The 57,671-nt window shown below is 44.4% G+C and carries 48 protein-coding genes and 11 pseudogenes (1 of these 59 only partly in view); 39 read left to right on the forward strand and 20 right to left on the reverse strand.

Annotation, left to right across the window (positions count from 1 at the left end):
* The 18 genes and pseudogenes from JCM19039_RS08170 to JCM19039_RS08245 all read left to right on the forward strand — a co-directional run.
* On the forward strand, window positions 1-21 hold the 3' portion of the coding sequence (locus tag JCM19039_RS08170; protein ID WP_052398615.1) for a Gfo/Idh/MocA family protein. It extends 828 nt beyond the left edge of the window; only the last 21 of its 849 coding nucleotides appear in the window; the start codon falls outside the window, past its left edge; it ends in the stop codon at window positions 19-21.
* A 20-nt stretch (window positions 22-41) separates the two neighbouring features.
* Window positions 42-200, forward strand: a complete 159-nt coding sequence (locus JCM19039_RS26435) for a Gfo/Idh/MocA family oxidoreductase (protein WP_193744179.1) — start codon at window positions 42-44, stop codon at window positions 198-200.
* Window positions 201-375: 175 nt separating this feature from the next.
* Window positions 376-1,250: pseudogene (locus JCM19039_RS23105) on the forward strand (DctP family TRAP transporter solute-binding subunit).
* Window position 1,251: 1 nt separating this feature from the next.
* Window positions 1,252-1,806 carry a TRAP transporter small permease gene (locus JCM19039_RS08180; RefSeq protein WP_081834403.1) on the forward strand — a complete coding sequence of 185 codons (555 nt, stop codon included), beginning with the start codon at window positions 1,252-1,254 and terminating at the stop codon, window positions 1,804-1,806.
* Window positions 1,803-2,348: pseudogene (locus tag JCM19039_RS27230) on the forward strand (TRAP transporter large permease subunit); the annotation flags it as partial. The gene JCM19039_RS08180 and the pseudogene JCM19039_RS27230, both read left to right, overlap by 4 nt.
* A 113-nt stretch (window positions 2,349-2,461) precedes the next feature.
* A pseudogene (locus tag JCM19039_RS27240) lies at window positions 2,462-3,078 on the forward strand (TRAP transporter large permease).
* A 14-nt stretch (window positions 3,079-3,092) separates the two neighbouring features.
* Window positions 3,093-3,347, forward strand: a complete 255-nt coding sequence (locus JCM19039_RS08190; protein ID WP_042425843.1) for an HPr family phosphocarrier protein — start codon at window positions 3,093-3,095, stop codon at window positions 3,345-3,347.
* 16 nt (window positions 3,348-3,363) lie between these two features.
* Window positions 3,364-4,197 carry a sugar phosphate isomerase/epimerase gene (locus tag JCM19039_RS08195; RefSeq protein WP_042425846.1) on the forward strand — a complete coding sequence of 278 codons (834 nt, stop codon included), beginning with the start codon at window positions 3,364-3,366 and terminating at the stop codon, window positions 4,195-4,197.
* A gap of 105 nt (window positions 4,198-4,302) precedes the next feature.
* Entirely contained in the window at window positions 4,303-5,031 is a 729-nt protein-coding gene (locus JCM19039_RS08200; RefSeq protein ID WP_042399645.1) for an IclR family transcriptional regulator, read from the forward strand.
* Between the two features lie 16 nt (window positions 5,032-5,047).
* Window positions 5,048-5,874: pseudogene (locus JCM19039_RS08205) on the forward strand (citryl-CoA lyase).
* Complete coding sequence (locus JCM19039_RS08210) at window positions 5,871-7,298, forward strand: aldehyde dehydrogenase family protein (protein ID WP_042425849.1); 1,428 nt, start codon at window positions 5,871-5,873, stop codon at window positions 7,296-7,298. The pseudogene JCM19039_RS08205 and the gene JCM19039_RS08210 overlap by 4 nt, the downstream one beginning before the upstream one ends.
* A gap of 18 nt (window positions 7,299-7,316) precedes the next feature.
* A complete protein-coding gene (aroD, locus tag JCM19039_RS08215; RefSeq protein ID WP_042425851.1) occupies window positions 7,317-8,090 on the forward strand; it encodes a type I 3-dehydroquinate dehydratase in 774 nt (257 codons plus the stop codon).
* 4 nt (window positions 8,091-8,094) lie between these two features.
* Window positions 8,095-9,096: a zinc-binding dehydrogenase gene (locus JCM19039_RS08220; protein WP_042425854.1), complete on the forward strand. Its 1,002-nt coding sequence runs from the start codon at window positions 8,095-8,097 to the stop codon at window positions 9,094-9,096.
* Window positions 9,093-10,856 (forward strand): thiamine pyrophosphate-binding protein, encoded by a 1,764-nt coding sequence (locus JCM19039_RS08225; RefSeq protein ID WP_042425856.1) that lies wholly within the window; start codon window positions 9,093-9,095, stop codon window positions 10,854-10,856. Before JCM19039_RS08220 ends, JCM19039_RS08225 begins: the two co-directional genes overlap by 4 nt.
* A 35-nt stretch (window positions 10,857-10,891) precedes the next feature.
* Window positions 10,892-12,091 (forward strand): CaiB/BaiF CoA-transferase family protein, encoded by a 1,200-nt coding sequence (locus JCM19039_RS08230; RefSeq protein ID WP_042425858.1) that lies wholly within the window; start codon window positions 10,892-10,894, stop codon window positions 12,089-12,091.
* 95 nt (window positions 12,092-12,186) lie between these two features.
* On the forward strand, window positions 12,187-13,509 hold the full coding sequence (locus JCM19039_RS08235; protein WP_042425859.1) for a hypothetical protein: 1,323 nt from the start codon (window positions 12,187-12,189) through the stop codon (window positions 13,507-13,509).
* Between the two features lie 92 nt (window positions 13,510-13,601).
* On the forward strand, window positions 13,602-14,147 hold the full coding sequence (locus tag JCM19039_RS08240) for a histidine phosphatase family protein (protein WP_238544975.1): 546 nt from the start codon (window positions 13,602-13,604) through the stop codon (window positions 14,145-14,147).
* A 58-nt stretch (window positions 14,148-14,205) separates the two neighbouring features.
* Window positions 14,206-14,658 carry a pyridoxamine 5'-phosphate oxidase family protein gene (locus JCM19039_RS08245; RefSeq protein WP_042425862.1) on the forward strand — a complete coding sequence of 151 codons (453 nt, stop codon included), beginning with the start codon at window positions 14,206-14,208 and terminating at the stop codon, window positions 14,656-14,658.
* Window positions 14,659-14,931: 273 nt separating this feature from the next.
* Here the strand turns inward: JCM19039_RS08245 and JCM19039_RS08250 are convergent, their stop codons facing one another.
* The 7 genes and pseudogenes from JCM19039_RS08250 to JCM19039_RS08290 all read right to left on the reverse strand — a co-directional run bounded on the left by JCM19039_RS08250 (window position 14,932) and on the right by JCM19039_RS08290 (window position 24,410).
* Window positions 14,932-16,410 carry a tripartite tricarboxylate transporter permease gene (locus tag JCM19039_RS08250; protein WP_238544971.1) on the reverse strand — a complete coding sequence of 493 codons (1,479 nt, stop codon included), beginning with the start codon at window positions 16,408-16,410 and terminating at the stop codon, window positions 14,932-14,934.
* Between the two features lie 12 nt (window positions 16,411-16,422).
* Window positions 16,423-16,881, reverse strand: coding sequence for a tripartite tricarboxylate transporter TctB family protein (locus tag JCM19039_RS21825; protein ID WP_052398619.1), 459 nt, complete (start codon window positions 16,879-16,881; stop codon window positions 16,423-16,425).
* Between the two features lie 83 nt (window positions 16,882-16,964).
* Complete coding sequence (locus JCM19039_RS08260; RefSeq protein WP_052398620.1) at window positions 16,965-17,990, reverse strand: tripartite tricarboxylate transporter substrate binding protein; 1,026 nt, start codon at window positions 17,988-17,990, stop codon at window positions 16,965-16,967.
* A gap of 1,647 nt (window positions 17,991-19,637) precedes the next feature.
* A pseudogene (locus JCM19039_RS08265) lies at window positions 19,638-20,668 on the reverse strand (ribonucleotide-diphosphate reductase subunit beta).
* Window position 20,669: 1 nt separating this feature from the next.
* Entirely contained in the window at window positions 20,670-21,116 is a 447-nt protein-coding gene (locus JCM19039_RS08270; RefSeq protein WP_193744180.1) for a flavodoxin domain-containing protein, read from the reverse strand.
* A pseudogene (locus JCM19039_RS21830) lies at window positions 21,106-23,371 on the reverse strand (ribonucleoside-diphosphate reductase subunit alpha). Before JCM19039_RS21830 ends, JCM19039_RS08270 begins: the two are co-directional and overlap by 11 nt.
* 544 nt (window positions 23,372-23,915) lie before the next feature.
* Entirely contained in the window at window positions 23,916-24,410 is a 495-nt protein-coding gene (locus JCM19039_RS08290) for a hypothetical protein (RefSeq protein WP_042425866.1), read from the reverse strand.
* A 169-nt stretch (window positions 24,411-24,579) separates the two neighbouring features.
* On the opposite strand from JCM19039_RS08290, the gene JCM19039_RS08295 reads away from it, so the two are divergent.
* The 8 genes and pseudogenes from JCM19039_RS08295 to JCM19039_RS08330 all read left to right on the forward strand — a co-directional run bounded on the left by JCM19039_RS08295 (window position 24,580) and on the right by JCM19039_RS08330 (window position 33,330).
* Window positions 24,580-25,653, forward strand: a complete 1,074-nt coding sequence (locus tag JCM19039_RS08295; RefSeq protein WP_042425868.1) for an ABC transporter ATP-binding protein — start codon at window positions 24,580-24,582, stop codon at window positions 25,651-25,653.
* Window positions 25,654-25,672: 19 nt separating this feature from the next.
* A complete protein-coding gene (locus JCM19039_RS08300) occupies window positions 25,673-26,752 on the forward strand; it encodes an extracellular solute-binding protein (protein ID WP_042425870.1) in 1,080 nt (359 codons plus the stop codon).
* 69 nt (window positions 26,753-26,821) lie between these two features.
* Entirely contained in the window at window positions 26,822-28,414 is a 1,593-nt protein-coding gene (locus tag JCM19039_RS08305; protein ID WP_238544972.1) for an iron ABC transporter permease, read from the forward strand.
* A gap of 33 nt (window positions 28,415-28,447) precedes the next feature.
* Window positions 28,448-28,911, forward strand: a pseudogene (locus JCM19039_RS08310) (nucleoside deaminase).
* 144 nt (window positions 28,912-29,055) lie between these two features.
* Window positions 29,056-29,496, forward strand: coding sequence for a DUF1934 domain-containing protein (locus tag JCM19039_RS08315; protein WP_042425875.1), 441 nt, complete (start codon window positions 29,056-29,058; stop codon window positions 29,494-29,496).
* 3 nt (window positions 29,497-29,499) lie between these two features.
* Window positions 29,500-31,175 (forward strand): annotated as a pseudogene (argS, locus tag JCM19039_RS08320) (arginine--tRNA ligase).
* Window positions 31,176-31,269: 94 nt separating this feature from the next.
* The gene (locus JCM19039_RS08325) at window positions 31,270-32,517 is read left to right on the forward strand and encodes an Nramp family divalent metal transporter (RefSeq protein ID WP_238544973.1); all 1,248 of its coding nucleotides are present in this window, start codon (window positions 31,270-31,272) and stop codon (window positions 32,515-32,517) included.
* Between the two features lie 36 nt (window positions 32,518-32,553).
* The gene (locus JCM19039_RS08330) at window positions 32,554-33,330 is read left to right on the forward strand and encodes an alpha/beta fold hydrolase (protein WP_042425878.1); all 777 of its coding nucleotides are present in this window, start codon (window positions 32,554-32,556) and stop codon (window positions 33,328-33,330) included.
* Here JCM19039_RS08330 and JCM19039_RS08335 read toward each other — a convergent pair.
* The gene (locus JCM19039_RS08335) at window positions 33,307-33,753 is read right to left on the reverse strand and encodes an Lrp/AsnC family transcriptional regulator (RefSeq protein WP_042425880.1); all 447 of its coding nucleotides are present in this window, start codon (window positions 33,751-33,753) and stop codon (window positions 33,307-33,309) included. The genes JCM19039_RS08330 and JCM19039_RS08335 overlap by 24 nt on opposite strands.
* A 116-nt stretch (window positions 33,754-33,869) precedes the next feature.
* On the opposite strand from JCM19039_RS08335, the gene JCM19039_RS08340 reads away from it, so the two are divergent.
* Window positions 33,870-34,283, forward strand: coding sequence for a carboxymuconolactone decarboxylase family protein (locus tag JCM19039_RS08340; protein ID WP_042425883.1), 414 nt, complete (start codon window positions 33,870-33,872; stop codon window positions 34,281-34,283).
* A 1-nt stretch (window position 34,284) separates the two neighbouring features.
* Here the strand turns inward: JCM19039_RS08340 and JCM19039_RS08345 are convergent, their stop codons facing one another.
* From JCM19039_RS08345 to JCM19039_RS08355, 4 genes are all read right to left on the reverse strand, one after another.
* Window positions 34,285-36,006 carry a Rieske (2Fe-2S) protein gene (locus JCM19039_RS08345; protein ID WP_042425886.1) on the reverse strand — a complete coding sequence of 574 codons (1,722 nt, stop codon included), beginning with the start codon at window positions 36,004-36,006 and terminating at the stop codon, window positions 34,285-34,287.
* Between the two features lie 138 nt (window positions 36,007-36,144).
* On the reverse strand, window positions 36,145-36,312 hold the full coding sequence (locus JCM19039_RS27245) for a response regulator transcription factor (protein WP_307190204.1): 168 nt from the start codon (window positions 36,310-36,312) through the stop codon (window positions 36,145-36,147).
* Window positions 36,309-36,797, reverse strand: a complete 489-nt coding sequence (locus tag JCM19039_RS08350) for a response regulator transcription factor (protein WP_307190205.1) — start codon at window positions 36,795-36,797, stop codon at window positions 36,309-36,311. Before JCM19039_RS08350 ends, JCM19039_RS27245 begins: the two co-directional genes overlap by 4 nt.
* Window positions 36,798-36,815: 18 nt before the next feature.
* On the reverse strand, window positions 36,816-37,940 hold the full coding sequence (locus JCM19039_RS08355; protein WP_042425888.1) for a GAF domain-containing sensor histidine kinase: 1,125 nt from the start codon (window positions 37,938-37,940) through the stop codon (window positions 36,816-36,818).
* Window positions 37,941-38,050: 110 nt separating this feature from the next.
* Here JCM19039_RS08355 and JCM19039_RS08360 point away from each other — a divergent pair, with 110 nt between their 5' ends.
* The gene (locus tag JCM19039_RS08360; protein WP_042425891.1) at window positions 38,051-38,836 is read left to right on the forward strand and encodes an ABC transporter ATP-binding protein; all 786 of its coding nucleotides are present in this window, start codon (window positions 38,051-38,053) and stop codon (window positions 38,834-38,836) included.
* Between the two features lie 91 nt (window positions 38,837-38,927).
* A pseudogene (locus JCM19039_RS08365) lies at window positions 38,928-39,838 on the forward strand (oxidoreductase).
* Here the strand turns inward: JCM19039_RS08365 and JCM19039_RS08370 are convergent.
* From JCM19039_RS08370 to JCM19039_RS08385, 4 genes are all read right to left on the reverse strand, one after another.
* Window positions 39,822-40,622: a MerR family transcriptional regulator gene (locus tag JCM19039_RS08370; protein ID WP_042425893.1), complete on the reverse strand. Its 801-nt coding sequence runs from the start codon at window positions 40,620-40,622 to the stop codon at window positions 39,822-39,824. The pseudogene JCM19039_RS08365 and the gene JCM19039_RS08370 overlap by 17 nt on opposite strands.
* A 4-nt stretch (window positions 40,623-40,626) precedes the next feature.
* Complete coding sequence (locus tag JCM19039_RS08375; protein WP_042425895.1) at window positions 40,627-41,340, reverse strand: ABC transporter permease; 714 nt, start codon at window positions 41,338-41,340, stop codon at window positions 40,627-40,629.
* Window positions 41,337-42,056 (reverse strand): ABC transporter ATP-binding protein, encoded by a 720-nt coding sequence (locus JCM19039_RS08380; RefSeq protein ID WP_042425897.1) that lies wholly within the window; start codon window positions 42,054-42,056, stop codon window positions 41,337-41,339. The genes JCM19039_RS08375 and JCM19039_RS08380 overlap by 4 nt, the downstream gene beginning before the upstream one ends.
* Window positions 42,057-42,286: 230 nt before the next feature.
* On the reverse strand, window positions 42,287-43,084 hold the full coding sequence (locus JCM19039_RS08385; RefSeq protein ID WP_042425900.1) for a DeoR/GlpR family DNA-binding transcription regulator: 798 nt from the start codon (window positions 43,082-43,084) through the stop codon (window positions 42,287-42,289).
* Window positions 43,085-43,268: 184 nt separating this feature from the next.
* On the opposite strand from JCM19039_RS08385, the gene JCM19039_RS08390 reads away from it, so the two are divergent.
* The 9 genes and pseudogenes from JCM19039_RS08390 to JCM19039_RS21840 all read left to right on the forward strand — a co-directional run bounded on the left by JCM19039_RS08390 (window position 43,269) and on the right by JCM19039_RS21840 (window position 51,865).
* A complete protein-coding gene (locus tag JCM19039_RS08390) occupies window positions 43,269-43,562 on the forward strand; it encodes an L-rhamnose mutarotase (protein ID WP_052398622.1) in 294 nt (97 codons plus the stop codon).
* Window positions 43,563-43,607: 45 nt separating this feature from the next.
* Window positions 43,608-44,135, forward strand: a complete 528-nt coding sequence (locus tag JCM19039_RS26440; protein WP_042425904.1) for a sugar ABC transporter substrate-binding protein — start codon at window positions 43,608-43,610, stop codon at window positions 44,133-44,135.
* Between the two features lie 5 nt (window positions 44,136-44,140).
* Window positions 44,141-44,596 (forward strand): substrate-binding domain-containing protein, encoded by a 456-nt coding sequence (locus tag JCM19039_RS26445; protein ID WP_255343646.1) that lies wholly within the window; start codon window positions 44,141-44,143, stop codon window positions 44,594-44,596.
* Between the two features lie 14 nt (window positions 44,597-44,610).
* Complete coding sequence (locus JCM19039_RS08405; protein ID WP_042425907.1) at window positions 44,611-46,119, forward strand: sugar ABC transporter ATP-binding protein; 1,509 nt, start codon at window positions 44,611-44,613, stop codon at window positions 46,117-46,119.
* A complete protein-coding gene (locus JCM19039_RS08410) occupies window positions 46,116-47,081 on the forward strand; it encodes an ABC transporter permease (RefSeq protein ID WP_042425910.1) in 966 nt (321 codons plus the stop codon). The genes JCM19039_RS08405 and JCM19039_RS08410 overlap by 4 nt, the downstream gene beginning before the upstream one ends.
* A gap of 15 nt (window positions 47,082-47,096) precedes the next feature.
* Window positions 47,097-49,158 (forward strand): annotated as a pseudogene (locus JCM19039_RS08415) (bifunctional aldolase/short-chain dehydrogenase).
* Window positions 49,127-50,397: pseudogene (rhaI, locus tag JCM19039_RS08420) on the forward strand (L-rhamnose isomerase). Before JCM19039_RS08415 ends, rhaI begins: the two co-directional pseudogenes overlap by 32 nt.
* Window positions 50,394-51,026 (forward strand): FGGY family carbohydrate kinase, encoded by a 633-nt coding sequence (locus tag JCM19039_RS21835; RefSeq protein WP_052363687.1) that lies wholly within the window; start codon window positions 50,394-50,396, stop codon window positions 51,024-51,026. The pseudogene rhaI and the gene JCM19039_RS21835 overlap by 4 nt, the downstream one beginning before the upstream one ends.
* Window positions 50,948-51,865 carry a rhamnulokinase family protein gene (locus JCM19039_RS21840; protein WP_081834412.1) on the forward strand — a complete coding sequence of 306 codons (918 nt, stop codon included), beginning with the start codon at window positions 50,948-50,950 and terminating at the stop codon, window positions 51,863-51,865. The genes JCM19039_RS21835 and JCM19039_RS21840 overlap by 79 nt, the downstream gene beginning before the upstream one ends.
* Window positions 51,866-51,917: 52 nt before the next feature.
* Here the strand turns inward: JCM19039_RS21840 and JCM19039_RS08430 are convergent, their stop codons facing one another.
* From JCM19039_RS08430 to JCM19039_RS08445, 4 genes are all read right to left on the reverse strand, one after another.
* Window positions 51,918-53,549, reverse strand: a complete 1,632-nt coding sequence (locus JCM19039_RS08430) for an OmpA family protein (RefSeq protein WP_042425913.1) — start codon at window positions 53,547-53,549, stop codon at window positions 51,918-51,920.
* On the reverse strand, window positions 53,546-53,737 hold the full coding sequence (locus JCM19039_RS08435; protein WP_042425916.1) for a hypothetical protein: 192 nt from the start codon (window positions 53,735-53,737) through the stop codon (window positions 53,546-53,548). The genes JCM19039_RS08430 and JCM19039_RS08435 overlap by 4 nt, the downstream gene beginning before the upstream one ends.
* A gap of 131 nt (window positions 53,738-53,868) precedes the next feature.
* Window positions 53,869-55,299, reverse strand: a complete 1,431-nt coding sequence (locus JCM19039_RS08440; RefSeq protein ID WP_042425920.1) for a sodium:alanine symporter family protein — start codon at window positions 55,297-55,299, stop codon at window positions 53,869-53,871.
* 56 nt (window positions 55,300-55,355) lie between these two features.
* Window positions 55,356-56,291: an LD-carboxypeptidase gene (locus JCM19039_RS08445; protein WP_042425922.1), complete on the reverse strand. Its 936-nt coding sequence runs from the start codon at window positions 56,289-56,291 to the stop codon at window positions 55,356-55,358.
* A 103-nt stretch (window positions 56,292-56,394) separates the two neighbouring features.
* Here JCM19039_RS08445 and JCM19039_RS08450 point away from each other — a divergent pair, with 103 nt between their 5' ends.
* On the forward strand, window positions 56,395-56,823 hold the full coding sequence (locus tag JCM19039_RS08450; protein ID WP_042425926.1) for a pyridoxamine 5'-phosphate oxidase family protein: 429 nt from the start codon (window positions 56,395-56,397) through the stop codon (window positions 56,821-56,823).
* Window positions 56,824-57,671 lie beyond the last annotated feature (848 nt).

Genomic DNA, 57,671 nt, shown 5'->3' on the forward strand with positions numbered 1-57,671 from the left:
ATGGTTGGGAATACCCTTTAAGCGAAGCGAGTGAACAGCCGATGGATAATGATCCAATGCAAGCAGAATTAGCACACTTTATTCGTGTCATTGAAGGTGAAGAACAACCACTCGTTACCGGTGAAGAAGGCATGCAAACGTTGAAGGTGCTCGAGGCCATTCAAACGAGTGTAAAGGAAAAACGCAGAGTGGTCATCTAATCATCTATGGAATCGGCATGAGGGAGTGACTGATATGAAGGTTGCAACAAAGATTATGAGCATGATGCTCTTGTTTCTTGTTTCTGGCTGTGCGTCTGTTGCCGAGTGGGACGATGAACCAAAATTAATGAGAATTGGTAATGCAACACCTGATGATCGTTCCTTAAGTCAAGCGATGTTTGCTTTTGCAGATCAAGTAGAAGAAGAAACGAACGGATCGATAAAGGTGGATGTGTTCACGAACAGTCAGCTTGGTGGAGACCGGGAGTTGCTTGAAGGTATGCAATTAAATACAGTCCAAGGGGCGACCATATCCACAGGTCCAATTGCACAATTCTCAGATTCATTTCATGTGTTTGATTTGCCATTTTTGTTTGCAGAGGAAGAAAGCGCTTACCGAGTGTTGGATAGTGAAATTGGTGAAAATGTACTTGCTGAGTTAGAACAAGAGAACATTATTGGCCTCAATTTTTGGGAGAACGGGTTTCGAATGCTTAGTAACAACGTTCGAGAAGTTGAGACGCTTGAAGACATTCGCGGGTTAGATATTCGGACGTTAGAAAACCGCATCCATATGCAAATATGGACGGAGCTCGGGGCAAACCCGGTACCGATTAATTATGGTGAACTGTATATTGCTATGGAACAAGGACGGTAAACGGACAGGAAAATCCGGTTGGAAACGTCGTAAATAGCCACTTCTATGAAGTGCAGAATTTTTTAACGGAAACGAATCACATTTATAACGCAAGCCCGTTTATGGTGAGTAAGCCGTTTTGGGATTCGCTAACAGATGAGGAACGAGACATCATCGCCAATGCTTCTGAAGAAATCATGCACGAGCAACGAGAGGCGAATCAGCAAGAGGCAGCGGACGGTATAGCGTTTGTTAAAGATCAAGGAATGACGGTTACGGAATTAAGTGATGACGAATTTGAACGATTAAGAGATGCCGTCGATCCAGTGTATGAACGTTTTCGTGAAACTTATGGCGGCGAAGTACTAGACGCCATAATGGACGCAGCTGAGCAACTAGAGGAGGGCGCATAAAGTGAATGTGATTCGTTGGCTCGACCGCTATTTTGAAGAAAGCCTAATGGTCATCATATTTACAGTGATGGTCGCTTCTATATCTGCACAAGTGTTCATGCGTTTCGTGTTTGAGTCCTCGTTTGGTTGGTCAGAAGAATTGGCTCGTTATTGTTTTATTTGGATGATCTTTCTCGGAGTAAGTTATGCCGTGAAAAAGCAACGGCACATTCGGGTAGACGCCCTTCTCCTCGTCTTAAAAGAACGAGCGGGTGTGTATTTGAACATTTTCACAAATGTCATCTTTCTAGGATTTGCCCTCTTCCTTTTCGTATATGGAGGCAGAATTGTTTCAATAATTTTTGATTTTGGACAGTTGTCCCCGGCTTTAGAGGTAGAAATGGGTTGGGTGTATTTAGCTGTTCCTGTTGGAATGGCCTTGACTGCAATTCGAATCGTGCAACAGCTCATCGCGCAAATTAAGTACCTCCTTGGTAAAGGTGAGCAAGATGCCGATTCCAACGGCTCATTTTCAGCGAATGAAGAGGATGCGATGAAAGGAGGCAGCCATTCATGACCGCTGTTGTCTTATTTGTTAGTTTTTTCGTGCTTATTTTACTTAGTGTACCGATTGGGGTAGCACTCGGTGTGTCCTCGCTCTTTGCTCTACTGTTCGCAGGCACGATGCCGCTCGACTTTTTAGCTCAGAATATGGTCACATCGGTAGACTCCTTTCCCATTATGGCCGTACCCTTCTTTATTCTTGCTGGAGAAATTATGGGCAAGGGCGGTCTATCAAAACGATTATTTGCAGTTGCAGAATCGGTTGTAGGAAATCGTACCGGTGGGTTTGCAATGGCAACGATTATTACATGTTTGCTCTTTTCTGCGATTTCTGGTTCTGGACCGGCGACAGTCGCCGCTATCGGGGGCATGATGATCCCCGCTATGGTTCAGATGGGGTATGACAAACGCTTTACGACCGCACTCGTTGCAGCGGCAGGTGCACTTGGTGTCATCTTGCCTCCGAGCATTCCCATGATTGTTTATGGGGTCACTGCAGGTGCTTCGGTTGGTGACTTGTTTATTGCCGGTATTATTCCTGGAATTCTCGTCACCATCTCTCTCATGCTGTATGCCTACATTTATGCCAAGCGTAAAGGATACAAAGGAAATGGCGAGCATTCTCATTCAAAAAATTTGGAGCTGCTTTATGGGATGCGAAGTGGGCATTGCTCGTCCCGATTATTATACTCGGCGGGATTTATAGCGGTTATTTCACACCGACGGAAGCGGCTGCTGTTGCGGTCATTTACGGCTGATTGCAGGGGTCGTTCTCTATAGGGAACTAAAAATAAGAGATTTGTATGCTATTTTACGAAACTCAGCGCTTACAACGGCTTCAATCTTATTCATTATCGGTGCAGCTACAGTATTTGGAACGATTATGACAATTGAACACATCCCAAGTCAGATCGCAAATGCAATGTTATCTGTTACAGAGAATCCGATCCTACTGATTCTAATTATTACGGTAATGCTGTTAATTGTTGGCTGTTTTATGGACACGACAGCTGCGATTATCATTTTTACACCATTGTTGTTACCGGTTGGAATGGAACTTGGTTATGACCCAATTCACTTCGGTATGATCATCATTTTAAACTTAGCTATCGGATTTATTACACCTCCGATTGGCGTGAATCTCTTTGTAGCTTCAGGTATTTCGGGTGTGTCGATCTTGTCACTGTCAAAAGCAGTTCTGCCTTTTATCGGTGTAATTTTAATTACGTTGTTTATTGTCATTTTCGTTCCAGAAATATCACTCTTCTTACTTGGAAGTGACTAAAGGAGGTCGATCCAATGAGAGAAGCACAAATCATCACGATCCAACTTGATGAAAACCAGACAATCTTTGAATTGAGTCATTGTTTGTCACGGTACAAATCCGAAGTGTTTGTCAAGAAACGCGTCGGTGGCGCCCTTTACGATGTAAACCTGAAAAGTGTGCTTGGGCTAATTAACTTGCAGTTGAAAAACGATGACGTTGTCACTGTATACGCCATAGGTCATGACAGTCGAGAGGCGGTCGAGGCGGCCGTAGACTTTCTATCATAAGAGGGGAGTGGCTCAAATGAGCTATCAATATTCACTTGCACATCTCACCGCATTGGATTTAGCACCACCTGAGTTGACGTATACAGCTGCACGGGCAGGTTACGACTTCGTTAGTATTCGTCCGATTTATATGGGGCTGCCAAATGAACCGAATTACGATCTAGCAAATAAAAAGGAAATGTTTAGAGATACGAGAAAAGCTTTGCAGGAGACAGGTCTTGGGCTTCTTGATATTGAACTTGCCAAAATTAGCGACGGTACAGATCCAAAAGATTATGAACCCGCTTTTCATGTGGCGGCTGAACTTGGAGCAAAGCATGTTTTGAGTAGCATTTGGACGGATGATTCGGCTTTTGCGAAGGAGAGTTTTGCACAGCTCTGTGATTTAGCAAAACCGTACGGGTTGACAGTGGAGCTTGAGTTCGTACCGATTGCTTCTGTATCAACGTTACAAGGGGCTGTCGATGTACTCGAAGCCACAGAGCGAGAGAATGCAGGACTTATGATTGATGCCCATCACTTCCACCGATCCAAAGACCGAGTTGAAGATTTAGACCGGGTGCCAAAAGAATGGTTCAGATATTTTCACCTATGCGATGCGATTGGTGACATCCCAACAGATCGGGATGAGATGACGAGAATTGTACGGGAAGAGCGATTGTATATTGGTGAGGGCGGCACAAACGTCGGGCAAGTTCTTGAACGAATTCCAAAGATTCCAATGTCGTTAGAAATGCCCCACCGTAAACGCACCGAAGAGCTCGGACATGAGGCGTTCGTTCGAAGATGTTTGCAGTCAGCAAAAACATTCATGGCTTCAATTGAAGCGGCAACCGCTCATCATAAATAAAGCGTTTTCAAATTGACATGCCGACCGTCCCGTTTTACAATAAAAGTACCATTAAATGAAATTGTGTTCTATTAAACGGAACTATTGTAAAGGGGCGGTTCTCAATTGGAAAAGAAAGATTCGTTACGTACAGTGCAACGTGCACTGGATATACTTGATTGTTTTTCAATGCAAAAACAAGAACTTACGCTCACTGAAATTTCTAAAATGATTGATTTGGCTAAATCAACGACGACTCGGATGTTATCGACGCTTGAAGCGAACGGTCTCATCGTTAAAAACGAAAGCACGATGAAATACAAGTTGGGTCATAAATTGTATTACATGGGCTCGGTTGCCGCGAAATCGTTTGATATTAAAGAAGTTGCTAAACCGGTCATGTCGAAACTGCGTGAAGAAACGTCAGAAACAGTAAACCTCTATACGATTGTGAACGATAAGCGAATTTGTATTGAGCAGTTCGAAGGACTTCGTCCGCTGCGCCATCTCGTATCATTAGGCCAGCCACTGCCTCTATTTGCAGGTGCTGGAGGAAAGGTACTGCTTGCGCACCAAAGTGAGTCGTTCCAAGCACGCATTTTTAAGCAAATGAACGATCCAGACCGAATTCCAGGGTTGCGTGCGGACCTGGCTCAGATTAAAGAACAAGGATACGCCGTGACGCATGAAGAACGGGAGCAAGGGCTATCGGCAATATCCGCTCCGATCTTTAACCAGGCAGGTGAAGTGCATTATTGCATCTCCATTAGTGGGCTATCGCAACGCTTCACCGATGAAAATGTAACGAAATACTTATCAAGCCTTAAAGAACTAGTAGATCAGTTGCTAAGCTAAGAAAGTGGGGATTTGGATGAGTCGTAGCGCATTAGAAGCCTATCGAAACGGTGGCGCATGGTGGGAAACAGAGATTAGTGATATAAAAAAAAATGAAATTATCATTCGTGGCGAACGAGTGGAAGACTCATCGGAAATGTATCGTATACGCAGATGCTGTACTTCTTACTTTGCGGTCGTCACTTAAGTGATGCACAAGCCAAATTGTTTGAAAGTGTTCTCGTTGCAGGTTCGGATCATGGACCTCGTGCCCCATCGATCGCAGCGGCCCGAATGGCAGCGACGTGTGGCGTTTCGTTTAATTCTGCGGTTGCAACCGGAATGAATATGCTTGGAGATGTTCACGGGGGTGCGGTGGAAGAGGCGATGGCCATTCTTTATAAGACCGAAGACAACCTCAAACACAATGAAACAGCCGTGGATGATAAATTGACGGAAATCTTTTCGCGCAAAGGAAAGTTACCTGGGTTTGGTCATCAGTTGCACGACGATGATCCACGTGTGAGTCGTCTTTATGAGCTAGCCGGAGAGCTCATTGAGACAGGTGAGATTACAGGAACGTATCTGGATATTCTTGCAAACTATCGGGACCGTCTTTCTGAACGTAAAAATCGAAAGATGACAATCAATGTGGATGGCATTTCAGCCGCTATTCAATGTGAGCTCGGTGTTCCAGCGGAAGCCGCAAAAGGGATCTTTGCGCTCTCTCGTGGCATGGGCATTGTGGCGCATGCGTACGAAGAGATGATGAGCGGAGTACGCATTAAAGGGCCTTGCCCGAATGAAGAGCACCTTGTTCGTTATACAGGAATTCAAAAGCAGGATGGGGGAGAACGCGCATGAGAAAGTCAAGACCATTCATTGCCGGACAATGGATTGATAAAGAACAAGACGGAATAAACGTCGTAAGCCCATACAGTGGAGAAGTGATTGGACAACAGTGGGAAGCAGATACAAAAGACGTTGAGAGAGCGCTCTCTCAAGCGTTTGCAGGCAAAAAGGTCGTTGCCGGTTTATCTGCTGCAGAACGTGCCCGCATTCTAAAGCAATCAGCAGAGCTTCTAACCGAGCGAAAAGAAGAATATGCAAAGCTTATTTCCTTAGAAGTAGGGAAAGCATTAAAAAATACGCGTGATGAAGTGTCCCGCTCAATTGAAACGCTAGAACAATCAGCTGAAGAAGCGAAGCGTTTAATCGGGGAAACCATTCCTGGAAGCGCCTCAGAGCGTGGGAAACATTCCATGGCGCTTACGTTTCGGGTACCAGCAGGCGTTATTGCTGCAATTACACCGTTTAATGCACCGCTCAACCTCGTTTGTCACAAAGTCGGTCCTGCATTTGCAGCTGGGAACGTCACACTATTAAAACCAGCTCCGCAAACACCGTTGATTGCAGCGGCTTTTGTTGAACTGATGATGGATGCAGGGATGCCGAAAGAAGCGCTTCATATGGTGCTTGGTGGTCGTGAAGTGGGTGAGCAGATCGTTGAGGATGAACGAACGAACATTATTTCTTTTACAGGAGGCGTACCCGCAGGACGTCAAATATCAAAAATTTCAGGGATGAAGAAAGTATTGCTTGAACTCGGCGGAAACTCAGCAACGATCGTTCATCACGATGCAGATATAAATCGTGCTGCATCCCTTGCTGTAAAAACAGGATTTAGCAACTCCGGTCAAAGTTGTATTTCCGTTCAGCGCGTTTATGTACATGAAGATGTGATCGAACGCTTTGTTGAACAGGTGAAGGAAAACGTAAGCGAGTTAAAACAAGGAGACCCCCTTGATGAATCAACAGACGTTGGTTGTGTTGTGGATGCGAAAACAGGAGAGAGAATTGCTTCATGGATCGAAGAAGCGGTTTCTGAAGGTGCGGAGTTAATTGCAGGAGGTGGCGTCGAAGGCGCAGCTGTCCAGCCGTCTGTGTTATATCGCCCGAAATCGACCAGTCGTGTCGTTTGTCATGAAGTGTTTGGTCCACTCATTAGCATTTTGCCTTATACAGACATGGATGACGCCATTGATGAAGTGAACGATTCGGAGTTTGGTCTACAAGCAGGGATCTTTTCAAATTCAATGGATGTCATCCGAAAAGCTGCAATTGAGTTAGAGATGGGCGGCGTTGTTGTGAACGGAACATCAAACTACCGTCTAGACCATTGGCCATACGGTGGAATCAAAAACAGTGGATTAGGTCGTGAAGGTGCACGTTTCGCCGTTGAAGAAATGTCTGAAATGAAAATGATCGTTTTACAAGACTTCATGTAAAAAGGAGATGAATGTGTAATGAAAAAGCAAGTACTGCTCCAAGACTTTCGCAATAGTGATCAGCAACGACCGCTCATTTGCACACCGCTTACGGGAGTGGATCGCAATGCGCTTATGACGCAGCTTGAAGTGATTGTGAAAAAGAACCCTGACATTATCGAATGGCGCGTTGACTTCTTTGCAAAGCTTGATGACGTTGAGGCGCTTCGATCAACAGCTGAAGAAATTCGCAATCGATCAGCCCATATTCCGATCCTATTTACCCGCCGATCAATGAGAGAAGGCGGCGAATCCATCACGATGACAGAAGATGAGGTCTTTGATATGTACGAAGCGATAATTAAGAGCGGAACCATTGACCTCATTGATGTTGAATTAAGTTCAGAACAACAACATATTGACCGAGTAAAGGCACTCGCACAAGAACAGGGCGTGCAACTGCTCATGTCGTACCACAATTTTGCAGAAACGCCGAGCGAGCATCTCATCTATGAGAAATTGCAACAAGCTGACGAGCAAGGGGCAGATGTTGGAAAAGTCGCGGTCATGCCGCAATCGGTTGCCGATGTGCTCACGTTACTACAAGCAACAAACAAAGCGTCAGAACACTTATCCATTCCAGTTGTGACGATGTCGATGGGTCGCCTTGGTGCTTTGTCACGTATGATGGGCGGTGCGTGTGGATCGGCGATGACGTTTGCCGTCGGAAGTGAAAGCTCTGCGCCGGGTCAAATGCCAATCGAACAGTTGGAAACCGTGCTTGAAGTGATTGATGATGTAATGGGGGAGTGACGACGTGAGTGAATTGTATATAGCTGAACCGAATTCTTTAGTGCTTAGGGAATCGGCGCCTCTGCACGCGGTAGAGGCGAATGAAGTTAAAATTCGAGTCATCTATGGAGGGATTTGTGGGTCTGATCTCTCTGTGTATCGTGGTAAGATTCAGCACGCCACGTATCCAGTTCGACCGGGTCATGAGCTTGTCGGTATTGTTGAGCAAGCAGGCAGTCATGTGTCGATATCCGAAGGAACACGTGTCGTCGTTACGCCTAATACGTTTTGTGGACAATGTGAGTATTGCTTAAACGAACAAGAAAACATTTGCCCGCACAAAAAATCAATTGGCATTAACGCAAGCGGCGGTTTTGCTCATGAATTTATTATAGATTCGAAGTATGTGATTCCGATTCCAGATGACGTTTCTAATGAGCGAGCCGTCCTCATTGAACCGTTAGCGGTGATCGTTCACGGATTAAAGAAGCTGAACATAAAGAAGGGCGACCGTGTGCTTGTCGTAGGTTGTGGAACGGAAGGCTTGTTAACGGTTGCTCTCGCTGATTACTTAGGAGCCGACGTAACAGCGGTTGACATTAATCATGAAAAATTAGACATGCTAAAGCCTTTTCCACACATTCGAGCGACACACCCAGATGCGATTGATGAAGACGCCTTTGATTATGTAGTAGAAGCTGCAGGTACACCACAGTCGGTACAATCTTGTTTTCGTTGGTTAAAACCAGGGGGTTCTGTACTTTTAATCGGCATTACGAACGAATCAGAGTTGCCGATTGGACAGATCGTTCGAAAAGAACAGACCATTTATGGAAGCATTATTTACCGTTTTCCAAAAGACTTTGCCGAGAGCATTGAATACTTGTCGGATGAGCGGTTTGATCCGACAGTCTTTATCTCTAAGATTCTACCGTTAGCAGATTTTGAAAAAGCCTATGAACTTGCCCTTTCAGGGAGTTTTGCGAAGATCCTTATTGATTTTCAATACAAGGAGGAACAATCATGAAGAAACTCATTTCAACCCAGTTGGTCAACTATTTAGAAGACCGGAATGTTGATCATATCTTTGGTTTATGTGGCCATACGAATATTGCCGTTTTATCCGAGCTTGATAAGAGTTCGATTAAATTTATCAATGTTCGTCATGAACAAATTGCGTCTCATGCAGCAGACGGGTATGCCCGTGCGAAGAAAGAAACCGCCGTTGTCCTTAGTCACCTTGGACCTGGTTTAACGAATGCAGCAACAGGTGTAGCAAATGCTGCACTCGACTCAATTCCAATGGTTGTCATTGCTGGAGACGTTCCGAGTCATTATTACGGCAAGCACCCTCACCAAGAAGTGAACCTTCACGCAGATGGCGCTCAATTTGAAATCTATCGTCCATTCGTGAAACGTGCATGGCGCGTAGATCGCCCGGACTTGTTCCCAGAGATTCTGCAAAAAGCGTTTCAACTTGCAGAAAGTGGTCGTCCAGGACCTGTACTCGTCTCTGTTCCAATGGACATTTTCTCTAAAGAAGTAGACACGAGTCTATTTGAAAAGTTAAAGCACCATACACGTGTGATTGATAAACCATCATTAGATGAGGAGACTGCCGAGCGTATCGTTCATGCTCTTGCAGACGCAAAACGTCCGGTCATTTATGCAGGTGGAGGCGTCGTACTTTCGGATGCTACCGAAGAACTGCAAGCGTTTGTTGATCATATGAACATTCCAGTTGCACATTCGTTAATGGGCAAAGGTGTACTGCCTGATGATCATCCGCTAACGCTTGGGATGACTGGATTTTGGGGAACGAAATTCATTAATGATCAGACGAAGAATGCCGACTATCTCTTCGGATTAGGAACGAGCTTCAAAGAAGCAGATAGCAGTTCTTGGTATCCAGGCGTCACGTTTGATATCCCAGCAACAAAACTCATTCAAATTGACATTGATCCAAATGAAATTGGACGAAACTACCCAGTGGAAATCGGTGCAACCGCAGACTTAAAACGCGCACTCGTCGCCTTGATTCGCGTGGCTAAACGTCTCTATCCGAACGGCATCGACCGAAATGAAAAACTCAAAGAAGACATTCAAACGTACCGTAAAGAACTCAGAAGTAGCATTAGTGAAAATGTGAACAGCGATGCGTTCCCGATGAAGCCGGAGCGAATTCTAGCCGATGTTCGTGAAGTTCTCCCGCGGGATGCGTACATTACGACAGATGTTGGTTGGAATAAAAATGGTGTTGGCCAGCAGTTCCCAATCTACACACCAGGATCAATCTTAACTCCTGGAGGGTATGCGACGATGGGATTTGGGTCTAGCGCGGCTCTTGGTGCGAAGCTTGCACAACCAGAGAAGACCGTCGTATCTCTTATTGGTGATGGTGGCTTTGGTCAAAATCCAGCAGTGTTAGCCACAGCGGTTGAAGAGAATATCCCTGTCGTTTGGATCGTGATGAACAACAGTGCATACGGAACGATTGCAGGCCTTGAGATGGCTCATTACGATACGACGTACGGAACACTTTTCAAAAAGGGTGGAGAAACGTATACGCCGAACTTCGCAGCCATCGCTGAAGGGTTTGGTGTAAAAGGGATTAAAGTACAAAGTGCAGAGGAATTTAAAGGGGCTGTGAAAGAAGCGATCGACGCGAATGAGCCGGTTGTCATTGATGTAGCGATGCGTAATGAGCCGGTACCGACAGACGGTCAGTGGAACATTAACGACATCTATTCACCAAACAGCACGAAATCTCACGTTAGCATACCGTAACGTTCGTGAGTCCAAACGAAAGGGGCAGTTTAGACATGGCAAAAACACCTTTAGAAGGCGTTACCATCTTAGATGTTTCGACAATGATCGCAGCACCTTACGGAACAGCACTTCTTGGCGATTTTGGTGCAGATGTAATTAAAGTAGAGATTCCCGGACGTGGGGATACGTCACGAAGCGTCGGTCCGTTCTCCGAAGACGGAGAGCCGCTTCGGTGGCCAGGTCTTTCTAGAAATAAACGCTCGCTTACGTTAGACCTCCATCAAGAAGAGGGCGTGGAAATTCTAAAGAAACTCGCTCGAAAATCGGATATTCTTGTTGAGAATTTTCGTCCAGGAACCCTTGAGAAATGGGGCGTCGGATATGATGTTCTAAAGGAAGAAAACCCGAACCTCATTATGATCCGTGTATCTGGTTATGGACAGACCGGTCCGTATAAAGAGAAAGCAGGATTTGGTACTCCTGCAACCGCGTTTAGTGGCTATACGTATTTGCAAGGGTTTACGGACCGTCATCCGGTCAGTCCGCCGTTCTCGTTAACCGATTATATTTGCGGCATCTATGTGGCATTTGCAGCTGTAACGGCGCTTTACAACCGGGATACATCGGAAGAAGGCAGTGGGCAAATGGTTGACATTGCCCTGTATGAAACGGTCTTCCGTATGATGGAGTTTCTCGTGGCAGAGTATGATCAGTTGCAAAAAGTACGTGAGCGTGCGCCAGGACTTCATGGACATTCATCACCATCTGGAACGTTTAAGACGAAGGACGGTCATTGGGTCGTACTTGTAACGAGTACAGACACGACGTTCAATAGATTGGCGAATGCGATGGGGCGAGAAGATATGCTTGAAGATCCACGTTACTATACAAACGCCAAACGACTGGAAAACAACGACGACACGAACCAGATTGTTGAAGACTGGATCGGAACGAAAGACCGTAAGGAGCTGCTCAACCACCTCGATGAATACGGTGTACCGGTAAGCCCGGTGATGAGTATCGAAGACATCTTCAATGATGAACAATATCGAGCCCGTGAAAACATTGTGGAAGTGAAACATCCACGCCTTGGGCAAATCAAAGTGCCAGGTATTGTACCGAAGTTTGAAAAAACACCGGGCAGTATTCGAACTGTCGCCCCAGATTTAGGCGAAAACAATAGTGAAATTCTTTCAGGTATCGGTTTTTCAGAAGATGAGATTGTGCAGTTGAAATCAAAACACGTGATATAATGAATAAAAGAGGGTCTATAAGGGCTCTCTTTTGTCGGTTAATTTGAATCAAAGTAGGTGGGAGCATCTTTTACTTATACGGAATCATCGTCATCTTGTATCTGATTCAAGAAATGTACACCGTGCCCGGCATTCAGACGGTGATTGGCATACTCGCCTTACTTATTATTGTTCTTAATATTCAAAAAGCCAGCCGACTGTACAAATGGGCTGGTCTTTCTTTCTTTTTGTTAGGCATTATTTTCTATTGGGTGTATGTTCCTACCGATGTCCGGTTTTTTGATCTGTTCGGATCCATGGTTAGTTTATTGGCGCTCCTGTTCATTTTGCCGTTTATGAGTACGATCATTTCTGTAGGGAAATACGACCGAGCACTCAGTCAAATGATCTCCATGCCTCCAAAACCAGATACCGTTCGCCTCTACCGCCGTACATCGTTAATGTCGTATCTACTCACGCTGTTTCTTAACGTAGCGACCGTTCCTGTCGTCGTTGCGACGGTGAAAAGTAAGCTGGAACAATTGAGCAATGTCGTCGTCGAACGGTTTTTTGCTCATAGTATATTGCGGGCATATGCGATGCTTCTCTTGTGGAGCCCGACCGAAATACTCGTTGCCTCAACCGTAGATATGACAGGGCAAAGTTATTTAACACTGTTGCCGACGCTGTTTACGATTAGCCTTATTTTTGTCGCGATTGATTGGTGGATTCATAATCGAAAGCTTAGAGGCGTTGAATTACAAACAACCATCGAAAGTCCAGAAGATATTCATTCTTTATATAAGAAGCTGCTTCATCTCGGAGTTGCGATTACGTTCTTTATAATCACACTGCTCACATTGAATAGCCTCATACCGCAAACATTTTTGTTCACCGTTACGATACTTATTATCCCGTTTACGTTCATCTGGTCTGCCTTCATAAAAAAACCGAAGCGATTTCGCGTGATGAGTTGGCGATATTTACGCGGAAACACAACGCAGCTTCACGGTCTGTTTTTCTTGTTTTTATCAGCAGGGTTTTTCGTCGAAGTGTTTCCGTATACCGTCCTATTTGATTACATGAATGTAGGGTTTGATTATGTGTATTCGCAAGGTTCGTTACTGTTCTTTTATTTACTGACGGCATTATGTATATTTGGCCTGGCGCTCGTCGGCTTCCATCCCCTCATCTCCATCGCCATTATTTCGCCGTTTTTAACCGAAGCGATCGCAGCGCATCCTTACGGTGTGAGCGTGTTGCTCATCGGGGTTGGTTTAAGTACCGTCATGATTGGACCGTTTAATGTGACGCCAACCGTCCTTGCCATGCAATTGCAAGCGAATCCGTACAACATTATCCGAAAGAACTTAGCATTTGCATTCGGTTACTTGTTGTTTATCGTTTTGATCGCATTCGTATTTAGTCTAATTTTGTAGTCCGTCGACCTACTTTTGTATCCTGCTTATTCTTAACGATTGAAACAAGTAGTACTCCAGGAGATGAACGAACGAAGACAACCATTTATTTCATTCGCCACGCCCACTCGCCGTTCGTTTTTGGCGAGGAGCGTGAGCGGGCTCTATCCGATCAAGGCATTGCAGAAGCAAAACGGTTAAGACCAGTGCTTAGCCAGATTTGTTTTGAACACGTTTTTTCAAGTCCATACAAACGGGCGATACAAACGATCGAATACGCCCTTCCTCATGCGAATATTTCAATACACGAATCGTTAAAAGAAAGGCCGATTAAAGGGAATTACAAGTTGGCAAACGAAGAACGAATGATCGCTCTAGAACGATCATTCATAGATATAGATTTTTGTTTAGAGGGCGGAGAAACGGTGAGAGAGGCACAGGTTCGAGCTTTGCCCGTCATTTTCAACATCATAGAAGAGAAAGACTGGTCAAACGTGGCCGTAGGGACACACGGAAACATCATGACTTCGATGATGAACTACTTCGATCCAGTTGCTTTTGGTTATCGCTATTGGGTTCACACGTCTAAGCCTGACATCATCAAATTAGCATTTCGAGGGTATCATCTTGATTCAGTAGATAGACTGCATCATCCGTAATTTTTGAACAGCAGCAGGATGAATAGTAGAATGTTATGAAAATGATGGAGGTGATGTTTTGAAAGTCATTCGAGATCGGAAAAAATCATTTGATTTGGATGCATTTCTACAAAAGCCACAGTTTGCCCATTTAGCAACGGTCACACAAAATGGCGCCCCGAGAGAATCACCGGTTTGGTTTTATTGGGACGGAAAAGCTATTTGGGTGATTGGAAATCCAGCTTCGGACAGTTTTTTGGCTCGTGTTACAGATGAACCGCGATGTGCAATTGGATTTGTGGAAATGGAAAAAAGAACAGGAAAAGTATGGCATGCGGGTTTTCGCGGACATGCGATGGTAGAGCCGTTTGACCGAGCGGTTGCAAGACAAATTCTTAAACGCTACCTTGGGGACAACGAAGAAGAGTGGGACCCGAGGTTTCAGAACTTAGACAGTGCAAATCGTCTCCTTCGTTTTGTCCCCGAAACGGTTGTCGTTCGTGACCAATCTTTTGAATCGAGCTTTTCGTGAGAGGGGATTATAGTGAAAATCGCAAGCATATCATTGATGAGTGTTGCTTTACTGACGCTCGGACTTATTCAGATGTGGGCAGGAAATGGCGAGTTCTCAGGGTGGAGTTTATTGCGGACTTCATCATAAGTTTTGTAAGCATAAGTGCTTTAAAGAAGTGGGCAGAAAAGAATTAGAAAGCGTATCCACCGACCGTTGTGTGGATACGCTTTTGTTCTTCTTTGAGTGCGTGTTTTTGTTAAGCTGTTTCGTTTTTTCTAAAAATCTTTCGTTTCAGTGATTTGTAGTAAGGCGTTTGCGCGAATAACGTAAACAAAATGAACAAGGTGAGTACAAGGCTGATTGGGTTTGTGAAAAACCCGCTAATAAAATCAGACATCGTACCGTTCGCGGACATATACGCCCGGCGGAATGAAGTATCGAGTAGCGGTCCGAGTATGATGCCAAGCACAAGTGTGCTACGGAGAAGTTGTTTACTTTCATAAAGAAGCCGACCAAACCAAACCCGAGCATCCAATACACGTCGGTTAAGCTGTAGTTCATTGCATACGATCCGATGACCGTAATGACGGCAATAATGGGCAGTAATATTTGCCGTGGAACTGTCACGATGCGTATGAAAATTGAAACGACCATGAGGCCAAATACGAGCAAGAATACGTTTGCTAGAACAGATGACCCGACCATTACCCAGAATAGGTCACCACTTTGTGTCATGAGCATCGGGCCAGGCTGCAGTCCATGAATAAACAATGCACCAATGAAGATTGCCGTCACCGCGTCCCCGGGGATACCGAGGGTAAGCATAGGGATCATCGCGCCCCCAATCGCGGAGCTATTGCCCGCTTCAGGTGCAATGACACCAGCGTGAGCCCCTTCACCAAACGGTCGATTCGGGTTCTTTGTCGAGCGTTTCGCGTGGTCATAAGATAATAAAGCTGCAATCTCACCGCCAGCACCTGGAAGGGCGCCGGTGAGAACACCGAGAATCGAGACACGCATAGATAAAGGGAGAAACTTAAAGATAAACCGTAAAGGTGGAATAACCATTTTCTTAATTTCAAGTGGTTTTCCTTGGCGCTTCAACTCTCTCATCTGGTAGAGGATCTCTGACATCCCGAATAGTCCTAGGAGCGCGATAATAAAATCGACTCCGTTCATGAGCTGTAATGAACCGAACGTAAACCGGGAGCCGCCACCGATCGGATCCATACCAATCAGGCCGATGACAATACCAGCACCTGCAGAGAACAACCCTTTTGCTAAAGTGCCGTTACTCAAATTACCAACGAGCAAAAGACCGAGTAATGCGAGTAAGAAATAATCGCGATTCGCAAATTGAACCGCAAATGATGCGACAACTGGTGCTGCAGTTGCGAGCACGATGACACCGACAAGCCCTCCTATGAAAGAGAAAATGGTCGTTAGGAAAAGGGCAAGGCCCGCTTCCCCTTTCTGAGACATCGGATAACCGTCTAATGATGTTGCAACCGAAGCAGGAGATCCTGGTATATTGACGAGAATCGCTGCTCTTGAACCTCCATATACACCCCCGTAATATACCCCAAGCATAAGCGCGAGTGCGGGAAGTAAGTCCCAAGAATAAGTAAGAGACAGAAGTAAAGCAACCGCCATCGTCACCGAAAGCCCAGGAATTGCACCGATAAAAATCCCTGCTAGCGTACCAGCGGCAACGAGGAGGAGAAGTTCCCAATCAAGAAAAGGAATGAGAAATTGTTGGATAATTTCCATAATGCTAGCTCCTTAAGGGAAGACAATGTTAAATAGTTGCGAAAACAAGAAATAGATAATCGTCACTGTGACTACAGAAACAATGATGTTCGTATACCATTTAATCCCTTTTAATAGATAAATGCTTATGATTAAAAACAAAGTTGTACTAATGAAGAACGGTAAAAACGATAAAGAAAGTACGTAAAGAACGATAAAGATAAAATAAGAGAAGATTAGGAGATAATCTCCTTTTGAAAAGTCATTATCAGTCGCCTCAGCAGTTGCTTGTTCTTGTTTGTTTTTGCGTAAATCACTGATTATTGTCGAGGCTCCACAGAGCGCTAGAATGATTGCGATAACCCCTGGCAGAAAACCTCCTCCGGCGGGGTTTAGCATTTCTTCTCCTTGAACTAGAAGCGATTGATATAAGATAACAAAACTTACCATCAGCATGATCGCGCCGGGAAGGGTTCGTTTTAATGTAAGCATGTGTACTCGCGTCCTCACTTTGAAATAGGTGTAGATTGAATCGAAAGTGAGGGTGCACATCTTTGCACCCTCACCGTTTTTACTTAATCAATGTCTTCTACCCTTGGTATATCAAATTCCTCTGGTGAATTCTCGGTGGCGCCTGCGTCATACAATAACCAAGCGGAGACCGCCTGAGTTTGGCGCATCCAATCAACCGCTTCATCACCACTAATGTTAATCGGCTCCGCTCCGAGTGAAGCGAGCAGCTCTTGGAAAGACTCTTCTTCAACCGCTTCATCAAAGGCGGAAACAAGCGTTTCCTTTACATCATCCGGTGTCTCTGGGTGAACAAACGCCCCGTAAAATGGACCCCACGGTAAATACTTATCGAATTCCGGATAAATATCACTCAGAGCAGGGGCATCCCAAGCCTCAACTTCTTCGTTATGAACAATCGATAACATCCGGATATCACCGGCTTCAACATACTCCTGTGCCCCTGCAACACCAACAACAGTTGCATCAATTTGATCGCCTAGCATTGCTGTAAACAGTGGACCATCCCCGTCGTAAGGAACTTGGTTAAATTCAGTACCAAGCTCTGCAGAAAGCATCGAAGCAACGACATGTGGCAACCCACCTTCACCGCTTGTCCCTAGGGTGAGATCGCCAGGGTTGTCTTGGGCGTGTTCTACAAGGTCTTCCAACGTTTCAAATGGAGAGTCATCCTTCACGACAACTCCCGCAAGCCCTTGCCCAATGATATTCACTGGATAGAAGTCATCAATGTAATCCCTCTCAGAAATACCGAGCACATTGTAAATTAACGGATTTTCTGCACCAAACAAAACGTTATAGCCGTCTGCGGGTTGATCATACACATACTGTGTCGCAATAGCCCCCGTTGCACCCTCACGGTTTTGCATTACAAATGAAGCATCTAGTGCATCTTCTGCTTGAATGGCCAAGCTACGAGCGACATTATCTGTTGCGCCACCTTCACCCCATTGAATGATCCCATTAATATCTCGCGTAGGATAATTGCTTTCCCCTGATGTTTCCGATGATTCACATGCACCGAGAACGACAATTGTCATCATTCCCGCCAGTAGTCCAAATTTCTTCATGAATAAGTCCCCCTTTATGTGTAAAAGCGCTTACAAAATGTGGATAGTTCCACTTAATGGAATTTGATAGTGTAGAATGGAACTAATGATTAAAAGAATTGTAGCACTGTTTCGACAACCTGTCACGTACTTTTTTATAAACATACGCAAAAGCGGAGGACAGGGCGTAGGTAAGCGTCGTTACAGACTTCAATGGTTCTGGATAGAATAGAAGAGTACTGGAGGTGAGATGAATGGTTAAAAATTATTGTGGGTGCTCGAGACGCCGCTGTCCAAAACCTCAACGTCCACAGCAAAACCCAAGTTGTGGAAGAATCGTGATTAACAACAACTTGATTAACGGACCTGGAGTTGTAAACCGAGGTCAAGGTCTATAATCGTTTACAAAAGATATTTCTGCTGGTGCAGCCGCATGATCATCATCACAACAATTCCTTCATAAAATAGATACGAAAAAAGAACCGGTCATTGACCGGTTTTTATGCGTGCCGATAGATGGATTCTATCTATGTTGAGTTCTAAATAGAAAGAACTTAACATTTTCCTAGTTGCGCAGTTTGTTGTTGCTTTCCACTGTAGGCGGATGCTTGTACTCCAGAGCATAAGTGCGGCATCACCTCTCACTGCGCTCCGCTTGTGTTCGCTGTGTCTACTTGACAGTCCAGACTATAAGGGCAACATCGGTGGTCAAAAGACGTCCACCGTGTTTTCTTGACACTCCAGAGCAAAAGGGCGACATCGGTGGCGAACCCTGCCACCGTGTCTACTATGCAGTCCAGACTATAAGGGCAACATCGGTGGCGAAAAGACGCCTACCGTGTTTACTTGACCACTGAGGACCGGTTGGGCGGGCCTCCTCGGTCTAACGACGAGAGCGAAGAGAATTTGGAAATGGTCGGGCTGGCTAGTCTGAACGAGTGGTGCAGAACGTGCCACACTTTTTTCGTGACTTGGCGCCTCTACGTAGGAAACCTCGGAGTGGCTCCTGCTTATGGGAGGATTTTTTCCATTTATGAAGTCGATTTAACTAAAATCTTACCAATGTTTGTTCTATGGTGAGATTTTCAGTTTCTATGGTAGGATTTGCAACACCCGGATGCCGAAAAGAAGAGAAATTTTACCATAGGAGCTTTTATGGTAAGATTTTAGCCCTACACCTTGCTTGGTGCCCAGCATGGAGAAATTGGAAGGCGTATATTCGTACTTTTGCTTGTTGAAAAGTTAAAATCTCCTATCAACGGTTTTATGATGCGATTTTGTACATCCAAAACGCCCAAGTTGCCCTCGAACTCCTGCGTAGAATGGGAGAACTAGTTCCAAAGTTCACTGATTGGAATCAGATTCACTCATATGTGATCGTGTTGCGTCGTTCTGATTCCAATCGATGGGAATCTGATTCCAAACATCCGTTAATGGAATCAGATTCAGCACTTTAAAGAGAATGAACGGCGATCTAGTTCCAAAACCATGTTCACATTCGTCCTCACAACGCCATGAAGATGGAGATGCCTGAACTGCCCGCCAAAACACTATACAGAAATAACATACATACAAAAAAGGGAGTACAGATCAAAACCGATCTGTACTCCCTTTTTACTTTAGAGGCTTTTGAGACAGCCCCATGTCAAGCGTTAGGTGGCCCTGTATTTAGAGTTCATCAAAGCCGTTATCGGCGTCGACTTTCTCGTAGCTACGGTTTCTCGCTTCAAAGAAATCGGTTTTCGTTTCATCGAAGTTGTCGACAAATGCTTTAATCCACGGCATGCGTTTTCTAATGCATCTTCATAAATCGGATCAATACCAAGTGTTTTTAGCATTTTGTTTGCACGATATTTGATGTACGTGTGCATTTCATCGATATCGATGCCAACAAGCCCTTCTAACACTTCATTCGACCATTCAATTTCGGATTCAACCGCATATTTGAACTCTTGCTCAATGAATGAAGTCAATTCTTCGGTGTTTAAGCGTGGGTTCTCCCCAAGCACTGCACGAAGAAGTTCAGACATAAACTTGCCGTGAACAAGCTCATCACGGTTAATAAAACTGATGATTTGTGCGGTTGCGTTCATCTTCTGTTGGCGGGCTAAGTTGTAGAAATAAGCAAAACCCGTATAGAAGAAGATGCCTTCCAGAATGATGGAATAGATAATGACACGAACGAGCTTTTCCTCTGTAGGCTCTTGCAAGAAATCATCGTAAGCGGCCATTACCCGTTCGTTGCGTGCAATGATCGTCGGGTTCACGCGCGCATCATCAAAGATCTGCTTTTGCTCTTCGTAGCTAAAAAGGGAAGAAAGTGCATACGAATAACTTTCGTTATGTACGACTTCTTGTTGAGCAATGACGGCAGCAATCGCATGAACGCTATCATCACTTACATACTCACTTACGCTGTGAATAAGTCGTGCTTGTGGTGTATCTAATGTTGCCAATAGCCCGATCGTCAGCTTATATGCCCGAAGCTCCTCATCAGACAGTTCAACAATTGATTTACTGTCTGGGCTCATGTTCACTTCTTGAGGAATCCAGAAGTTTGACATGAGCTCACGGTACGTTCGATAAAAAGATGGATACGCAATGTCATTCCAATTTAAGATTCCGCTAGAGAGACCATTGATAATCCCTGTTGATTTCACCGGGTTTGCCGGTTCCATTATTGCTACTTTCTGCATCATATTATTCACTACCCATCGCCTCCAGCCATTTCTCAATAGTCACAAGATCATTTTTTGCCGGCATCTGTTCAATTTTAAGGACAGGGTAAGCACTCTCGTATACACGAGCGATCTCACGTGCAGCGAAACAATACCTGTCTCCCCATTGTGTGTCTCCGGTACCGAACGCAGCAACGTCAGCATGAGCCAGATCATATTCCTCGAGCAATTCCTCGACCAGTTCAGGAGGCTCATGTGTGTCGTCTGTGTACGTGCCAATCAAGATCTTTTGTTTGTCTTGAATGAGTGCGAGACCTTCCTCTTTTTTGAGGTTTAAGAAGTTTCGGAGCGGCTGAATTGTAACAGCCGCTCCTTTGTCTTCTAACATTTCCGCGATGATGGCCGCTAATCGGCTCGTGTTGCCACTCAGTGATTCATACAGCACGAGTGTGCGCATGCTAGCTTGCACACCATTCGCATTCTTGAATATCAATTTTACTGCTTCGCACATAATACGTCGTTTTAAGTCCTGCATTCCACGCCGCTAAGTGAAGCTCAAGCAGTGTTTTTGCCTTAATGGAAGCCGGTACGTAAAGGTTAAATGATTGCGATTGATCGACGTGTTTTTGTCGTGCTGCATTGTGTTTGATGCTGGCGAATTGATCTTGTTGGAAGGCTGTTTTCTCATAGTATTTATAATTCTCGCCAGTAATATCAGGAGCAGTGACGGTAATTCTATAGTTTTTCTTCTCTTCCACATAACTTGGACCAAACGTAGGGTCAATGCCTGCGGTACTTCCGGCAATGGTTGCGGTACTACTGTTTGGCGCAACCGCCATTAGATAACCATTACGGATTCCTGTTTGTTGCACTTGATTGGCGAGCTTTTGCCAGCGCTCGATGCTTGAATACGCTTGGTCGTCATTTTGTTCAAGGTAGCCGTGGCGCTCGAAGTAACGACCGGTTGACCATTCCGATCCAGAATAAGCAGGATAACTGCCTTTTTCTTCAGCGAGGTCTGCACTTGCTTGAATCGTTCTAAATGCGATCTCTTCGTATAGTTCATCGGCAAACTTAGCGGCTTCTGGGCTTTCCCAATCCATTTCATTTTGTACGAGCAGGTGGTGCCACCCGAAAGTACCAAGTCCAATCGCGCGATACTTCTTGTTCGTAATTTGAGCTTGAAGGACCGGCAGATTGTTAATGTCAATCACGTTATCAAGCATTCGAACTTGGATTGGAATTAAACGTGGCAACACTTCTGAGCGAACCGCACGTCCAAGGTTGATTGAAGATAGGTTGCAGACGACAAAATCGCCTGGTTTCTTTCTGATGACGATCTCGCCGTTGTCTTCAATTTGTTCAACAACAACGGTCTCAGACATGTTCTGCATAATTTCTGTACATAGATTTGAACTGTATACAATGCCTTCGTGCTTGTTTGCGTTCATACGGTTTACTTCGTCTCGGTAAAACATGTACGGAGTACCTGTTTCAAGCTGGGATTGCATAATTCGTTTCATCACGTCGATCGCTTTTACTTTTCGACGGCTCGTTAACTCTGTCGATTGGACACACATTTCATAACGCTCGCGGAATGTACCGCGGCCTTTTTCCTCATCGTAGCTGTCTTCTAACGACCAGCCAAACACTTTGCGTACTTCATGAGGATCGAACAAGTACCAGTCACCACGTGCTTCTACCGTCTCCATGAAAATATCTGGCAAGTTCACGCCTGTAAAAATATCATGGGCACGTTTGCGCTCATCTCCGTTGTTCAAACGCAGATCAAGAAATTCAAAAATATCGGCATGCCACACATCTAGATAGACTGCAACAGCCCCTGCGCGTGTCCCGAGCTGGTCGACACTCACAGCAGTATTGTTGATTTGACGAATCCAAGCACAACGCCAGAGGATGTATTTTTATAGCCACGGATATCGGAGTTTGCAGCACGCACTTTGCCGATGTAGACGCCCACTCCGCCTCCGTATTTGCTCACGTTTGCAATATCAGTGTTGCTGTCGTAGATGCCTTGTAAGCTGTCGTCGATCGTATCAATAAAGCAACTCGATAGTTGTCCTGCTTTTTTGCCCGCGTTTGCAAGTGTTGGTGTAGCTACGGTCATGTAAAGGTTAGAAAGTGCCCAGTACGCTTCTTTGACAAGTGAAAGACGATTCGCACGGTCTTCTTGAGACATGAGCGTCATGGCAATCGTAAGCCAGCGTTCTTGAGGAAGCTCGTATACTTCTTTGCCGTCGTAACCTTTCGCCAAATAGCGATCACTCAACGTTCGTAACCCAGCATAAGTGAAGAAGTGGTCACGATCAGGCTCGATAAACTTAGCTGCTTCTTCAATCTCTTCTTGCGTGTAATCACGCAAAATCGTTACGTCATAAATGCCGAGCTGGCCGAGACGTTTTTGTAGGCCGTAAAACTTCCGTATCGTTGTTTAGCGTCATAGCTACGGTTGTATGCCGCTTTCTTGTATAAATCGCGTAGGAAAATCTTCGAAGCGGAATACGTCCATTCCGGAACATCAATATCATTGTTCTCGGCAGCGGTTAAAAGCAAAAGTTGTGTGATGTCTGCTGCTGAATACTCTGGCTTGGCTTCGATGGATTTTGCGACTTTCTCTTTATATTGGTCCACGTATTTTTGGATCCGAATGTCGGTCGTTACTTCATCAATAAATGCAAACAAGCGCTCCTTATCAAAGGGCATTTTGCGAGCGCCGTCATGTTTTGTAATCGTCGTCACTGTGGCCACTTCCAATCTTCTTGTGTTCGTTCTTTTATTTTACCACAATCTGTTGTGTTAGTGAATGTTTCTTACCACTATAGATTGTGGTTTGTCGATATTTGAAAATAACATTCTAACGTTCTTGTTCAGTTAATTAAAACGGTGGTATTCGTATGTAAACCTAGTTTACCAAACATACGTTCTCTATACAATGTTGGCAGATGTACTGACGAGTCGTTATCTAAAAATAAGATCTGGCATAAAAAAAGAAAATTCGACATCGATCATTCGCCATCAACCTCCGACCGTTATTATAAGCGAAGAGCGTGTGGATTGTAAGAGGAGATTTTATGAAAAAATAACGACAGGTACTTCAAAAAACGGCCCAATACGTACAGCTGTTGCGTTTGGGTACCACCGTGCATCTTTTTAAAATAACTTGAGCTTTATTTGACGGGAAACAAAAGCAAAGACGGAGAGATTTTTTATGTTCTCTCCGCCTATAGCTAACGATTTAATAGGATCATTATGCTTCAATCTCGTATGTGTCAAGCAAATCGTCGAGATATTGTTCAAACTCAGCGAGCACTTCATCGGCTTGCATATAAAGTTCGTCGCGCTCATCAAAGAGCTGTTCGGCATCTTCGCCACTCTCAATAACAGAACTAAACGCATCCTCATCTACTTCGACCGCTTGCAGATTGTAAGATGTTTCCTCAATGAGCAAGTCATTTAGCTGTTCGATTTCTTCAGATTCGAATTGTTGGTCAGTGAGGTGGTCATGCATCAATTCAAACTGGGGGATGAGCTCTTCTCGAATAATCTCAAGCACTTCTTCATCCTCACCATTTGCACCACGTTCATCGTACTCATCATAAATGAGTTCTACTTCCTCATACATGATTAAAAATTCATCGTAAGGTCCGTTTAAATAAGAAAGCAATTCTTCTTGCGTATCGTCCACATTGTTGCAACCTGTTAAAAGAAGTATTGACACAAACACCCAAACCCATCGTTTCATCATGTTTCCTCCTGAAGTATGTATCCTCGTAATTTATATTCATCCGCAAAATCTTCATACAATTCACAGCTACATCAATTGACTACACAATCATAAATGTGATAAATTCGAACTACGAAACTGATAATCATTCTCATTGTAACGATTATAATGTAGAGGTGAAAGCAGTATGGCTTTTATACAGATTGAACAATTAGAGAAGCTTTTCTCTGCACATCATAAACGAGCTGTATCCAATTTTACATTAGATATAGAACAAGGTGAAATCATAAGCCTTTTAGGTCCAAGCGGTTGTGGGAAAACCACTACCCTTCGCATGATTGCTGGGTTTGAGTCGCCGACAGCTGGGACAATAAAAATCAATGAAAAAATCGTATATGGTTCAGGGCATTCTTTGCCACCAGAAAAAAGAAGCGTCGGGATGGTATTCCAAGATTACGCACTATTCCCGCACTTAACTATTGAAAAAAATGTCATGTTTGGGCTGACGAAACTCCCGAGACTGAAACGTAAAGATCGTGCGCTAGAAATGTTACAAATGATAGGGTTAGAGCAATATCGAAAACAGTACCCTCACGAGCTTTCAGGGGGGCAACAACAGCGTGTGGCTCTTGCAAGAGCTTTAGCACCTAAGCCAGATGTGGTTCTTCTTGATGAGCCTTTCAGTAATCTCGACGCAAGTTTACGTGATCAAATGCGCAAAGACGTGGCGAGTGTACTTAGAGAACAAGGGACGACAGCAATATTTGTTACTCACGATCAAAAAGATGCATTTGCCATTTCTGATCGTGTCATTGTCATGAATGAAGGTATTATACAACAAATTGACCATCCAAGGGAAATGTATAAACGACCATGTAATCAATTCGTTGCTAGCTTTGTCGGGAAAACGAACATTGTTCATGGTGAGCTAGAGACCGACCTCAAACACGTGAGCACATCATTTGGTAAGGTGTGCCTTGCCAATCGCCAGCAGGCACATATGAATGACCTTATTCAGCTATCTATTCGCCCAGAAAGTTGCAAAGTGAACGACAGCGGCAGATACACTGGGGTTGTACGTGAAGTGTTATATGCAGGCGAGTATCAAGAAGTTTTACTTTGTCTGAATTGTTCTCCTGAACATTGCCTTACAGATAATCAAGAAACAATGCTTATTCGTGTTCCGTTAGAGAATGATATTGAAATTGGACACACAATTGCTTTTGATATTGAACCGGAACTCGTCGCCGTTATTAACTAAACAAATTGGAGTGGAGTCATTGTTAAATCGTAAATGGAAGTATCCAGTTGTTTTTTCCTCATTATTGTTGGTTGTTGCTGCTTGTGGCAATGATACAGAACCAGAACAAAACGCTGAAGAAAACGGAGAAGAAATTACAACAGAGGCTGAAGACCAAGAATTAATCGTTTATTCTAGTAGAAATGAGAACTTTACAAATAATTTACTCGATAAATTTGAAGAAGATACAGGAATTGAAGTACTTGTCAGTCATTTAGATGAGACTGCGGTCAATCTTATTAAAGAAGAAGCAAATAACACACAAGCTGATATTTTCATTTCAAATGAGATTGGCGGACTTGAACATTTGCGAGACGAAGGGTTGCTACAAGGATATACACCTGAAGGAATTGAGACAATCGATGAAGATTATCGAGCTGAAGACAACTCTTGGATTGGGCTTTCAGCACGTACGCGAGTGCTTATGTACAACGAGGACTTAATTGATGAATCTGAAGTACCGACAAATATTGAAGCTTTGGCAGATGAACAGTATGCTGAGCAATTCGCGATTACACGTGGAGGAAACGGATCAATGATCGGTCACGTTGCCGCACTTCGACAAGAGTGGGGAGACGAAGCGACGTTGGAGTGGTTGAACGCCATTCGAGACAATGCTGGAATAATTACAAGTGGTCATGGTGATATTCGTAGAGCGGTAGGTGCTGGAGAGGTAGCTTTCGGACTCGTGAATAACTATTATTACCATCAACAAATTGAAGAGCCCGTAGACAATAATGTAGGCGTTGTTTACCCTGACCAAGCGGATGGGGAAATGGGAGCGGTTATTAATGCGGCAGGAATTGGCATGATTAGCGAAGCGCCAAATCAAGAAAGTGCTGAGCAATTCTTTGAGTGGATTATGATACCTGAGAACCAACAAGCTTTTTCCTACGATTCTATGGAAGTACCATTGAACCCTGAAATCGAAGCGTATGAGAATGCTGCACCATTAGATTCATACAACATTCAAGATATGCCATTGCGTGAACTAGGAGACATGTGGGAAGATACGAGGGAATTAATTGAGCAATCTGGACTTGATCTAGAAATTGGCTAATGAAAAACAAAGGTCTTTGGCCTTTGTTTTTCCGTGCTTAAGAGGAATTTGTGGTGATTGAGAATGCGTATGAAAAACTTATGGTTGAGAATATGGAAAGGCAATCCACCAGGGTTTTCTTTGCTTATCATTTCTTTAACAGCAGCGGTCCTGTTGGCAGTTCCGGTACTTTATGTAGTGTTCAGATCTATGACGGCAGGAGCTGAACGATGGATGAGGCTGTTAGATGATCGTATTCCAGAGCTATTGTGGAATACGATTAGTCTAACGATTCTCGTTACGATAGCCACTATTGTTATAGGGGTGTTTTTGGCGTGGTTTGTAGAACGGACCAACGTCCCCCTGCGAAACTGGTGGCGTTGGCTTATGGCTGTACCTCTTGTCATTCCACCGTATATTGGTGCGGTTGCCTATATCATTATTGCAGGTCCACGTGGAACACTCGCGAGACAATGGCGAGATTCAGAGTGGCTCAGTCAATTAGGGGAATTTCCATTAGAGATTTATTCATTTACAGGGGTATGGTTTGTCCTGACATTATTTACGTTTCCGTACGTGTTTCTCATCGCGTCATCTTCACTCAGAAAAATCAGCCGAAGCTACGAAGAGGTTGCACGTTCCCAAGGGTTATCTACAAGCAATATATTCTATAGAGTGTATTTACCTTTCTTAAGGCCAGCGATTGGTGCAGGGGCGCTTTTAGTCTCCCTTTATGTGATCACTGATTTTGGTGCCATTGCTATGCTCAGATACTTAACTTTCACTTCTGCTATCTATTACAATATGGGAAGCTATGACAATTTATCAGCTACCGTTCTTAGTACGGTTTTATTCGGTATAACGCTACTCATTTTATGGATGAATGCTAGGTTTAAATCTGGAAGAAATGTGCATCAATCTACAAAAGGTAAAGCGACAGATCAGATTGTACCTTTAGGGAAATGGCGTTGGCCTGTATTTTCTGTCATTATGATGATTTTTACATTCGCTGTAATGATTCCTGTAGGGGTTATGATCTACTGGTCTTATATTGGGCTGCAAGCAGGAGCGCTTGACGCTCAATTTATAGAGTACGCTTGGAATACATTTTATGTATCTGGGTTAGCGGCGGTCATTGCTATGGCTGTTGCGTTGCCGATCATCTACTTAAAGTCAAGACATCCTTCCGTTATTAGTTCAATAATTGACAAGCTTTCCTACTCTGGATATGCATTACCAGGGGTGATTGTTGCATTAGGTATGATTTTTGTTTTTAACAATTACGTGCCTGTTTTATACAATACCGTACTGCTTGTCGCACTAGCGTTTGTTATAAGGTTTTTGCCTCAAGTTCTTCAATCTGGTGAAGCTTCATTACAACTTGTTTCTCCTAAAATGGATGAAGCGGCTAGAAGTCTAGGCTCTAAACCATGGCAAGTAGCAACTCGTGTAATCTTGCCCACGATCCTACCAGGAATTTTAGCTGGAGGTGCACTTGTGTTTGTGAGTGCTGTAAAAGAGCTTCCAGCAACGCTGCTGCTTCGACCGCCGGGGTTTGAGACACTCGCTACGAGAATTTGGGTAGAGACGAGCGAAGACATATACTACATGGCAGCCCCAGCTGCCTTATTAATTATCCTCATTTCGATCATCCCCCTTCGATACTTGCTCAAAAAGTATTAGAATAGTTGTATATAGATAGAGGAGTGTTTAATCATGGATCATCAACACCATTTAGAGACAGCTATTGCTTTAGCATGTGAGAACGTAGAAAGCGGAGGCGGTCCATTTGGCGCGATTGTCGTAAAAGACGGACAGATAATCGGTCGTGGTGGGAATCGCGTGACACCAAACAATGACCCTACCGCTCATGCAGAAATTACAGCCATTCGCGATGCGTGTAACACATTAGGGACATTTCAACTCGAAGGATGTGTGCTATATACAAGTTGCGAGCCGTGCCCGATGTGTTTGGGGGCGATCTATTGGGCCCGTCCAGAAGCGGTATACTATGCGATGAATAAAGACGACGCTGCCACTATTGGATTTGACGATGCGTTTATTTATGATGAGATTTCTAAATCATATACAGAACGAACCATCCTTTTCACCGGTTAGTGGCCGACGATAAACGCCCTTTCCAGCAGTGGGAAACAAAAACAGACCGAGTAAACTATTAAGAAACAAAAAGCTCCTCCAATACTAGACAAAACTCGCTGTTATTAGAGGCGGGGATTTTAAAGTGAAACGAGAATGTAACTCTACGGTGATTGCACCTGTGTTTGAGTTTGGATACACTTTACTATAGGAAAGGGGAGCTCCTAATGAGTGAGGAGAGCATTCCGGTTCATGTTTCAATGCAAACACAAGTAGAACAAGCAGGAGAGCACAAACGAATTGCTGTGAGTGGTTACGGAGAAGTGGTGCAAAAAACGGAAAGCACATACGTTACATTTACAGAAGAACTCGAAGACATTGGTGACGTGAAAACCATTATAAAGATTCAATCAGGCGGTTTGACAGTGTTACGAAACGGTGCCGTATCCATGCGGCAAGTGTACACAAAAGGCGAAGAGACGGAAGGTTCTTATGAAACGCCATACGCCAAATTCCAGACACTAGCGAAAACAGAGGACGTAAAGGTACAATGGTATGAGAATAGCGATCTGCTAGGCAAGTTAACATTTGTGTATGACTTGGAGCTGCAAGGCCAGCTTGCCGGCCACTACGAAGTGGAGATCAAGATCAAGGAGGAAAAGCAGTAAACGATGAATAGATTGGACCAAGCAAAGGAACAAATGAAAGAGGCATTGCAAGAAGCGGCCGTGACAGCAGGTCTAGTTAGTCCGGAACAGATGCCTACCGTCATACTTGAAACACCAAAAGACAAGAGCCATGGTGATTTTGCGACGAACTTGGCGATGCAGCTAACAAAAATTGCGAAGCGGAACCCGCGTGAAATCGCAACGGCAATTGTTGAGAACTTGGACCGAGAGAAGGCATTCGTAAAAGAGTGTCAAATCGCTGGACCTGGGTTTATTAACTTGTTTTAGATCTTCGCTTCCTGCGCGACGTGCTCCCTGATGTGCTTCAAGCAGGCGCGAAATATGGGCAGTCAAATACGGGGAAGGGTCGGTCCGTGTTACTCGAGTTCGTCTCTGCTAACCCGACAGGCACGTTACACCTCGGACATGCGAGAGGGGCGGCAATCGGCGACTCGTTGAGCAATATCTTGGCAATGGCAGGATACAACGTGGAGCGAGAGTACTACATTAACGATGCTGGAAATCAAATTGACAACCTTGCAAAATCCGTTGAAGTTCGGTATTTACAAGCAAATGGTTTGGATGCAGAAATTCCAGAAGACGGTTATCGAGGCGCAGATATTGTTGACATTGGCGAGCGTATTAAAGATGAACATGGGAACCGGTTTGTTGACATGGAAGAAGCTGAGCGTCTACGAACGTTCCGTGAGCTTGGACTCACACAACTTCTTGAAAAACTAAAAGCGGACCTTGCTGACTTTAGGGTTCAATTTAATACGTGGTTTTCAGAAACGTCATTGTATACGTCTGGCAAAGTTGTTGAAACGCTAGAAACGCTCAGAGAGAACGATGAAGTGTATGAGCAAGACGGCGCGACGTGGTTTCGGTCCTCTGCATACGGAGATGATAAGGACCGTGTACTCGTAAAGCAAGACGGCTCGTACACGTATTTGCTTCCAGACATCGCTTATCATAAAGATAAGCTCGATCGCGGGTTTGATCAGCTTGTTGATTTATTTGGGGCCGACCATCACGGATATATTCCGAGAATGGAAGCGGCAATTCAAGCGCTCGGTTACCCGAAAGAAAAGCTGACCTTCCAAATTGGTCAAAACGTAAATCTTATGCGAAGTGGCGAACGCGTCAAGATGAGTAAGCGTACGGGCAATGCGGTCACGATGCGTGAACTTTGGGAGGAAGTTGGGTTGGATGCGACCCGATACTTCTTTGCGATGCGAAGCGGTGATACGCATTTGGATTTTGATATGGATTTAGCTGAGCAAGAATCCAATGAGAATCCGGTCTATTACGTACAATACGCGCATGCAAGAATTAGCAGCTTGTTTAAACAAGCAGAAGACAAAGGTGTGGCTTATGTTAAGGATGAGGGTGCCCAGCTACAACTCATCGACTCGGACAAGGCGTATGAATTGTTAAAGAAAATCGGTGAATTTCCGAGTGTTGTTGCAGGGGCAGCCGACAATTATGCACAGCACCGAATTCCAAACTACTTGCATGAGCTTGCGTCTACATTCCATAGCTACTACAATGCGGAGAGAATTGTTGATGCGGATCATCCGGAGTTGACACACGTTCGCCTTGCACTCGTCAAGGCCGCACAAATTGTGTTAAGAAATGGCATGACACTCATTGGTGTTCATGCACCAGAACAGATGTAATAACGATGCAGCGGGCAAGGAACCTTGGTCGCTGTTTTTTGCACCGGTAGTAATCGGAATATTCCTATAAGACAGACGAATGGAGGTGGATAGCATGGAACTAGAAACACGCCAACAATCAATGAAGGACCGCATCGTCTCTAAACTGAAAGTCATCGGTCCTGGAGCCATTATTACTGCGTCATTTATTGGGCCTGGTACGGTAACGACAGCGACACGAGCTGGGGCATCGTTTGGGTTTACATTACTTTGGACCGTTCTTTTTTCCATTGTCGCCACGATGTTTTTACAAGAAATGGCGGCAAGGTTAGGAATTGTTTCAAAGAAAGGTCTTGGGGAAGCATTACACGACCAGTTTAAGCGACCGTTCTTAAAGTATGGAACGATTGGCCTCGTCTCGATCTCGATTGGCGTCGGTTGTGCCGCTTATATGGCTGGAGACTTAACCGGTGGTGCATTGGGGGTTAGCATGCTCACCGGCGTTGATTCAAATGTTATCGCACCGATACTTGGGGTCATCATTTTGTTAATTGGTCTTTTTGGATCATACAAAATTGTCGAAAAACTACTCATCGTATTGGTTGCTGTGATGAGTGTGACGTTTATTACGACGATGATTGTCGTTGACACCCCGCTTGGTGAATTGTTCCAAGGTGCCTTCATACCTACTGTACCGTCAGGGTCGATCATTATCGTTGTCGCATTAATCGGAACAACCGTCGTTCCATACAACTTGTTTTTGCACGCTTCAAGTGTACAAGAACGTTGGCGAGATGCGAGAGATTTAAAAGCTGCCCGCTTGGATATCATACTTTCCATCGGTTTAGGTGGAGTAATTACGGCAGCAATACTTATTACCGCAGGAGCTGTTATTCGTGGGGTAGAGGTGGAGAGTGTAAATGAATTAGGGATGGCGCTAGAGCCTTTGTTAGGGCCATGGGCCGTCGTATTCATTAGTATCGGCATGCTTGCCGCAGGGTTTTCATCAGCGGTCGCTGCCCCAATTGGCGCCGCATACACGATTAGCGGGGTAATGAAATGGGGCTCGGGTTTTGATAAGAAAGCTTTTAAAGTCGTATTTGGCATTGTAATCGGGATTGGTATTATTACATCAGCGACCGGCTTTGAACCGCTATCGATTCTGTTGTTTGCACAAGCATTAAATGGCATTATTTTACCGGTTATTGCGATCTTCTTGCTCATCGTTCTAAACAATAAAAAGCTGCTCGGACAGTACGTCAACTCGGTGAAGTTAAATATTATTGGCGGGCTTATTGTGCTCATTTGTACAGGGCTTGGGGTGTATAGTTTGGTGACAGCGCTTATGGATTTTATCGGCTAAATTCGGGCACCGTAACACGTAAGTGAGGTGCTTGTGATGTATTTATTCTCGACTGAAGATGGAACGATGCTACACTACGATCGAATTGGGAAGGGTGAACCGGTCTATTTCTTTCATCCCCCCGCACTTGGGGCCGCGGTGTTTACAGAGCAAACACCGTTATCGGAGTGGTATAAGCTTGTCGCATTAAATGCACGAGGGCACGCCCTGAGCGAGAGTGGAAGAGAGCCGCTCTCGCTCAAACTGTGGGCAGAAGACGCCCGAGCGATCGCCGATTATGAACAAGACGAGCGGGTCGTACTCGTTGGTTATTCTTGTGGGGGACTGCCGGCATTGGAATTCGCCTTAAGATTCCCAAATCGTGTTAGGGGCCTCGTGTTAATCGGGGGGTTCCCAGTCGTTGATACGCTTTTATTGGAGCGAGAGTTTAGGCTAGGCGTTTATGCGGCTGAACACACTTGGCAATCCCTCATGTCTACAGTGCTTTCACGTTCTCACACGAAGCATAAAGAAGCTCGAAAACGAATGAGGAGAACCGTGCAAAGCGTACCGTCTGACGTTTTGGCGAGTTGGTATCGGGCTGGCGTAGAAGCAGATTATACGAACTCACTCGGGCAATTGACAGCGCCAACGTTGCTCGTGTATGGCATTCACGATCGCTACGTACAAGGATATCAATCGACTTTCTATGAACAGATGAAAAAGGCGAGGGTTGACACCGTTTATATTGACGGGGTTGGGCATCAAGTGCCGACAAGAAGGTCAAAAGAGCTTAACGCTGTTTTGAGGTCATTCCTCATGAATAATCCGTGAATTATCCATGTGTACTTCAGAAAAAATAAAGTGGGTGACTGTTGTTGCCCACGTAGACATGCGGTTAATCCATGCTTCTGCGTGTTTAAAGCTTGAAAAGTGGAGTTTTAGCATGTAACACGCACGCCCAGCAATGCGGTAGCAAAATTCAACGTTCGCTTGTTTTTTAATCATTTCTTGAAACGCGTCGTAATTACGGTTCAAGAGTGTGGCTTCCACAATGCATTGAACGGGTTTACCGAGCGCTTCGAAATCCACGTTGACGGTATAATTTCTAATCACACCAAACGATTCGAGCTGTTTCATACGCTCTCGAACAGAAGGTGCAGAAAGTGACACGCATTCACTCAATTCTTTCAAGGATATCCGACTATTTATACGCAATTGTTTGATGATTTCAGCGTCGTGTTGATCGATTTTCATAATGAACGTTTTCTCCTATATAATTTTTAAAATCGAAAGTTTTTCTACTGAATTCTTTTAAAGTCGAAAGATTCGTCCCGAACATTCGTTCATGATGTTATGTAGGAGGCGATCATATGACTAGAATACCGTACGCAACGAAAGGCGACACCCCATTTCAACAAGTTCTTGGTACGTGTGAACGTGTGATGTGGAAATGGGTCGACCTAGAAGAAGAACTCATTCATTATGGACAATTGTCTGTATCACTGAAAGAACAAGTTCGTCGCACCCTCGCCGAAGGTAATTTCTGTGAATACTGTAAAGGAAAAGGCAAGCCAGATGAGTTGCATAGTAATGAGCGACAAGTTGTGGCAACAGGCTTTGCAGTCGTTTTTCAACAATTGAATGGGGAGATCCCTGATGCTGTTTTCGCCCGGTTACAAGAGACGTTCACAAATGAAGAGGTCGTGGAACTGATTGCGTGGATCACATTTGCAAACGCCTCTCAACAATTTGGTGCAGCAGTAAAGTTAGGGAGCGGAAATTAAGTTACGCTTCTTCGAATATCTTCTCACCCCGGTGCAATCGCCAAGCGATGTCCGCAAAGCGCGGCAGCTCCCGCGGCGTTGGGGAATGGGCAGCCACGTAACGGACAAGCGCGATGAGCAACGTGTCCTTTGCCCGTTTAGCAAAGTCATTGTTAAAGGAATTCCAGTTGTCGTATTCAACAGTAGCGGCCTCATACATTTGCAACGTATGAAATCCAGCGTCCTCACGCAACATTGCTTCGCCAATTGCGGCGAATAATGGTCCGGTATCGGCATGTTTGTCGGAATAACTAAGCGCCCACTGTGCGGCGACTTCTACCGGCTGTTGCGTATCAAAAAGAGCTAAGAAATGGTGCAACTGGTCATCGTCAAGTTCGGCTGCAACGGGGCGTTTGGCAGCAGGGATATTCAAGAAAGAATCCAGTGATAAGCTCACGACAGTATGCATCATTGCACGAATGAGGCTCGGATCATGTGACCTTTGTAGTGATGCATGGACGGCGTGGGCGTGCGAGAACGTATGCAATACCGTATTCCAGTCGTCAAAATCATTCTGCGTACTAAAATGAACAATTCTTGTAGCTGCTGCGAGTGTAATGACGCGTGCGATATTCACAAGGGGCACACCTTGCATGATTACCTGCTTTACGGCTTGGATTGAACTGCCATCTTGAGATTCCAGTAATGCGGTAAGGAGTGCTCCGTCATCGAGTGGAGCGGACGGGTTGACACCGGCGCTTTGAATGTCCTCCAGCGCTTTTTCCACGAGCGTGTAGTAATCTACGGGTGCACGCCAGCGAGATTTCTCTTCGCTTCGTTCAGCGGTCGTGACAATCATCGGCAATGACGCCAAAATATCGGAATGATACGCTTCATCACATAGCTCAATCGCCTCAAACGCTTTGTTCGTAAAATCAAGTACATGCCCATCATTCATATAATAATGTTCGGTGACTGCGCGCATGACGAGTTGTGCCAACGCTTCTTTGGAGTACGTGTGCATAGCCGAAAGTAGAATTCGCTCTGCTCCTTGTGCGTCTCGAACATTCGTGCATTCGGTATACCAGTCCACCCATCGTTCTCCCAGGTCTGCTTCTGTCGTGAGTGGGGTTAACTTTCGTTTCGGGGCCCGATTTGCCCCGTCACTCGCAACCATAACGAGCGCTTGGTAGAGCGCTTGGACTTGTACACGCAAGTGGAGTTTAGGGAGAACATTGACCATCGCGACGAGTGTCGTTACGCCGCGATCAAAACCGGCGTTGTTTGAAGTGGTACCAAAGCGAATGCCGGCGTGCAAAATGTCCCGAACATGTTTTGTGTCGATCGTGAGCAATCCGACAACGCCTTTGCCAATAAGTAGGCTAAGGTTTTGTTCCAATCCTTTTTGTAGTTGGTTCATATGATAGGTAGCTCTGTCTCCTGTTGCTCGAGCCACATTTACATAAATTTGCTCATCTTGAATGTCGGTCTCATATTTGATGAGATCATCTGCCCAAGGGTCGAGCGTTCCCCCGCTAGAAACATCAAACCGTGCGTGGTGCCATTGACACGTCAATATGCCATTTTTTAAGCTACCCATATGGAGCGGAAAGCCCATATGCGGGCAGCGGTTATCAATCGCATAAACATGCCCTTCATGAAGAAGAACAACAATGCCACCTTTTATCAGTTTCACTCTTTCCTTTTTTAACTCTTCCATCGAACAAGCTTTTTGCCAGCTCATCGTCCATCCCCTCCTCGGTTGTGTAATTCCATTATCCGGGGAATCGCAGTTACACTCATCGAGCATAAGGCTAGATTATCGATACCTAAAAGGATTGAGCGAGTCGTCAGACATTCGTCGTAGTTGTGTCTACACCATCTACGTCTGAATATCGTTGAACCATTGATTTTTCAGTGCGAGAATTGCCGCTTGCGTACGGTCGTTGACCTGAAGTTTTGAAAAGATGTTCGTAAGGTGGGTTTTCACCGTTTTTTCGCTAATAAAAAGGGCAGTAGCAATCTCTTTATTGCTTTTTCCTAATGTCACTTGGCGAAGGGTTTCCGCTTCTCTTGCCGTGAGAAGAGCAAATGCATTGGTCCATCATCGGTCGCGACGTGTGTCATGAGTTGGCTTGCGACTTGTGGGTGCAACGCATGTTCACGCTCGCCGCTCGCCACGTGCACAATCGTCTCGTACAAATAGTCAGGGTCAATATCCTTCAATTGATAGCCGTCAGCCCCTGCTCGTATGGCCGGAATGACGTGTTCTTTCTCTGCTGAGCTCGTCAACATGATGATCTTCGTGTCCGGCAAGTCTTTCTTTAATTGTTCGGTCGTAACGATGCCGTTTTGTCCTGGCATGATCACATCCATGACGATCACGTCGGGCCGTACGTCCATCGCAAGTGCATACGCCTCTTTGCCGTCATTCGCCATACCTACAACATGAAGATCTGCTTTCGTTTCAAGGAAAAACCGCAATCCTTTTAAGACGACATTATGGTCATCTACAAGTAGTACCGTCGTTGGCAACGCAAGCTGCCTCCTTTCTTATGCAAATCGTAATTTTTGTCCCTGCTCTGTGCGGCTCGTAACGGTGAAGTCAGCACCGATTTGCTCAGCTCTTTCCTGCATGCTCTTCATACCGAGACGGCTTGGGTGTGGGAATGCACCGCCGACACCAGGATCCGAAATTTCAAAAACCACACCCTCATCAACGGTGTCAAGAACAATGGATAATTGATCCGTTTCTGCATGCTTAAATACATTGTAGATTGCTTCCTGACCGATTTTTGTGAGTGACTCGTTCACTGTTTCTGTTAAAGGCAACGTTCGACATTGTATGAACGGGCGTAGGCCGAGTCGCAAAGCATGTTTTTCCAGCGTATCAGCAAGCGGATCTTCACCATGTTCTGGCCGGAGTTGCCAAATAAGACTTTGCATCTCTTGCAGAGCTTCTTGTGAGAGGGTGCCAACGTCTTTAGCTGCATCGGTGATCGCAGGTAGATCTTTACTTAGTGCTTCAATGCCTTTAGATGTTAACGATAAGGCAAAAAGTTTCTGTTTAACCGAGTCATGCAAGTCTCTAGCGAGCCGGGTCCGCTCTTTCGTAATAAGCAGATCGCTTTGTTTATGATAAAGACGAATCCGTTCAACGGTAGCGCCAATTTGGAAAGCAATGGACTCCAATAAAAGCAACTCTTCTTTTTCAAAGTCTCTCATCCCTGGTGTGGCCAAATTTAACAAACCGACTTTGCTACCTCGGACCGTTAGTGGAACACTAGCATGATGTGTGAGACCGTTCGTATCTGCATGTTTGTCGAGCGACAAAGCGTCGCTAAGTCGTGCACACCGAATTGATTGAACCGCTTGTGCAAGCCGGCCTTCACGATAGCGATTTAAACAGTAACAATCGGAACAACCCTCTTGTTGTTTCATAATCGCTTGGTCGTTCTTGTTTAGCGCTGGCGGGAGTTGGTGGTAGGAGGCAAGTTCGTAATCATCGTGATTATACAGTAAGAAAATCCATCCCGTTGATAAATTCATCATTTTCAGAAGTTTTTCTAAGCAACTTTGCAACGTTTCATATATGTCGGTGCTTTCATTTAACGTCTCAGATATCTCTCTTTGAACGTGTAACAAATAGTCGTAAGAATGTGTTGGGAACTTTTTCATACGATCAACTCCTCTATTCATTTTAATGCAGGTCGTAAGAATTGAAAAGATGAAAGCATGGGAAACCGCTGGGATTGCATGTACAATGAAGGAAAAGGGGAGAAGCACTTATGATTTCAATTAAGGGTGTGAGCTTTGTCCGTGAGAGAATGATTCTTGACCAGATTAATTGGGACGTGCATCAAGGAGAGCACTGGGCGATTTTAGGGATGAACGGGGCTGGGAAAACAGCATTGTTAAACATCATATGTGGCTACCAGTTCCCGACAAAAGGCAAGGTGCACGTGCTTGGTCAGACATTCGGGGAATCTCCTTGGCAAGACGTTCGAAAACGAATCGGCTGGGTAAGTTTTTCGTTTTCAGAAAAAATGCAACACCAACAACAAAATTTCGGCATTGAAGTCGTGTTGAGTGGCATGCACGCGTCCATTGGCTTGCATATCGATCCAAGTGAGAAAGAGATGCAAAAAGCCGAGCAGTTATTACAGATGCTCGGCGTTGAACATGTTGAACGCCAACCGTACGAACAGATGTCACAAGGGGAGAAACAGCGGGTGTTGATTGCCCGGGCGCTCATGGCGGAACCCGACATTCTCATCTTGGATGAACCGTGCAATGGTCTTGATTTTCTCGCTAAAACGCAGTTGTTAACGCTCATTGAAAAGATTGCTGATCAAGAGAAGACGACGATTTTGTATGTGACACATCAAATAGATGAAATCTTACCCCAATTCACACATACATTACTACTAAAAGAAGGAAAAGTGTTCTCGAAAGGAAAAACAGAGGAACAAATGACTTCGGAAACATTGTCAGCATTTTGCGAGACTTCGGTTGTCGTTCGAGAGAATGAAGGCGTGTATTCCTTAGACATTCCAAAAGAGGTTATTAGATAAATCTATTTGGAACCAATAAGAATTAAAAAAGAGTTACAAAAGAGTTCAATTAGAAAGGGTTGAGACAATGGCTGGATGGACAACAGCGGATATGCCTGATTTGACAGGGAAAACAGCGGTTATTACAGGGGCTAGTGATGGGCTTGGTTTGGAAACAGCCCGGGCACTTGCGCTTAAGGGAGCGGACGTCATTTTAGCTGTACGCAGCATGAAAAAAGGCGGCGAAGCCTCGAACAAATTAAGACAGACGTACCGAAAGCGGATGTGAAACTAAAAGAATTGGATCTTTCTGATTTGCAAAGTGTGAACGTCTTCGCTAAATCGATGTGTGATGCTTATGGATCATTGGATTTGTTAATTAACAATGCTGGAGTGATGATGCCCCCTTACAAAAAGACGACCGACGGTTTTGAACTTCAATTCGGGGTGAACCATCTCGGTCACTTTGCGTTAACAGGGCAGCTAATGCCTATTATTCAGGCTGCCGGAAATCCACGAATCGTGACGCTCAGCAGCTTGGCCGCTCACAAAGCTTCCATTGATTTTGATAACTTAGACGGTGTAACAGGATACCGAGCGTACACGTTTTATGCACAAAGTAAATTGGCGAATCTTTTATTTGCGGTAAAACTACAAAATAAACTAAAAAACGAGGGGGCTCACGTGAAAAGCTTCGTCTGTCACCCGGGGTTATCTCAGTCCAATCTTCTATCAAGAGGAGGTGGCGCGCGTGGTAAAGGTTTCTTACCATTTTTACAAAATCATTTAGCGCAATCAGTGCAGATGGGCGCGCTCCCGACATTATATGCCGCAACAGAGCCGACTTTACAAGGGGGAGAATACGTAGGGCCTGATCATAAAAATCGACGTAAAGGGTACCCGAAGGTCGACCCATCTGTGAAGGACATTTACGATGAAGCCACGGCAGAACGGTTGTGGGTGTGCTCAGAAGAGCTGACCGGTGTGACGTTTTTCGAGGAGAGAACTAGTGCGAGTGTGTAGCTTTTAAAGGAAACTGTACTTCCGTTAACCAGTGCCGTTCGTATTCTTGGTTCCAAATGCCGTCAATCACCGCTTCCCTCGGTGGTCCGGCGAGCTCGTAACGATTGTGTTCAAGCCAGTCATATAAAGCCGCATGTGTTTCGCCAATCGTCGAATAAGGCCCACGGTGCAAAAGGCAAGCAGCGGCGTCCACTTCCGGCACCTGTTTAAAAACGAGGCCGTTCGCATCGGGCTTCTTTTCCGTTACCGCTTCACAAATCTCAACATCAATGTTTTCTACCCGATGTTCAAGGTCGTGATACATCTGGAAACAATACAGTAACGGGTCCAAGCGACAGCCAGCGGCACGCATACGCTCCCCCATTTCAGGGACGACTTGAAACAAAGCGTTATAGTTGGCAATCCGGAGTCTCATCGAAGCAACGGTTACACCGGGTAAGCTTTTAATGAAAATGTCAGGGGTTTGCGCTTTCGAAAGATAATATTCTGTTTGTGCAAGCTGTGCTTTAAGAGCTTCCATCTCACCGAGCAATTGCCCGCGTTTCTCTTCGATTAACTCTGCCGCAGATTGATGTGCCAATGCCTCTTCAATCTCAGCAATCGTAAAACCAATTTGTCGGAGTGCCATAATGTGATGAAGATCCCCAATTTGCGTCGATTTGTAGTAGCGATATCCGCTTGCGGCGTCGACATGAGCCGGCTTTAAGATGCCGACTTTGTCGTAATAACGCAGCGCCTTTACGGTTACGCGGTTCATTATGGAAAATAATCCGATGCTGTACATGAACTCACTCCCATTTGAACGTTTTTACAGATATCATTAAACAGATGCCGGTGAGTACAAATAGAATAAGGAAGCTTACGGTATTGAACTCATTTATCGTAGCAATATCTGTCAGAATTGTAATGCCGTGAGTAAGCGGGAAGATTTGTGCCAACGTTTGCATGAATTCCGGTAGGATCGTAAGCGGGATCGTCGCTCCAGACAATAGAAACATTGGGAAGAATAGAGCGCTGCTAATTGCCCCTGTCGTCTTCTCTCGAGGAGATACGCTAGCAACGAGCATTCCAATGCTATGAATTGCAATCATAACGAATACATATCCCCCTAAAAATAGCCACAGCGAACCAACAATCTCAAGACCAAACCCTAGCCAAGCGACGAGAAAGACGAGCACCATCGAAAGAGTGCTTAAAGAGAAACAATGCAACACGTGAGCCGCGAGTAAGTGGGTTGGACTAATCGGAGTCACTTTGTACCGTTTGAGCACTTTCTTCTCCCGGTAGGAAGAGAGCGACAGCGGTAAACTCATAATTCCCGTAGAAACGAGCCCAATCGTGGCAATTGCCGCAAATGCACGAATTAATTCCAGTTGGGTATCAGCAAACATCCCCATCAATCCCATGAGTCCAACTGGTAAAAGAATACCAAAAATAACAGACGACATTTCACGAACGGATAATTTCACTTCTGCCATATAAAGTAGCCGCAATGTTTTCATCGTATACCCTCCTCGACGAGCTTTACAAACGCTTCATCCATATTTTCTGAATCGGTTCGGTGCACAACATCTGCAGCCGTGCCTCGAATGAGCTCTTTGCCACCCTTGATGACGAGAATTTCATCACATAACTTCTCCACCTCATCCATGTAGTGAGAGGTGAGAAACAATGTAACGCCGGTCTGTTTCAGGCGAAGCAGTGTTTGCCAAATGTCCCTTCTCGCGACAGGATCGAGGCCCGTCGTTAACTCGTCGAGGAAAATCACCTTCGGACGGCCCATCATCGCAAGCAGAATGCAAAGCTTTTGCCGCTCCCCACCAGACAAGTCGGAAATGGTCGTTTTCAGTTTGTCACTCAATTCAAACTCGGCAACAGTTTTCTGCCAATCAATCGGGTTTTCATATAATGAGTGCGTAATCTCACAAATCTCTCGCACTTTCAGTCCACTTTGGAATGCACTTTCTTGAAATTGAACACCGACGTGCTGAAAGAGCGAACGCCGATTCGCGCGTGGATCGGTGCCCAAGATGCGGATTTCTCCGGCATCCGCTCGCTCTGTGCCGAGCATACAGTCAATCGTTGTCGATTTACCTGCTCCGTTTGAGCCAAGCAAACCAAAAATTGATCCCGCTCGTACAGATAAATGAAGGTCTTGGACAGCGATCTTTTGACCAAATCGCTTTGTCAAGCCGCTCACTCGAATTACTTCTCCCATTTGAACTCCTCCTTTTTTTAGTGGAACCTCCGTAGTCTATAGGCTCCTCTTAGGGGAGAGTCAAATATGTTCAAATGTAAAATTAATGGAGTTGCTTAAAAAATGATAAGGGGGGATTTTTCATTTTTAAGGAAAGGAAATGTAGAGGTGTTAAGTTACAAGCCAAACATACAAAAAGTGAAAGGAGTTGTGTTGTAGAGAAACACGTCTACCTCTCACTTTTTAAAAAGCTATACCCTATGCACATATATTCCTGCAGATTGATACTGTTTAGCGATATCATCGTCTAGTTGCTGGTCGCTAATAATTGTATGGATTTTTTCTGTTGGTAGCCAATGGACAAGGGATTTGTGACCGAATTTGCTATGATCAGCTAAGACGAAAGTTTGTTCTGCTAGAGAGGCAATACGTTTTTTTGTTTGTGCTTGTAATTCATGACTTTCGCTTACCCCCCATTTGAGGTCGATGCCGCTGCAGGAGATAAAAAACTTATCAACGTGATAGTCATTAATGATTTTGTCTGAAGATATTCCGACTAGTGACATTGACTCTACACGTAGATATCCACCGGTTAAAATGACGGTAATATCTTTTTGATGTGCCAATTCAATCGATACAGAAATTGAATTTGTAATTACGGTAAGTTGTTTATGATGTAAGTTTTTAGCCAGTTGTAAACAAGTTGTGCTCGCATCTAGAGCAATTATTTCCCCGTCATTAATGAATGAGGCAGCCATTGCAGCTATCGCTTTCTTTTCTTTCATATTTTTTGATTGTCTGTCTAGTACTGGTAACTCAAAGCCTTCAGTCTTCTCTTTAGGTATGGCGCCTCCATGAACACGAATAAGTAATTCATGTTTTTCTAAAAACTCTAAATCTCTACGAATTGTTTCCTCTGTTACGCCAAAATCACTACTAAGAGTTGAAACGCGTAATTTATCTTCTTCATCTAACCTTCTAACAATGCGCTGTTGACGCGGATTTAAGTGGGGCCCACGGCCAAATCGCTCACTCTTCGTATACGTCATGTTTACCTCACCTCGTCATCTCATAGCCATATTGTAGCGAAAAAAACGTTGAAAAACAATATTTTACAGAGGGATTCAAAATTAATAATCTGTGTATCAAAAAAATAATGTTGAAAATAAAGATTATATCACTTATAATTACGTCAATAGTTATGGAAGCGCATACATGGAAGGTGGTTAATGAATGAAGCGTTATGCATTTCGCATGAAGATCAAAAAGGGCTTTGAAGAAGAGTACGTAAGGCGACATAAGGAAGTTTGGCGTGATGTAGAGAAAGCGACTGTTGAAGCTGGAATTCATAATTATTCAATTTTTAAAGATGGGCGAGAATTGTTTGCCTATTTGGAAAGCGAAGATTATGAGAAGGCAGCAAAGACTTTAGCTGCCCACCAAGTGCAACTCGCTGGGAAGCTTACATGGCAGAGATCATGGAATCAGGTCGTGCTAATGAAAGCGGGGAAGATACTCGTTTGTTAAAAGAAGTATTTCATCTTAACGAAACTATGATAGGAGGATGTGCAAATGCGTAAATTTTCTTGGATAGGAACCGGTATTTTAATGATGAGCACTGTGGTCGCGCTAGCAGCTTGTGATGCTGGAGGGGAAGAAGAATCGGTAACAGATGATACAGAAAACAGTGGAGAAGATGCCGCTATAGATGGAGACGGTGGGCAAATCGGGATGACTGTTCTTGATTTAGGCAACCCGTTTTTCGTTGAACTGACGGAAAACGTCTCGGAGCTTGCTGAAGAACAAGGCTATGATGTAAACATCAATGACCCACGTGATGATGTAAATGAACAGATGAACGCCATTGATAATTTCGTTGCGCAAGGTGTAGACGCAATTATTGTTACTGCAACCGATCAAAATGCAATTAACGAAGCCATCTTACCGGCAGTTGATGCAGGTATTCCTGTTATAGCACATACCACAAAACTAGAAAATGCCGATGTGTGGGTAGGTGCTGACGAATATTCTATGGGTATGGCTCTTGGAACACAAGCGGAGAGTGGATTGAAGAGGTTCACAACGGTGAAGGTGATGTAGGAATTATCAACTTTGATCAGATTGAGCAAGTCATTCAACGAAAAGAAGGCATTATTGATGGCATTCATGAACTTTCTCCAGCCGTAGAGATTGTCGGTGATCAGCAAGCGGGTGATCCGAATGCTGCTTACCAAGTTTCCGAAGGCTTCATGCAAGCAAACCCCGATTTAATCGGAATATTTAGTTTTAATGATGCGGGAGCACTAGGCGCACAAAATGCTGCCCTATCCGCAGGTAAGGATGGAGAAACATTTGCAGTAGGGGGTATTGATGCAGTACCAGAGGCGATTAGCGCTATTCGTGAGGATGATATTTTCAAGTTTACTGTAGATCAGCAACCCCGAGTGACTGCAGAAACAATTATCGATGTGCTTTTCAATATTATGAATGACGAGGATTATGAATACGAAAATGAAATTGAAGTAATGCCAGTTAACGCTTCAAATATTGAAGATTACTAAGAAAAGGTGAGAATGTGGATACAAAGGCGATTCTCCAAGCTGAAAATATAACGAAGCGGTACCCTGGGACAGTCGCACTTAACGACGTAATGATTGAAATTATGCCGGGTGAAGTTCACACGATCGTTGGAGAGAATGGGGCAGGCAAATCAACTTTAATGAAGGTTCTTGCTGCAGCCGTTACTCCTGATGAAGGCACGATTAAATTTGAGGGTGAAAATGTTTGTTTTCAATCGCCGAAAGAAGCCGCTGATAAGGGAATTGGCATTATATATCAAGAGTTCAATCTTTTCCCGGAGATGACGGTGGAAGAAAATATCATGATTGGCAATGAGAAACGAAAAGGTGTATTTGTGAAAAAGCGAGAGAACATAAAGCGTGTTAAAGATGTGCTTAAGCGGTTGAACGTAAGCATATCGACGAACACATATGTTAAACATCTAGGGATTGCTCAGCAGCAACTTGTTGAAATTGCCAAATCTATTTCCAAAAAAGTGAAAGTGCTTATTATGGATGAGCCAACAGCGGCTTTGACGCAAGAAGAAATCGGTAATTTGTTTAATATGATAAACACACTCAAAGCAAATGGAGTCGCAGTAATTTACATTTCCCACAAATTTGATGAGATCTTTGCAATTTCAGATCGTGTGACCGTACTAAGGGATGGGGAATACATTGCAACGAAGCGAATTGAAGAACTCAATCATGATCGTCTCGTACAACTGATGGTCGGTCGTCAATTGAACATCGTGGGTCGCAGTGGAAGTGCTCGAGGTAACATTGCTCTCAATGTCCACAACCTTTCTTCTGAAGGGAAAATCAAGCAAATAAATTTCACTTTGCACAAGGGTGAGGTTCTTGGTGTGGCCGGGCTGATGGGATCTGGTCGCACTGAGCTTGCGAAAACACTCTATGGCCTTTACCCAATGGATTCTGGAACAGTTGAAATCAATGGGAAGACGATCAAGCAAATCAAATCACCGCTTCAAGCATTGAAGCTCGGCATAGGTTTAATTCCAGAAGATCGAAAAAAAGAAGGTCTAGTGTTAGAAGGTAGCTGTGAAACAAACATTAGTTTGCCATCATTGAAAAAGTTTGTTAGAGCTGGATTTATTAAAGGCCGACAAGAAAAAGAAATTATCTTGCACTATAAGCACCAACTCGCCATTAAGTACCAGACCCATCAATTAGCAAAACAGCTGAGTGGGGGAAATCAGCAAAAGTTAGTTATCGCTAAAATGCTTGCGACGGATGTTGATGTTTTAATATTTGACGAGCCTACACGAGGGGTGGACATCGGTGCAAAGCAAGAAATTTATAAGTTAATGGATGAACTATTGCAGCAAGGAAAAGCAATTATTATGATCTCTTCTGAAATGGAGGAAGTAATGAATTTGTCGCATCGAATTGCTGTTATGAAAGAAGGGGAACTCATGGATATCCTCCCACAGCAAGAAGCGACCCAAGAAAAAATCATGCAAATTGCAACCGGGGTGAAACAAGAGTTGGGGGGCTTGTCATGAGCACGTCGTTATCAACCAAATCAAAACGCTCATTTCAAATTACACATGAATTAATTTTGCTGTTTGTATTAATTGCATTAGTTATATTTTTTGCGTCGATGTCGGACAACTTTTTGACTACAGGTAATTTCATTAATATTATACGTCAAACGGCAATGTTAGGTATTATAGCAGCGGGAATGACAATGGTATTACTTATCGGTGGTATTGACCTTTCGGTCGCTTCAAATGTGGCATTGACAAGTGTGGTGACGGGAACGTTATTGTCCACTGGGGTTGACCCAGTACTAGCAGTTTTGGCAGGCGTTGCCACCGGAGTAGCTGTAGGCACAGTAAACGGTCTCATTGTGACGAAAATTGGAATTCCAGCACTTATCACAACGCTTGGAATGATGACGATTGTACGTGGTATTGGGTTTGTTATCACTGATGGTTACCCGGTATTTGGGTTTCCAGAGTCAATCCGGTGGTTCGGAACCGGCTATTTATTCGGAATTCCAGTTCCAGCCATCATCATGGTTATCGTGTTCATAATTGTTTGGATTTTATTGTATAAGACTTATCTCGGTCGCTACATTTATGCGCTTGGAGGTAATCAAGAAGCGGCGCGTTTATCTGGTGTAAATACGCAACGAATGCAACTGCTCGTTTATATGACATCCGGTTTCTTATGTTCTATTGCTGGAATGATTCTACTAGGCAGATTAAATTCTGGTCAGCCCAACGCATTGCAGGCATTTGAGCTTGAAGTAGTAACTGCAGTTGTCCTTGGGGGAGTTAGCATCTTCGGAGGACAAGGAAAACTGCTAGGTGTCGTACTAGGTGTCATGATCATGGGAGTACTTGCGAATGGACTCGTGATTTTGAATGTCGGGGAATTTTATCAAATGATCATTACGGGACTCGTCCTATTAATTGCAGTAGGTATGGACAGAATTTATAACCGTAAAAAACAATCATAACGTGGAGGAACCCTCATGGTTAATCATTTATGGAAGAACTCAACGAATGTAAAAGGCGAACTCGATGCTCTCGTCTACCGATCCAACTTATTAGGGTTTGATCGTTCTGTTTGCAATTATGGTGGCGGGAACACTTCAGTAAAAACAAAAGAATTGGATTTTAATGGGAAAGAAGTTGACGTCATCTGGGTAAAGGGAAGTGGAGCGGACCTCGCTGATGCACAGCAAAAGCATTTCACGGCATTGCGTATGCAAGATATCACCCTTTTGAAAGAAAGAGAGACGATGTCGGATGAGCAGATGGTTAATTATTTGACAAACTGCAAAATGGACCACTCTCACCCCCGCTTTTCAATAGAAACGTTGTTGCACGCATTTCTACCATTTAAACATGTCGATCACACGCACCCTGACAGCATCATTAGTATCTGTTGCGCGGATAATGGAGAAGAAGTGGCTACCGAACTGTTTGGTGATCGTTACGTATGGGTTCCCTACATTCGTCCCGGCTTTGATCTGTCAAAAATGATTTGGGAGAAAGTTGCCGCTAACCGAAATGCTGAATTTGTGCTTATGGAAAAACACGGACTTGTCACATGGGGAGAATCAGCTAAAGAATGCTATGATCAAACGATCGCTGTAATTCAGAAAGCAGAAATTTTTTTGGAAAGGGAAACGTCATCCCACCCTTTTGGAGATGTAGTCGTAAATTCGATCAGTGATGATGAGCGAAACGAGATGCTCCAAGCCATTTTGCCAGTGGTAAGAGGCTGCGTTAAAGAGAATAAGAGGAATCTGATTGTGACCCATGATGAGAGTGAAGAGGTCCTTGACTTCGTTAATCGAGAAAGAGCACCTCTACTTTCGCAAATCGGGGCTGCTTGCCTGATCACCTTGTCCATACAAAGAGGACACCATTGTTTGTCAAATGGAATCCTTCAACAGAAACGTTGTCGGAATTAGAAGTAGCAATTAGAGAAGGTATTGCCCAGTTTCAATCTTCTTATATCGAATATTTCGAACGGAATAAAAGCGAAGAAGATGTTTTGCGCGAAACGTCTCCTCGTGTCATTTTAATTCAAGGTATTGGGATGATTAATACAGGAAAAGATCTGAAATCAGCTCGAATAAGTCGTGATTTATACCATCGTGCCATCAGAGTGATGACTGGATCAGAAGGGATTGGGACCTTCAGTTCTTTAACGGAAGAAGAAGCGTACCTTATCGAGTATTGGCCGCTAGAATTGTATAAGCTGTCACTTTCACCACCGGAGGGGGATTTTTCTCGGAAAGTCGCATTTGTGACCGGGGGCGCAGGGGGATTGGTCGTGCCACGTGTGAGCGTTTACTGAATGAAGGGGCTCATGTTGTCGTTGCTGATATAAATAGAGAAGGTGCAGACGAAGTTGTTAATGAGCTCGAAGAGAAATTCGGAATAGGCCGACTGATTGCCTCAACAGTGGATGTAAAAAGTCACGAACAAATCCGATCAGCATTTAAAGAAGCTGTTCTGACTTACGGTGGCGTTGATATTGTTGTTAACAATGCAGGTCTTGCAACATCCAACACCATTGAAGATACAACGGAGGAAGAATGGGATTTGAATATGGATATTTTAGCAAAAGGATATTTTCTCGTCGCAAAAGAAGCATTTCAACTTCTTAAAAAGCAAGGCATTGGTGGGCAAATGGTTTTTGTAGCATCTAAAAACGCCATCTATGCAGGAAAAAACGTCACCGCATATAGCAGCGCAAAAGCGGCAGAAGCTCATTTGGCAAGATGTATGGCTGTTGAAGGAGGTGAGTATGGCATTCGCGTAAATACTGTCTTACCGGATGCTGTGCTGCAGGGATCGGCAATTTGGGACTCGAAATGGCGGGAAGAACGTGCCGCGAACTATGGTATTGAGGCTGATCAATTGGAAGAACATTATCGAAATCGAACCATATTAAAAGTGAATGTGACGCCTCGTGATATAGCGAACACCATTGCCTTTCTCGTTTCTTCGAATTCAGCTAAGACGACCGGTTGCATGGTGACTGTCGATGGGGGAGTTCCGGCATCATTCACACGTTAATGAGGAGGGAATTGTCTTGAATAGTGACGAAGCATATCAGGTATTTGTGAAACAACAAGAAGATCGAGGCATTGATATTGACGCGGTAAAGGAAAAGTTAAAGTCATTTGTAATTGAAACACCTTCGTGGGGATATGGAGATGCTGGCACACGTTTCAAAGTGTTCCAGTACGAAGGTTCACCTCGAAACATTTATGAGAAGTTAGAAGATGCTGCACAAGTGCAGAAACATACTGGCATATGTCCGAAGGTTGCACTTCATATTCCTTGGGACCATGTGGACGACTACTCAGAATTGAAGAGGTACAGTGAAGGCTTAGGTTTAGAAATTGGAGCCATCAACCCGAATTTGTTTCAAGATGAAGATTATAAATACGGAAGCTTGACTCACAACAGTGAGAGTATCCGAAAAAAGGCGATTGAACACCTCTTGGAATGTGTCGATATTGCAAAGCAACTCGGTTCATCTGAAGTTAGCCTTTGGTTAGCCGATGGCTCAAATTATCCCGGTCAGTCAAATATTAGAGCAAGAAAGAAATGGCTGCAATCTTCCTTGGAAAAAGTGTATCAACATTTGAATAATGATATGCGCTTACTCATAGAGTATAAGCACTTTGAACCTTCGTTTTATCATACTGACCTTGCTGATTGGGGGATGGCTTTTCAGTTGTCCCAAAACCTTGGGGAGAAAGCTGAAGTGCTCGTTGATCTCGGTCATCACCCTCAAGGCGTAAATGTTGAGCAAATTGTTGCTTACTTACTAGATGAGAAGAAGCTTGGAGGTTTTCATTTTAATAATCGTAAATATGCAGATGACGACCTCATGGCCGGGAGCATAAACCCGTATGAATTATTTCTTATTCTATATCAAATTGTCGATAGCTATTTTGATGACGATGAAGGTGTCCGCCATACAGCCAAACACATATCATATATGATTGATCAGTGTCACTATTTGGAGTCTAAGACGCGGGCGATGCTACAGTCTGTCATAAATATTCAAGTTCAGTATGCAAAGGCGCTACTCGTTGATGTGGATCGTGTGCATCATTACCAGAGAAACAATGATATTCTTGGCGCAGAATATGAAGTACGCAGGCATTTGAGGTAGATGTTCATCCACTGCTTCGCGTCGTTCGTGAAGAGATGGGAGCTTCTGCTGAACCTATTCAGGCTTATTTAGACAGTGGTTATGAAGAGAAGATTCAACATCGCGGGAGAGGCGGCGCTGGCTGGTGAAAGCAATTGCCATAGACATTGGTGCTAGCAGTGGTCGTGTCATTGTTGGATATCTAGAGCGCGGTACGTTCAAATTGGAAGAAATCCACCGGTTCCTCAATAACCCGGTTAGGCCATGTCAAACGATGCATTGGGATATTCTAAGATTGTTGTATGAGGTTAAAAGGGGTCTGGGAAAGGTAAGACTTCAAGGGCATGATGACGCCTCCAGTATTGGCATTGATACGTGGGCGGTCGATTATGGTCTTCTCGACGAAGACGGGGAGCTCATTTCCAACCCCGTTCATTACCGTGACCATCGAACCGATGGGATGGTCGAAGAAGTAAGTAAGGTCATGACAAGGGAAGCCATTTATGAAAGAACAGGCATTCAGTTTATGACAATTAATACTTTAATTCAGTGGTATGCACTTAAGAAAGGGAATGGTTTCAAAGATGCAAAGATGATGCTGATGATCCCTGACTTACTTCGTTATTTTATATCCGGAAACAAGGTTACGGAAGTAAGTAATGCATCAACGACGCAGTTTTTCAACGCCAATCGAAGAGAATGGGACATAGAATTATTAAGGAACTCGATCTCCCATATCATCTATTGCCACCTCTCGTTGAGGCGGGTAATCGGGTAGGAACAATTAAAGAAAGTTTGGCAAAAGAACTAAACCTCCCTGAAATGGATGTAGTAGCAGTTGGTGAACATGATACCGCATCTGCAGTGGCGGCGATTCCGACTCGCGAAGAATCATTCGCATTTCTAAGTTGCGGAACGTGGTCACTGCTTGGGACAGAACTTTCATCACCGTGCATTACTGAGGAAGCATTCCGCGAGAATTTTACGAATGAGGCAGGCGTTTATGGAACAACGAGGTTTTTAAAAAACATTATGGGTTTATGGATCGTACAACGCTGTATGGAGGAGTGGTCGCAACATGATGAACCACTCACCTATGAGGAGATGGGTGAAGCGATAGATAGCACGAAACCATTCGTTTCGTTTATTAATCCAGATGAAGATCGCTTTTTGTCTCCCTCTTCCATGATTGAAGAAGTACGGGCTTATTGTGTTGAGACTGAGCAATATATACCTAAAACAAAAGGAGAGATCCTTCGTTGCATCTTGGAAAGCTTGAGCTTTAAATACCGGTTTACGATGGAGCGAATGGAGGCAATTACAGGTAGAACGTATCGATGCTTGTATCTGGTAGGGGGAGGAAGCAAGAATCAATGGCTCTGTCAGTTTACGGCGAATGCTATTAATCGTCCGGTTGTTGCTGGTCCGACTGAAGCAACTGCACTTGGTAATATCGTTGTTCAGCTGATTGCAGGAAAACACGTCTCCGATTTAAAAACAGCTAGAGAGATGATTGCCAACTCTGTATCCATCAAAACTTATGATGCGAACTATTTATCTGGTTTGGAGAGGTCTTACGAACGCTTCGTAAGCCATTTGAGCATTACTGCAAACTAGTAATAAAACAGCACCCAACCAATTACGGTTGGGTGCTGTCTATCGAATTTATCTATTCATTCACTGGCACGTCAGTGATTCGCCATGAACGGGTTTGTTCAATTTGTCTGTCAGTCAAATCATCTAGGAAGCGATAGGGGACGGTTAAGTCGACGGTTACCGTGTCACTGTCCACAGCTGGCCAAATGATGGTTGATGTGTAGTAACCTCCTTCATCGAGTCTTCCAATATCACCTGTGTATCGTTCTGCAAGTGGGACGATAAACTGTTCATCTTCTTCAGCTTGTTCGACCCAATCTTCAGCGGCTGTTCCTTCCAGTGGCGCTAAGTAATAGTCCAGTGGAAAATAGCGCTGATCGCCGTGTATGATGGTTGGGGCATAAGCAGTGAATTGACTATGACCAACGGAATCATCCACATGCCAACCCCTTGCCCCATATGGTCTGCCAAACCCGAAGTTAAGGGCATTATAGCTAGAACCTACATCTTCCAAATATCGAACGGTAATCCTTCCTACGAATAAATCATCGACGCGCTTTATTGATTCAATCTCAATTTCGCCGTCTTCGTTTTGAATTGTGCTTGGATATTCGACTTCGTCACCTAGAACTTCAGGCATTTCAGCTTCAGCCTCTACCTCAATCGTTTCTGCAGGTGGTGTAAAGTGAATGTCAACGCGACGATTTAATGCTCTTCCTTCTTCAGATTCGTTGTCAGCAATCGGTTCACGTAGAGATTCTCCGCGAGCCTCAACGTCAAATGAATCAAGGTCGATGCTGTTTTCCAAGTATACTTGAACAGACTCGGCACGATCCTCCGACAATTGTTGGTTGTACTCTTCTGTACCGTCATTATCGGTATGGCCGACAATGACCAACTCCCCACCTTCAGCTGACATGAGTACGTCAGCCGCAGCAGATAGTTCTTCGTCTGCTTCTTCCATCAACTCAGCCGAGTCAAAATCGAATAACACGTCGCTTGAAATCATGAGCGTTGAATGTTGAATTTCATCAATTCGACTTACAGAACTTACAATACTTTCCTGGTAACTTTCGATTGGAAATACTGAAGCTTGAACACGGCCTAGATCTCCATCATACTCTGCGCTTGTGTGCGCTCGGTCGAGCTCTCTTTCAATGATTTCCTCAACGGATGGTATGACTTGGGCAAAAAATGATTCATCGTCTTCGCTGAGCTCTTCTCGTTCTTCTTCAGACAATTCACCGAGTCGCTCATCAATGGTTAAGGCACCAATGTCTTCGCGGTCCACAACTGGAATATCTTCAATAACGCCTAGTCTTCGAAACAACACATGGACAGATTCGGTCTCTGGGGCAGTAAATACTCCGTAATATCTCGCAGGTTCTGCGTCATCGCCAAAGGTGATCTGAGTGTTGCGACTGCCTTCACCAAAAAACGTATGCATCGCTATGTATTCATCTTCTTCGAGCAATAAAGCAGCAGAAAGAGATGTAGTCATCTGTTCAGTATCAATGATGCGAATATCTAATCCTTGCTGAGAGGCAATCCCCTCTCCAGTGAATACACCAGGGTCAAATAGACCGGTAATCGTCGAACGTACTTCATCTTCACTGTCAAGCGTGACCGGGAGAATGGCGTAGTCACCATCTCGAATGATCGGTCCAACTTCCCCTTGAATGTTAAAGGTGACGTCATCCGTCAAATGCCACAAATCATGGCTAAACGTGACGCTTCCAATTCTAAAAGCTCTGTATGATCTTCTGTATTAGGCTCTTCTTCATGTGTTGTTTCTGGCTCTTCAACAGGCTCGGGTTCTTCGTCCACTTCATTGTCACTACAACCAGCTACAATTGTAAGTATAAGCGTTCCTATGAATCGTTTTTTTAGCATCGGCGTTCTCCTTCAGTTTTGGTGTTTAATCGTTCTATTATTTAGAATTATTCATCGTTTATTGTACACGAATCGTAAGAAAGGGGAAACAATAAAGCCGTTCACCAACTGGTGAACGGCACGTGTCGTGTTTATCGTTCGTCTTCGTTGTCACCCCAGCATTCAGTGTTTTTAATTTCAGGATATTGGGATGCGTAGAAGACAGGGTCTTTTCCGGCTTTTCTTTGCTTCGTATAATCTTTCAGTAATGTGACGGCTTTTTTCGTAAGCAGCAAAATGACGGTAATGTTTACGATTGCCATCAATGCCATAAACAGGTCAGCCATTGTCCAGACAAGTTCTACGGTCGCAATTCCGCCAAGAACACCCATAATGAGGAAAGCAACTCGATAGATTGGCAGCCAACGCGCACCGTTTTTAAGGAACTCGATATTCGTTTCGCCGTAATAATAGTTGCCGAGCACGGAACTGTAGGCGAAAAAGAGGATGGCTATGGCGACAAAGGCACTTGCCCATTCTCCAATATGCTGAGACATGGCGAATTGGGTTACGGTTGCACCTTCCCCTTCGACATTCATGTAGCCGGTTGATAACAATATAATAAAGGCTGTACAAGAACAGATAATCATCGTATCAAAGAATACGCCGAGCGATTGGAATAAGCCTTGTTTCACGGGATGTGTCACGTTTGCTGCAGCAGCTGCGTTTGGCACACTACCCATACCAGCTTCGTTTGAGAATAACCCCCGTCTTGCTCCCTCCATAATTGCAGCGCCAAAACCGCCACCAACCGCCTGAGAAATTCCGAAAGCTTCATTAAAAATTAGTGAGATGACTGCTGGAATCTGATCAAGGTTTACAAAAACGATGAAAAGCGCAACCGCCATATAAGCAACCGCCATAAAAGGTACCATGAGTTGGGTGACTTTTACAATTCGCTTTACTCCTCCAAAGATAATGATTGAAGTAATTGCCGCAAGAATTAAGGAAAGCAGCAAACGATTAGTATCAAAAGCTGTTTGGAACGAATCGGTAATCGTATTCACTTGCAACGCATTAAAAATCATACCGAAACAAAGGACGATGAGAATGACAAACAGAATGCTGAGCCAGCGCAATCCTAATGCTTTTTGTATGTAATAAGCGGGCCCCCCGCGGTAACGATCTCCGTCCTTTTCTTTATACAACTGGCCAAGTGTACTCTCAATAAACCCGGTCGCCATCCCGACCGTTGCAATGGCCCACATCCAAAAAACGGCCCCAGGTCCTCCGACGGTAATGGCGAGTGCCACCCCTGTGATATTCCCTGTTCCTACCCGTGCCGCAGCACTAATCGTAAACGCCTGGAACGCAGAAACACCGGTATCACTGTTTCGTTTTTCTGTGATGACACGAAACATCTCGGGGAACATGCGAACTTGGACAAAGTTCGTACGAATCGTAAAATATAGACCGGCAATAATAAGCAAACCGATAACAATGTACGTCCAAATGACATCGTTCACAGAGCCGACAATGCCTTCTAAAAAGGGAAGCTCTAAAGCGAATCCTCCATCAAACATCTAATCATTCCTTTCATTTTAAAGTATGGGCTACATTTACCCATTCATTCGTTTCGCTAAACGACAGCGGATTCAATAATGTGCAACGTTTTGTTCGTCGCATTCAACCTTGCTCGAACGCCAAGAGGCAAAGTTAGTTGAGGGGAGCCGTGCCCCGCTTGTAAATTATAGAGAGTGGGCTTTTGGTAAGGGCTAAGAATGCGATCACACACGTCTATGACGGTGTCACCGTTAGGATAATCTTTGGAATCGCAATCTTTACACGTACCGAGCACAAAGCCGACGGCCTCATCAAGTTTGCCGGCGAGCGACAGTTGTGTGAGCATCCGATCAATCGCATACGGTTCTTCATCCACATCTTCTAAAAAAAGTATTTTTCCTTTCGTATCAAGCTCAAATGGTGTGCCCATGAGGCTTGCAATGACAGAGAGGTTGCCACCGACGAGTTCCCCTTCAACTGTCCCATGAGAGAGGGTTTTCAGCGGGTAGTTGCTCGGATTAAAGAGTGTGCTCGGAAATCCGTCTGCTTTCATCGCTTGTAACAGTCGATCGGTTGTAAAGCGGTCTGCATCTAACAGGTCAGATGTTGCCATCGGGCTATGCATGGTGACCATGTTCGCCCGTTGCGTGAAGGCGATGTGCAGAGCGGTAATGTCGCTGTAACCAAGAAAGAGTTTCTGGTGCTTTGCGATCAGGTCATAATCGAGAAACGGCAAAAGTGAGGCACTCCCGTAGCCACCACGTAAACAGAGAATTGCATCGACCTCAGGATCAACGAATAATGTGTGCAACTCTTCAACCCGTTCGCGAATTGAACCGGCGAGATAACCGGGGTATTCTCTAAACGGCCGTGAAGTAACGGTCTTGAAACCATAACTTTCAAGCGTTCTCGTCGCTTCTTCGAATTGCTGGCGCTTGGCAGGTCCTGACGGCATGGCGAGGCCGAGCGTGCTGTTTGTGCCGATCCCTTTTGCTTTTCGTTTCTTTTTCATATCCAACCCTCCAATTTTTACCATTATATGATGATTGTGACGAGTAAAACAGTAAAAAATCGGGAAATGTACGAATAGGACAACCATCTGAGGAGGCCAATCGATGACTGAGCTTACAGAGTTAAAAGAACGGATTGATCAAGTACTCACTGAAAACCGCATCGGCGTATTGTCTACAATCAAAGAGAACCACCCGTACGCCCGCTATATGACGTTTTACCATGAAGGACTCACATTGTACACCCCGACCAATGCCCATGCACACAAAATTGAAGATATTGAAGAAAACCCACACGTGCACATTTTAATGGGGTATGAAGAACACGAAGACGGCAACCGCTTCGTTGAAATTGAAGCAACCGCCGAAGTTGCCACGGATCCAACAGACAAACAAAAAGTTTGGTCAGAGAAAATCGCCAAAAAATACTCCGGACCTGAAGACGAGAACTTCGTCGTCCTCATTTGTCGACCGACCGTCATTCGCTACCGATCCGATGAAATTCCTGAGGCTTACCAAGAGTTACGGATGTAGCTCAAATAAAAGCCGAGCACTTCTTAAAGAGAAGCGCTCGGCTTTTTGTTCTGTGGTTATTGGTATACCTTCATTTGATTTTTTTTATAGCACCGACAACGATAACAATGACCGATACTACGGAGGTTACGCACAAAACTACTACCCCTGCGATCCCCAGCCCGAAAGAATTTTCAGGTTCTGAAAACAGGATAAAGCTAAAAAATGTCGCGACGCCAAAGAGCAATAAAAGGATCCCGGAAATGATAAGCACAGTAGGGTTTTTCGTTAGGAAAACAAGTAATAGAACAATGAAGGAAACGATAAACGATGCAAATGTAAAAAAAATGGGAAATATCTTCAAACATGAATCCACCTCGTTATTACAGTATATTAGATTGAATGTTCAATTAATTTTACTGAATTAGAGCGAATACAACAATGGCCACACATGTGACGGTGTTCGTAATTGATATGAAAGCAACGTGATTTTTTTCTTTTTTTGTTCGTGAAAACTAGTGTTGTTAATATGGCGTTAAGGATACTTGAATAGATAAAAAAAAAAATTAAAGGGATTGCGGCAATGAAAATGAAGTCTTCAAAACAGATGACAGCTACGTAGGGAAGAGTAACAAGTGTCGCCACCATCCCGATGCTTAAAAATAACGATGTGTAACTTTTCCAAGAATAATATCTCAAATGACGATCTCCTTTAGTTTTGACATCATCTTTATGAATCCAGCTCGACAGCGGGGCATCCTTAAACGGAACAAACGGGAATCCCGCCGTGAACTTGTACCGGAGAAGGGCGCTGTGCGGAACGAAAAAGATTAAGCCCGGATTTTGTACCGGAGAGGGGCGCTGTGCGG

This window comes from Geomicrobium sp. JCM 19039, from assembly GCF_000698145.1.
Taxonomy (GTDB): Bacteria; Bacillota; Bacilli; order Bacillales; family Marinococcaceae; genus Geomicrobium_A.

Excerpts from the sequence above, each read along its gene's own strand:
- JCM19039_RS08340 (WP_042425883.1), top strand. The coding sequence starts at position 33,870 with ATGACTAGAATACCGTACGCAACGAAAGGCGACACCCCATTTCAACAA.
- JCM19039_RS08335 (WP_042425880.1), bottom strand. The coding sequence starts at position 33,753 with ATGAAAATCGATCAACACGACGCTGAAATCATCAAACAATTGCGTATA.
- JCM19039_RS08225 (WP_042425856.1), top strand. The coding sequence starts at position 9,093 with ATGAAGAAACTCATTTCAACCCAGTTGGTCAACTATTTAGAAGACCGG.
- JCM19039_RS08195 (WP_042425846.1), top strand. The coding sequence starts at position 3,364 with ATGAGCTATCAATATTCACTTGCACATCTCACCGCATTGGATTTAGCA.
- JCM19039_RS26435 (WP_193744179.1), top strand. The coding sequence starts at position 42 with ATGGATAATGATCCAATGCAAGCAGAATTAGCACACTTTATTCGTGTC.
- aroD (WP_042425851.1), top strand. The coding sequence starts at position 7,317 with ATGAAAAAGCAAGTACTGCTCCAAGACTTTCGCAATAGTGATCAGCAA.
- JCM19039_RS08260 (WP_052398620.1), bottom strand. The coding sequence starts at position 17,990 with ATGAAGAAATTTGGACTACTGGCGGGAATGATGACAATTGTCGTTCTC.
- JCM19039_RS08345 (WP_042425886.1), bottom strand. The coding sequence starts at position 36,006 with ATGAGCTGGCAAAAAGCTTGTTCGATGGAAGAGTTAAAAAAGGAAAGA.
- JCM19039_RS08375 (WP_042425895.1), bottom strand. The coding sequence starts at position 41,340 with ATGAAAACATTGCGGCTACTTTATATGGCAGAAGTGAAATTATCCGTT.
- JCM19039_RS08330 (WP_042425878.1), top strand. The coding sequence starts at position 32,554 with ATGTATTTATTCTCGACTGAAGATGGAACGATGCTACACTACGATCGA.
- JCM19039_RS21840 (WP_081834412.1), top strand. The coding sequence starts at position 50,948 with ATGGGACATAGAATTATTAAGGAACTCGATCTCCCATATCATCTATTG.
- JCM19039_RS08295 (WP_042425868.1), top strand. The coding sequence starts at position 24,580 with ATGGCTTTTATACAGATTGAACAATTAGAGAAGCTTTTCTCTGCACAT.
- JCM19039_RS08315 (WP_042425875.1), top strand. The coding sequence starts at position 29,056 with ATGAGTGAGGAGAGCATTCCGGTTCATGTTTCAATGCAAACACAAGTA.
- JCM19039_RS08190 (WP_042425843.1), top strand. The coding sequence starts at position 3,093 with ATGAGAGAAGCACAAATCATCACGATCCAACTTGATGAAAACCAGACA.
- JCM19039_RS26440 (WP_042425904.1), top strand. The coding sequence starts at position 43,608 with ATGCGTAAATTTTCTTGGATAGGAACCGGTATTTTAATGATGAGCACT.
- JCM19039_RS08380 (WP_042425897.1), bottom strand. The coding sequence starts at position 42,056 with ATGGGAGAAGTAATTCGAGTGAGCGGCTTGACAAAGCGATTTGGTCAA.
- JCM19039_RS08305 (WP_238544972.1), top strand. The coding sequence starts at position 26,822 with ATGAAAAACTTATGGTTGAGAATATGGAAAGGCAATCCACCAGGGTTT.
- JCM19039_RS08385 (WP_042425900.1), bottom strand. The coding sequence starts at position 43,084 with ATGACGTATACGAAGAGTGAGCGATTTGGCCGTGGGCCCCACTTAAAT.
- JCM19039_RS08445 (WP_042425922.1), bottom strand. The coding sequence starts at position 56,291 with ATGAAAAAGAAACGAAAAGCAAAAGGGATCGGCACAAACAGCACGCTC.
- JCM19039_RS08450 (WP_042425926.1), top strand. The coding sequence starts at position 56,395 with ATGACTGAGCTTACAGAGTTAAAAGAACGGATTGATCAAGTACTCACT.
- JCM19039_RS08325 (WP_238544973.1), top strand. The coding sequence starts at position 31,270 with ATGGAACTAGAAACACGCCAACAATCAATGAAGGACCGCATCGTCTCT.
- JCM19039_RS08230 (WP_042425858.1), top strand. The coding sequence starts at position 10,892 with ATGGCAAAAACACCTTTAGAAGGCGTTACCATCTTAGATGTTTCGACA.
- JCM19039_RS08355 (WP_042425888.1), bottom strand. The coding sequence starts at position 37,940 with ATGAAAAAGTTCCCAACACATTCTTACGACTATTTGTTACACGTTCAA.
- JCM19039_RS08250 (WP_238544971.1), bottom strand. The coding sequence starts at position 16,410 with ATGGAAATTATCCAACAATTTCTCATTCCTTTTCTTGATTGGGAACTT.
- JCM19039_RS08210 (WP_042425849.1), top strand. The coding sequence starts at position 5,871 with ATGAGAAAGTCAAGACCATTCATTGCCGGACAATGGATTGATAAAGAA.
- JCM19039_RS08290 (WP_042425866.1), bottom strand. The coding sequence starts at position 24,410 with ATGAAACGATGGGTTTGGGTGTTTGTGTCAATACTTCTTTTAACAGGT.
- JCM19039_RS08435 (WP_042425916.1), bottom strand. The coding sequence starts at position 53,737 with ATGCTAAAAAAACGATTCATAGGAACGCTTATACTTACAATTGTAGCT.
- JCM19039_RS08390 (WP_052398622.1), top strand. The coding sequence starts at position 43,269 with ATGAAGCGTTATGCATTTCGCATGAAGATCAAAAAGGGCTTTGAAGAA.
- JCM19039_RS08410 (WP_042425910.1), top strand. The coding sequence starts at position 46,116 with ATGAGCACGTCGTTATCAACCAAATCAAAACGCTCATTTCAAATTACA.
- JCM19039_RS08370 (WP_042425893.1), bottom strand. The coding sequence starts at position 40,622 with ATGTACAGCATCGGATTATTTTCCATAATGAACCGCGTAACCGTAAAG.
- JCM19039_RS08360 (WP_042425891.1), top strand. The coding sequence starts at position 38,051 with ATGATTTCAATTAAGGGTGTGAGCTTTGTCCGTGAGAGAATGATTCTT.
- JCM19039_RS08440 (WP_042425920.1), bottom strand. The coding sequence starts at position 55,299 with ATGTTTGATGGAGGATTCGCTTTAGAGCTTCCCTTTTTAGAAGGCATT.
- JCM19039_RS21825 (WP_052398619.1), bottom strand. The coding sequence starts at position 16,881 with ATGCTTACATTAAAACGAACCCTTCCCGGCGCGATCATGCTGATGGTA.